Annotated in this window: 50 protein-coding genes (2 of these 50 cut by a window edge); 19 read left to right on the top strand and 31 right to left on the bottom strand. The window is 65.6% G+C overall.

Annotated elements, in window-relative coordinates:
* The 6 genes from ACOJCM_RS07795 to ACOJCM_RS07770 all read right to left on the bottom strand — a co-directional run.
* Window positions 1–709: the 5' portion of an aspartate kinase gene (locus ACOJCM_RS07795; protein WP_445211497.1), read on the bottom strand. Its footprint begins 542 nt before the window's first position; only the first 709 of its 1251 coding nucleotides appear in the window; it begins with the start codon at window positions 707–709; its stop codon lies off the left edge, out of view.
* A 99-nt stretch (window positions 710–808) separates the two neighbouring features.
* A complete protein-coding gene (alaS, locus tag ACOJCM_RS07790; RefSeq protein ID WP_445211496.1) occupies window positions 809–3418 on the bottom strand; it encodes an alanine--tRNA ligase in 2610 nt (869 codons plus the stop codon).
* Between the two features lie 172 nt (window positions 3419–3590).
* Window positions 3591–4073, bottom strand: a complete 483-nt coding sequence (locus ACOJCM_RS07785) for a regulatory protein RecX (RefSeq protein ID WP_445211495.1) — start codon at window positions 4071–4073, stop codon at window positions 3591–3593.
* 3 nt (window positions 4074–4076) lie between these two features.
* On the bottom strand, window positions 4077–5141 hold the full coding sequence (gene recA, locus ACOJCM_RS07780; RefSeq protein WP_445211494.1) for a recombinase RecA: 1065 nt from the start codon (window positions 5139–5141) through the stop codon (window positions 4077–4079).
* A 137-nt stretch (window positions 5142–5278) separates the two neighbouring features.
* A complete protein-coding gene (locus ACOJCM_RS07775) occupies window positions 5279–5800 on the bottom strand; it encodes a CinA family protein (RefSeq protein WP_445211493.1) in 522 nt (173 codons plus the stop codon).
* 90 nt (window positions 5801–5890) lie between these two features.
* A complete protein-coding gene (locus ACOJCM_RS07770) occupies window positions 5891–7027 on the bottom strand; it encodes a mechanosensitive ion channel family protein (RefSeq protein WP_445211492.1) in 1137 nt (378 codons plus the stop codon).
* A 150-nt stretch (window positions 7028–7177) separates the two neighbouring features.
* On the opposite strand from ACOJCM_RS07770, the gene mutS reads away from it, so the two are divergent.
* Together mutS and fdxA are read left to right on the top strand one after the other, a co-directional pair.
* The gene (gene mutS, locus ACOJCM_RS07765) at window positions 7178–9766 is read left to right on the top strand and encodes a DNA mismatch repair protein MutS (RefSeq protein ID WP_445211491.1); all 2589 of its coding nucleotides are present in this window, start codon (window positions 7178–7180) and stop codon (window positions 9764–9766) included.
* Between the two features lie 163 nt (window positions 9767–9929).
* The gene (fdxA, locus tag ACOJCM_RS07760; protein ID WP_010630102.1) at window positions 9930–10253 is read left to right on the top strand and encodes a ferredoxin FdxA; all 324 of its coding nucleotides are present in this window, start codon (window positions 9930–9932) and stop codon (window positions 10251–10253) included.
* Window positions 10254–10798: 545 nt separating this feature from the next.
* Here fdxA and eno read toward each other — a convergent pair.
* From eno to pilM, 13 genes are all read right to left on the bottom strand, one after another.
* Window positions 10799–12091 (bottom strand): phosphopyruvate hydratase, encoded by a 1293-nt coding sequence (gene eno / locus ACOJCM_RS07755; RefSeq protein ID WP_445211490.1) that lies wholly within the window; start codon window positions 12089–12091, stop codon window positions 10799–10801.
* A gap of 98 nt (window positions 12092–12189) precedes the next feature.
* On the bottom strand, window positions 12190–13056 hold the full coding sequence (kdsA, locus tag ACOJCM_RS07750) for a 3-deoxy-8-phosphooctulonate synthase (RefSeq protein ID WP_445211489.1): 867 nt from the start codon (window positions 13054–13056) through the stop codon (window positions 12190–12192).
* A 4-nt stretch (window positions 13057–13060) separates the two neighbouring features.
* On the bottom strand, window positions 13061–14716 hold the full coding sequence (locus ACOJCM_RS07745) for a CTP synthase (protein WP_445211488.1): 1656 nt from the start codon (window positions 14714–14716) through the stop codon (window positions 13061–13063).
* 110 nt (window positions 14717–14826) lie between these two features.
* Window positions 14827–15381, bottom strand: coding sequence for a cupin domain-containing protein (locus ACOJCM_RS07740; protein WP_445211487.1), 555 nt, complete (start codon window positions 15379–15381; stop codon window positions 14827–14829).
* A 114-nt stretch (window positions 15382–15495) separates the two neighbouring features.
* On the bottom strand, window positions 15496–16917 hold the full coding sequence (locus ACOJCM_RS07735) for an FAD-dependent oxidoreductase (protein ID WP_445211486.1): 1422 nt from the start codon (window positions 16915–16917) through the stop codon (window positions 15496–15498).
* A 23-nt stretch (window positions 16918–16940) separates the two neighbouring features.
* Complete coding sequence (gene gltB, locus ACOJCM_RS07730; RefSeq protein WP_445211485.1) at window positions 16941–21392, bottom strand: glutamate synthase large subunit; 4452 nt, start codon at window positions 21390–21392, stop codon at window positions 16941–16943.
* A gap of 465 nt (window positions 21393–21857) precedes the next feature.
* On the bottom strand, window positions 21858–22970 hold the full coding sequence (aroB, locus tag ACOJCM_RS07725) for a 3-dehydroquinate synthase (RefSeq protein WP_445211484.1): 1113 nt from the start codon (window positions 22968–22970) through the stop codon (window positions 21858–21860).
* A 3-nt stretch (window positions 22971–22973) separates the two neighbouring features.
* Window positions 22974–23516 carry a shikimate kinase AroK gene (aroK, locus tag ACOJCM_RS07720; RefSeq protein ID WP_445211483.1) on the bottom strand — a complete coding sequence of 181 codons (543 nt, stop codon included), beginning with the start codon at window positions 23514–23516 and terminating at the stop codon, window positions 22974–22976.
* Window positions 23516–25648 (bottom strand): type IV pilus secretin PilQ, encoded by a 2133-nt coding sequence (gene pilQ / locus ACOJCM_RS07715; RefSeq protein ID WP_445211482.1) that lies wholly within the window; start codon window positions 25646–25648, stop codon window positions 23516–23518. The genes aroK and pilQ overlap by 1 nt, the downstream gene beginning before the upstream one ends.
* Before the next feature lie 54 nt (window positions 25649–25702).
* Window positions 25703–26230 carry a pilus assembly protein PilP gene (locus tag ACOJCM_RS07710; protein ID WP_445211481.1) on the bottom strand — a complete coding sequence of 176 codons (528 nt, stop codon included), beginning with the start codon at window positions 26228–26230 and terminating at the stop codon, window positions 25703–25705.
* Entirely contained in the window at window positions 26227–26850 is a 624-nt protein-coding gene (locus ACOJCM_RS07705; protein ID WP_445211480.1) for a type 4a pilus biogenesis protein PilO, read from the bottom strand. Before ACOJCM_RS07705 ends, ACOJCM_RS07710 begins: the two co-directional genes overlap by 4 nt.
* The gene (locus ACOJCM_RS07700) at window positions 26847–27437 is read right to left on the bottom strand and encodes a PilN domain-containing protein (protein ID WP_445211479.1); all 591 of its coding nucleotides are present in this window, start codon (window positions 27435–27437) and stop codon (window positions 26847–26849) included. Before ACOJCM_RS07700 ends, ACOJCM_RS07705 begins: the two co-directional genes overlap by 4 nt.
* Window positions 27434–28495 (bottom strand): type IV pilus assembly protein PilM, encoded by a 1062-nt coding sequence (gene pilM / locus ACOJCM_RS07695; protein ID WP_445211478.1) that lies wholly within the window; start codon window positions 28493–28495, stop codon window positions 27434–27436. The genes ACOJCM_RS07700 and pilM overlap by 4 nt, the downstream gene beginning before the upstream one ends.
* A gap of 270 nt (window positions 28496–28765) precedes the next feature.
* Here pilM and ACOJCM_RS07690 point away from each other — a divergent pair, with 270 nt between their 5' ends.
* Both ACOJCM_RS07690 and ACOJCM_RS07685 read left to right on the top strand, forming a co-directional pair.
* Window positions 28766–31291 carry a penicillin-binding protein 1A gene (locus ACOJCM_RS07690; protein WP_445211477.1) on the top strand — a complete coding sequence of 842 codons (2526 nt, stop codon included), beginning with the start codon at window positions 28766–28768 and terminating at the stop codon, window positions 31289–31291.
* A gap of 102 nt (window positions 31292–31393) precedes the next feature.
* On the top strand, window positions 31394–32140 hold the full coding sequence (locus tag ACOJCM_RS07685) for a DUF481 domain-containing protein (RefSeq protein WP_445211476.1): 747 nt from the start codon (window positions 31394–31396) through the stop codon (window positions 32138–32140).
* Window positions 32141–32224: 84 nt separating this feature from the next.
* Here ACOJCM_RS07685 and ACOJCM_RS07680 read toward each other — a convergent pair whose 3' ends face one another.
* Together ACOJCM_RS07680 and rpmE are read right to left on the bottom strand one after the other, a co-directional pair.
* Window positions 32225–33496 carry a malic enzyme-like NAD(P)-binding protein gene (locus ACOJCM_RS07680; RefSeq protein WP_445211475.1) on the bottom strand — a complete coding sequence of 424 codons (1272 nt, stop codon included), beginning with the start codon at window positions 33494–33496 and terminating at the stop codon, window positions 32225–32227.
* Window positions 33497–33744: 248 nt separating this feature from the next.
* Window positions 33745–33960, bottom strand: coding sequence for a 50S ribosomal protein L31 (gene rpmE / locus ACOJCM_RS07675; protein WP_445211474.1), 216 nt, complete (start codon window positions 33958–33960; stop codon window positions 33745–33747).
* A 184-nt stretch (window positions 33961–34144) separates the two neighbouring features.
* Between rpmE and ACOJCM_RS07670 the strand changes: the two genes are divergently transcribed.
* The 13 genes from ACOJCM_RS07670 (at window position 34145) to tatC (ending at window position 46553) form a co-directional block, all read left to right on the top strand.
* Window positions 34145–36382 carry a primosomal protein N' gene (locus ACOJCM_RS07670; RefSeq protein ID WP_445211473.1) on the top strand — a complete coding sequence of 746 codons (2238 nt, stop codon included), beginning with the start codon at window positions 34145–34147 and terminating at the stop codon, window positions 36380–36382.
* Window positions 36383–36515: 133 nt separating this feature from the next.
* Window positions 36516–38201, top strand: a complete 1686-nt coding sequence (gene argS / locus ACOJCM_RS07665; RefSeq protein ID WP_445211472.1) for an arginine--tRNA ligase — start codon at window positions 36516–36518, stop codon at window positions 38199–38201.
* 3 nt (window positions 38202–38204) lie between these two features.
* Complete coding sequence (locus tag ACOJCM_RS07660; protein WP_445211471.1) at window positions 38205–38930, top strand: SPOR domain-containing protein; 726 nt, start codon at window positions 38205–38207, stop codon at window positions 38928–38930.
* A gap of 171 nt (window positions 38931–39101) precedes the next feature.
* Window positions 39102–39620, top strand: coding sequence for an ATP-dependent protease subunit HslV (hslV, locus tag ACOJCM_RS07655; RefSeq protein ID WP_445211470.1), 519 nt, complete (start codon window positions 39102–39104; stop codon window positions 39618–39620).
* A gap of 11 nt (window positions 39621–39631) precedes the next feature.
* The gene (hslU, locus tag ACOJCM_RS07650; RefSeq protein WP_445211469.1) at window positions 39632–40954 is read left to right on the top strand and encodes an ATP-dependent protease ATPase subunit HslU; all 1323 of its coding nucleotides are present in this window, start codon (window positions 39632–39634) and stop codon (window positions 40952–40954) included.
* A gap of 177 nt (window positions 40955–41131) precedes the next feature.
* Complete coding sequence (locus tag ACOJCM_RS07645; RefSeq protein WP_445211468.1) at window positions 41132–41515, top strand: gamma-butyrobetaine hydroxylase-like domain-containing protein; 384 nt, start codon at window positions 41132–41134, stop codon at window positions 41513–41515.
* Between the two features lie 94 nt (window positions 41516–41609).
* Entirely contained in the window at window positions 41610–42377 is a 768-nt protein-coding gene (gene ubiE, locus ACOJCM_RS07640; protein ID WP_445211467.1) for a bifunctional demethylmenaquinone methyltransferase/2-methoxy-6-polyprenyl-1,4-benzoquinol methylase UbiE, read from the top strand.
* A gap of 7 nt (window positions 42378–42384) precedes the next feature.
* Window positions 42385–43023 (top strand): ubiquinone biosynthesis accessory factor UbiJ, encoded by a 639-nt coding sequence (locus tag ACOJCM_RS07635; RefSeq protein ID WP_445211466.1) that lies wholly within the window; start codon window positions 42385–42387, stop codon window positions 43021–43023.
* The gene (gene ubiB, locus ACOJCM_RS07630) at window positions 43023–44645 is read left to right on the top strand and encodes a ubiquinone biosynthesis regulatory protein kinase UbiB (protein WP_445212063.1); all 1623 of its coding nucleotides are present in this window, start codon (window positions 43023–43025) and stop codon (window positions 44643–44645) included. The genes ACOJCM_RS07635 and ubiB overlap by 1 nt, the downstream gene beginning before the upstream one ends.
* A gap of 30 nt (window positions 44646–44675) precedes the next feature.
* Complete coding sequence (locus ACOJCM_RS07625) at window positions 44676–45011, top strand: phosphoribosyl-ATP diphosphatase (RefSeq protein WP_445211465.1); 336 nt, start codon at window positions 44676–44678, stop codon at window positions 45009–45011.
* Between the two features lie 46 nt (window positions 45012–45057).
* Entirely contained in the window at window positions 45058–45327 is a 270-nt protein-coding gene (gene tatA, locus ACOJCM_RS07620) for a Sec-independent protein translocase subunit TatA (protein WP_445211464.1), read from the top strand.
* A gap of 6 nt (window positions 45328–45333) precedes the next feature.
* Window positions 45334–45771: a Sec-independent protein translocase protein TatB gene (gene tatB / locus ACOJCM_RS07615; protein ID WP_445211463.1), complete on the top strand. Its 438-nt coding sequence runs from the start codon at window positions 45334–45336 to the stop codon at window positions 45769–45771.
* A complete protein-coding gene (tatC, locus tag ACOJCM_RS07610; protein ID WP_445211462.1) occupies window positions 45768–46553 on the top strand; it encodes a twin-arginine translocase subunit TatC in 786 nt (261 codons plus the stop codon). The genes tatB and tatC overlap by 4 nt, the downstream gene beginning before the upstream one ends.
* Window positions 46554–46635: 82 nt before the next feature.
* On the opposite strand, the gene elbB is transcribed toward tatC, so the two are convergent.
* Window positions 46636–47298: an isoprenoid biosynthesis glyoxalase ElbB gene (elbB, locus tag ACOJCM_RS07605; RefSeq protein ID WP_445211461.1), complete on the bottom strand. Its 663-nt coding sequence runs from the start codon at window positions 47296–47298 to the stop codon at window positions 46636–46638.
* A gap of 239 nt (window positions 47299–47537) precedes the next feature.
* Here elbB and hemB point away from each other — a divergent pair, with 239 nt between their 5' ends.
* Together hemB and ppk1 are read left to right on the top strand one after the other, a co-directional pair.
* Window positions 47538–48536 (top strand): porphobilinogen synthase, encoded by a 999-nt coding sequence (gene hemB, locus ACOJCM_RS07600; protein ID WP_445212062.1) that lies wholly within the window; start codon window positions 47538–47540, stop codon window positions 48534–48536.
* A 56-nt stretch (window positions 48537–48592) separates the two neighbouring features.
* Complete coding sequence (gene ppk1 / locus ACOJCM_RS07595; protein ID WP_445211460.1) at window positions 48593–50824, top strand: polyphosphate kinase 1; 2232 nt, start codon at window positions 48593–48595, stop codon at window positions 50822–50824.
* A gap of 18 nt (window positions 50825–50842) precedes the next feature.
* Here ppk1 and ACOJCM_RS07590 read toward each other — a convergent pair whose 3' ends face one another.
* From ACOJCM_RS07590 to rho, 9 genes are all read right to left on the bottom strand, one after another.
* On the bottom strand, window positions 50843–51355 hold the full coding sequence (locus ACOJCM_RS07590) for a DUF3087 family protein (protein ID WP_445211459.1): 513 nt from the start codon (window positions 51353–51355) through the stop codon (window positions 50843–50845).
* An 84-nt stretch (window positions 51356–51439) separates the two neighbouring features.
* Window positions 51440–52522 (bottom strand): 3-deoxy-7-phosphoheptulonate synthase, encoded by a 1083-nt coding sequence (locus ACOJCM_RS07585; RefSeq protein ID WP_445211458.1) that lies wholly within the window; start codon window positions 52520–52522, stop codon window positions 51440–51442.
* A 5-nt stretch (window positions 52523–52527) separates the two neighbouring features.
* Window positions 52528–52692, bottom strand: a complete 165-nt coding sequence (locus tag ACOJCM_RS07580) for a hypothetical protein (protein WP_445211457.1) — start codon at window positions 52690–52692, stop codon at window positions 52528–52530.
* Window positions 52693–52812: 120 nt separating this feature from the next.
* Window positions 52813–52944, bottom strand: coding sequence for a hypothetical protein (locus ACOJCM_RS07575; RefSeq protein ID WP_445211456.1), 132 nt, complete (start codon window positions 52942–52944; stop codon window positions 52813–52815).
* A 64-nt stretch (window positions 52945–53008) separates the two neighbouring features.
* A complete protein-coding gene (locus tag ACOJCM_RS07570; RefSeq protein ID WP_445211455.1) occupies window positions 53009–53134 on the bottom strand; it encodes a hypothetical protein in 126 nt (41 codons plus the stop codon).
* Between the two features lie 36 nt (window positions 53135–53170).
* Entirely contained in the window at window positions 53171–53884 is a 714-nt protein-coding gene (gene folM, locus ACOJCM_RS07565; protein WP_445211454.1) for a dihydromonapterin reductase, read from the bottom strand.
* The gene (locus ACOJCM_RS07560; protein WP_445211453.1) at window positions 53881–54660 is read right to left on the bottom strand and encodes an NAD(P)H-flavin reductase; all 780 of its coding nucleotides are present in this window, start codon (window positions 54658–54660) and stop codon (window positions 53881–53883) included. Before ACOJCM_RS07560 ends, folM begins: the two co-directional genes overlap by 4 nt.
* Entirely contained in the window at window positions 54657–56156 is a 1500-nt protein-coding gene (gene ubiD / locus ACOJCM_RS07555) for a 4-hydroxy-3-polyprenylbenzoate decarboxylase (protein WP_445211452.1), read from the bottom strand. Before ubiD ends, ACOJCM_RS07560 begins: the two co-directional genes overlap by 4 nt.
* Before the next feature lie 73 nt (window positions 56157–56229).
* Window positions 56230–56565: the end of a transcription termination factor Rho gene (gene rho / locus ACOJCM_RS07550; RefSeq protein WP_445211451.1), read on the bottom strand. Its footprint extends 924 nt past the window's final position; 336 of the gene's 1260 nt are visible here — the last part of the coding sequence; its start codon lies off the right edge, out of view — the gene reads right to left on this strand; its stop codon occupies window positions 56230–56232.

Here is a 56565-nt window from a genome sequence, read left to right as displayed (position 1 = left end):
CGGGGCCGTCCTGGAAACTGGACAGCACGCGCAGCGGGACATTGTACTTGCCGGCAAACTCCACCGAGCGGATCTGCAGCACCTTGGAGCCCAGGCTCGCCAGCTCGAGCATCTCCTCGACGGTGATGGTGTCGAGGCGCTGCGCCTTGGAGCACACCCGCGGGTCGGTGGTGTAGACGCCGTCGACGTCGGTGTAGATCTGGCACTCGTCGGCGCCCAGCGCAGCGGCAAGCGCCACCCCGGTGGTGTCGGAACCGCCGCGACCGAGCGTGGTGATGTTGCCCTCCTCGTCGACGCCCTGGAAGCCGGCCACCACGACTACCTTGCCTTCGTCCAGGTCCTCGCGCATCTCGTCGGTTTCGATACGCTGGATTCGCGCCTTGGTGTGGGCACTGTCAGTGAGAATTCCCACCTGGGAGCCGGTATAGGAGGTGGCCGGCACGCCCAGCTTGTGCAGGGCCAGGGCCAGCAGCGAGATGGTCACCTGCTCGCCAGTCGAAACCAGCATGTCCATCTCGCGCGGCGTGGGCTCGTCGTTGATCTCATTGGCCATGCCGATCAGGCGGTTGGTCTCGCCGCTCATGGCGGAAACCACCACCACGACCTGATGGCCGTCATCGCGGAAGCCCTTGACCTTCTCGGCCACGGCCTTGATGCGCTCCACGGAGCCCACCGAGGTGCCGCCGAATTTCTGTACATAAAATGCCATCTACGCTTTTCCCTCGCTTGTCGGGCGTTGTACGCCCGGATGAGTGAAAGTCCTCAAAGTCGAAGGGCCGGGACACTACGGTCGCCGGCCCTGAAGACACTACGCGAGCTGCTGCTCGACCCAGGCGGGAACGCTTTCCAGCGCCCCCGGCAAGGCCGCTACGTCGCTGCCACCGGCCTGTGCCATGTCGGCACGCCCGCCGCCCTTGCCGCCGACCTGGGAGGCCACGTGGTTGACCAGCTCGCCGGCCTTGACCCTGCCGGTCAGGTCATCGGTGACGCCGGCGATCAGGCTCACCTTGCCGGCGCCCTCGTCGGCCACGCCCAGCACCACGATGCCAGAGCCCAGCTTGTTCTTGAGCTGGTCGAGCACCCCGCGCAACTCCTTGCCGGAGACACCTTCGAGCCGGGTGGAGAGCACCTTGACGCCGCCGATCTCGCGGGCCTGGCTCAGCATATCGCTGCCGGCGGCGCTGGCCAGCTTGGCCTTGAGACGCTCGAGCTCCTTTTCCAGGCTGCGGTTGCGCTCGACCAGTGACTCGACCCGCTCCTCGACCTGCTCCGGCTTGGCCTTGAGGCGCTCGCCAATGCGTACCAGGCGCGCTTCCTGCTCGCGGAAATGGGCCAGCGCCCCCTCGCCCGTGATTGCCTCGATGCGGCGCACGCCCGACGCGATGCCCTGCTCGGCGACGATATGGAAGCAACCGATATCCCCACTGCGGGCCACGTGGGTACCGCCGCACAGCTCGATGGAGAAGTCGTCGGCACCGATGGTCAGGACGCGCACGCTGTCGGCGTACTTGGCCTCGAACAGCGCCGCCGCCCCCTTGGCCTTGGCTTGGTCGAGGGTCATCTGCTCGATACGCGTCGGCGCGTTGGCCAGTATCTGCTCGTTGACCAGGCGTTCGACCTCGATGAGCTGATCGGGCGTCATCGGCTCGAAATGGCTGAAATCGAAGCGCAACCGTTCGGCGGTGACCAGCGAGCCCTTCTGCTGCACGTGATCGCCCAGCACCAGGCGCAGCGCCTTGTGCATCAGGTGGGTTGCGGAGTGATTGCGCACCGTGGCGGCACGCAGCCCGGCGTCGACCTCGGGACGCACCTCGGCGCCCACACGCAGGCTGCCCTCGATCAGCACCCCATGGTGCAGGTGGTGCCCGCCCTGCTTCTGGGTATCGGTCACCTGGAAGCGGCCACCCTCGACATGCAGGTAGCCGGTATCGCCCACCTGGCCGCCGGATTCCCCATAGAACGGCGTGCGATCGAGCACCACGATGCCGCGCTGTTCGGGTTCGAGCGCTGCCAGGGCGTTGCCTTCGCCGTCGACGATAGCGGTGACGGTGGCATGATCCTCGAGCCGGTCGTAGCCGGTGAAGGCGGTCTCGCCCTCGAGCTCAAGTGCCGCGCCGTAGTCGGCGCCGAATTGGCTGGCGGCACGAGCGCGCTCGCGCTGGGCCTCGAGTTCGCGTTCGAAGCCGGCTTCGTCCAACGTCACGCCGCGCTCGCGGCAGACGTCGGCGGTCAGATCATAGGGGAAACCGTAGGTGTCATAGAGCTTGAACACCGTCTCGCCCGGCAGCACGTCGCCTTCGAGGTCGGCCAGTGCCGCTTCGAGCAGGCTCATGCCGTGCTCGAGAGTGCGTGCGAACTGCTCCTCCTCCTTGAGCAGGATGCGCTCGATCTGGCTGCGCGCCTCTCGCAGCTCGGGATAGGCCCCGCCCATCTCGGCGTCGAGCGCCGCCACCAGCCGGTGAAAGAACGGTTCGCCGGCGCCCAGCTTGTGCCCGTGACGAATGGCACGCCGAATGATCCGGCGCAGCACGTAGCCGCGTCCCTCGTTGGAGGGCAGCACGCCATCGGCAATGAGGAACGCGCAGGAGCGGATATGGTCGGCGATCACGCGCAGCGAGGGCGTCGTGGTGTCGTCGTGCCCGGTGGCCGCGGCCGCCGCTTCGAGCAGGTTCTGGAACAGGTCGATCTCGTAGTTGGAGTGCACGCCCTGCAGTACGGCCGCCACACGCTCGAGGCCCATGCCGGTGTCGATGGAGGGCTTGGGCAGGGGGTTCAGGTTGCCCGCCGCATCGCGATCGAACTGCATGAACACCAGGTTCCAGATCTCGATGTAGCGATCGCCGTCCTCCTCGGGGCTGCCGGGAGGACCGCCCCACACCTCGGGGCCATGATCGAAGAAGATCTCGGAGCTGGGGCCGCAGGGACCGGTATCGCCCATCTGCCAGAAATTGTCCTCGTCGAGCTTGGAGAAACGCGCCGGGTCGACGCCGATCTCCTCCTTCCAGATCCTCTCCGCCTCGTCATCGCTGACATGCACCGTGACCCACAGCTTTTCGGCCGGCAGTCCCAGGCGCTGGGTCAGGAATTCCCAGGCGAAGCGAATGGCGTCGCGCTTGAAGTAATCGCCGAAGCTGAAGTTGCCCAGCATCTCGAAGAAGGTGTGGTGGCGTGCGGTGTAGCCGACGTTGTCCAAGTCGTTGTGCTTGCCGCCGGCGCGCACGCAGCGCTGGGCCGAGGTGGCGCGGACATAGGGGCGCGGGTCACGGCCGAGGAAGACGTCCTTGAACGGCACCATGCCGGCGTTGGTGAACAGCAGCGTCGGGTCGTTGCCCGGCACCAGGGAGCTCGACGGCACGATGGTGTGGCCGTGCTCTTCGAAGTAACTCAGAAAGGCCTGTCTGATGTCTGCGCTTTTCATGGCATATCCGTGGCGATGAGCGTGGTCACCCGACGGCAGGCGTACTCGACCGTATTTCGCGTGGCCGAATTCGCACGCCTTGGCGTGTCAGGAGCGCCACCAGGGGCGTTCGCAAAGGGATGCATTATAGCGCAGTTGTCAAGCGACTAAAGGGGAGGCGCTCATGCCGGTCTCATTCAGGTGAGCCGAGACACTCCAGCGCATGGCGGACCTGCTCGAAATCGAACCCCCGGGAAGCCAGGAAGCGCTCGCGTCGGGCCCGCTCTCGAGGGGAGTCGTGGGAGTGAGAGAAGCGCCGCGCGAGCGCGTCGGCGGCGAGTTCGAACCAGTCGATTCCGCCTTCTCGTTCGGCCTCGGCAAGCACCGCAGCGATCAGCGCTCGCTCGACCCCGCGCCGCTCGAGCTCGGCGCGCACCTTGAGCGGCCCCTGGCCCCTCAGCACGCGGGAACGCAGGAAGCTCTCGGCAAAACGGGCATCGGACTGCAGCCCCTCGGCGCCCAGTTCATCGAGGCAGGCGGCGATCGTCTCGGCGGAGTGCCCGCGCGCGCCGAGCCGCTGTACCAGCTCGGCGCGGGAGTATTCGCGTCGGGCCAGCAGGCGGATGGCGTCGTCCCGCGGGGACGACGCACGCTCGGGGGCAGGCTGGGCGGGCATGGCTTAAAGCAGGTCGTCCTCACGCTCGGCATCGGCTGCCATAGGCTCCGCGGCCTCCTCCTCCTTGGGTGCGACCGTCGCCAGGAGCTGACCGCGGATCTGGCTCTCGATCTCCTCCATCACCGCCGGGTTGTCCTCGAGGAACTGGGCGGCATTGGCCTTGCCCTGGCCGATCTTGTTGCCCTTGTAGCTGTACCAGGCCCCGGCCTTGTCGATCAAGTTGCACTGCACGCCCAGGTCGACCACCTCGCCGGCATGGTAGATACCCTTTCCGTAGAGGATCTGGAATTCGGCCTGGCGGAACGGCGGAGCCACCTTGTTCTTCACCACCTTGACCCGGGTCTCGTTGCCGGTGACCTCGTCGCCCTGCTTCACCGAACCGGTGCGGCGAATGTCCAGGCGCACGCTGGCGTAGAACTTGAGCGCGTTGCCGCCGGTGGTGGTCTCGGGGCTGCCGAACATGACGCCGATCTTCATGCGGATCTGGTTGATGAACACCACCATGCAGTTGGCGTTCTTGATGTGGCCGGTGATCTTGCGCAGCGCCTGCGACATCAGGCGCGCCTGCAGGCCGACGTGAGAGTCGCCCATCTCGCCCTCGATCTCGGCACGTGGCGTCAGCGCCGCCACCGAGTCGATGATGATCACGTCGACACCGCCTGAGCGAACCAGCATGTCGCAGATCTCGAGCGCCTGCTCGCCGGTGTCCGGCTGCGAGACCAGCAGGTCGTCGAGGTTGACGCCGAGCTTCTCGGCATAGCTGGGATCGAGGGCGTGCTCGGCATCGATGAAGGCGCAGGTCTTGCCCTGGCGCTGGGCCTGGGCGATTACCGAGAGCGTCAGGGTGGTCTTGCCCGAGGACTCCGGCCCGAAGATCTCCACCACGCGGCCATAGGGCAGGCCTCCGATGCCCAGGGCGATGTCGAGCCCCAGCGAGCCAGTGGAGACCGACGGCATGACCACCCGTGGCGTATCGCCCAGGCGCATCACGGTACCCTTGCCGAACTGGCGTTCGATCTGGGAAAGGGCGGCATTCAATGCCTTGGAGCGGTTTTCATCCTGTGCCATGAGGCTCTCCTCGCAGAACTCGCAGACGCTTGAGGTCGAAATGAATGGCGGGCTGCCGACGGGGAGCTCGCCTGGACACTGTATGGTTGGCCAGTAGTATGGCGAAAAAAACGCCCCGCGCCTAGCCTCTTGCCCACTTATGGGTTCTCTTCGTTTTCCAGATGGCGTATCAGCCCGACCACGGCCTCGCGCACCGCTCGCTCACGCACCGCACGCCGATCACCGGGAAACTGGAAGCGCTCGGCCCGTTGGCGCGCCTCGCTACCCCAGGCCAGCCATACGGTGCCCACCGGCTTCTCCGGCGTGCCGCCATCTGGCCCGGCCACGCCGCTGATCGCCACGCCGAGCCTGGCCCCGCTGTCACGGCAGGCGCCTGCCACCATCGCCTCCACCACTTCGCGGCTCACTGCGCCGTGCTGGGCGATCAATGCCTCCGGCACGCCCAGCAGGCGCGCCTTGGCCGCATTGGAGTAGGTCACGTAGCCGGTCTCGAAGTAATCCGAGCTGCCCGCCACCGAGGTAATGGCGCTGGCCACGCCACCGCCGGTACACGATTCGGCTGCGGTCACGCTGATGCCGTGCTCGCGGCAGCGTCGCCCGAGCCGTTCGGCGAGCGTGGTGAGGTCGAGGTTGGCCAGGCTGGAAGCACTGTGGGGCATGGTATCGCTCCTTGTTCGAGAGGACCGGCGGCGGACGCCGGCCGCTTGTGCTGCGACTGCCTGCTACCATAGCGCATCCGTCCGCCGGCATCAGGCAACGCCGCAAACGGCCAGCGTGTGCGGTGCACCCTCAGGGCCGCATGGTCTGGTGCTGTGCCAGCTGGCCGGCGGCGCCGGATGCCAGGGGCACCTCGTCGAGAAACTCGAGCGAGCGCACCGGCATGGCGAACTTGATGTCGCGCTGGCGAAATTGATTGCCTGCTGGATATCCATGTAGAGGTTGAAATCCGAGCTGAGCACGTAATAGACGATCTCGTATTTCAGCGCATAGTCGTCGAAGAAACGCAGGTGGGCCCGGTCGAAGCGGGTATTCTCCACCGACTCGATGACCTGCCGGATCAATTCCGGCACCTCGCGCACCTTCTCCAGCGGCGTACGAAAGGAGAGCGCCAGGCTGAACACCACGCGCCGCTCGTTCATGCGGTTGTAGTTGTGAATGGTCTGCTGCAGCAGGCGAGTATTGGAGATCAGGACCTGCTCGCCGCTCAAGCTGCGTATGCGGGTCGTCTTGAGCCCGATGTACTCGATCGTGCCGGCAATGTCGCCGAAGACGATGAAATGGCCGACCTTGAACGGTTTGTCGATGCCGATGGACGCCGAGGCGAACAGGTCACCGAGCAGCGTCTGTACCGCTAGCGCGATGGCGATACCGCCGATCCCCAGGCTGGCCACGAAGGCGGTGATGTTCACGCCCAGGTTGGCCAGGATGGAGAGCAGGACCACGGCCCAGAGACCGATACGGAACATCAACACGACCATCGTGACGGTCAGTTGGTTGTCACGGCCGGCATCCGATTGCAGCGTGTCCTCCTTCCACAGGTCGAGTGCGGCGTCGACCCACAGGCCGAACTGGAACGCCAGCACCAGGAACCAGATATGGCTGACGCGCTGTTCCCAGACGGGCCCCAGCTCCACCACGAACAGGGCCACCTGCAGCGCCAAGGCGGCGAGCAGGAACCGACTGGTATGCTCGGCGATATGCGCGGCATAGTGGCGCCAATGCCCCCGGCCACGGTTCGACCAGTCGGCAATGCGGCCCACGGCCAGACGCAGCAGCAGGCGCAGCACGATATAGCTGGCGATGGATATTCCCAGCAGCAGCGTCATGGTTACCAGGGTCGGCTGGTTCAGCCAGCCCCCCAGGTCTTGCCAGAACTCCGTCTCCATAAACGCCTCCCTTCATCATTGACGCCAGTCATTATGGTCAATCCGACATGCCGTGACCGAGGGATTTGTTACGGCGTGTCGGCCACCAGCGGCCCATGGTAACCTTGCCCCACTGATGCCCCACGAATCCGACGAACCTGCCGAGAACGCATGAACGACGCGGTCAAGACGGCCATGCCGGCCCATACCCCGATGATGGCTCAATACCTGAAGATCAAGCGCGAACACCCCGACGTGCTGCTCTTCTATCGCATGGGCGATTTCTATGAGCTGTTCTTCGACGACGCCAAGCGTGCCGCCGCGCTGCTCGACATCACGCTGACCCAGCGCGGCCAATCCGCCGGCAAGCCGATCCCCATGGCCGGCGTGCCCTACCACAGCGCCGAGGGCTACCTGGCGCGCCTGGTCAAGGCCGGCGAGTCGGTGGCGATCTGCGAGCAGATCGGCGACCCGGCCACGAGCAAGGGGCCGGTGGAGCGCCGCGTGGTGCGCATCGTCACGCCGGGCACGCTCCACGACGAGGCGCTGCTCGACGCCCGCCGCGACAACCTGCTGGTCGCCGTGCACCCGGCCGGCAACTGCTGGGGCATCGCCTGGCTGGAACTCTCCAGCGGTCGCTTCAGCGTGCTCGAGGTGGAGGGCGAAGGCGATATGCTCGCCGAGCTGCAACGCCTCGATCCGGCCGAGCTGCTCGTTCCCGAGAGCCTGTCGCTGCCCCCCACCCTGGAAGGCCGCCAGGGCCTGCGTCGCCAGAGCGACTGGCTGTTCGACCTCGAGTCCGCCACTCGCCTGCTGTGCGACCAGTTTCAGGTCCAGGACCTGCGCGGTTTCGGCTGCGCCCATCTCGAGGCTGCCCTCACCGCCGCCGGGGTGCTGATGGAGTACACCCGCGACACCCAGCGTTCGCGGTTGCCCCACGTCACCGCCGTGGGCGTGGAGAGCCGCGACGAGGCCGTGGTCATCGACGCCTCGAGTCGCCGCAACCTGGAGCTCGATACCAACCTCGGCGGCGGCGGCGACAACACCTTGGCCAGCGTACTCGACACCACCGCTACCGCCATGGGCTCGCGGCTGCTGAAGCGCTGGCTCAACCGCCCGCTGCGCGACCGTGCCCAGGTGCAGGGGCGCCAGGCGGCAGTCGCCCTGCTGCTCGAGCAGGAGGGCTTCGTCGCCCTGCGCGAATTGCTCAAGGCGATCGGCGACATCGAGCGCATCCTGGCCCGGGTGGCGCTCTACAGCGCACGACCGCGCGATCTTGCTCGCCTGCGCGACGCCCTGCTGGCCCTGCCGGCGCTCGAGCGCGAGCTTGCACGCTACAGCGAAGGAACGGTGCTGGACGAACTGTCACACCATATCCGTCCCTATCCGGCACTTGCCGACATGCTGGACCGCGGGCTGGTCGACAACCCGCCGGTGGTGATCCGCGACGGCGGCGTGATTCGTGAAGGCTTCGACGCCGAGCTCGACGACTACCGGGGGTTGGCCGAGCACGCCGGGGACTACCTGATACAGCTCGAAGTCCGCGAGCGCGAGCGCACCGGACTGGCCGGGCTCAAGGTGGGCTACAACCGCGTGCATGGCTATTACATCGAGATTCCCCGCGCCCAGGCCCGCGAGGCACCGGTCGACTACGTGCGACGCCAGACGCTGAAGAACGCCGAGCGCTTCATCATTCCCGAGCTCAAGGAGTTCGAGGACAAGGCGTTGTCGGCCAAGTCCCGCGCCCTGGCCCGCGAGAAGCTGCTCTACGATGGGTTGCTCGATTCGCTCAATGCCGAGCTGACAGCGCTGCAGGGCAGCGGCCGGGCGCTGGCGGCACTGGACGTGCTGACGACCTTCGCCGAGCGCGCCCAGACGCTACATTTCTCGCGCCCGCGACTGGCCGAATCGCCCGGCATCGAGATTCGCGGCGGCCGCCATCCCGTGGTGGAACACGTCAGCGAAATGCCTTTCGTGCCCAACGATTTGTTCCTCGACGACAGCCGTCGCATGCTGGTCATCACCGGCCCCAACATGGGCGGCAAGTCGACCTTCATGCGCCAGGCCGCCCTGATCGTCCTGCTCGCCCACACCGGCAGCTTCGTGCCCGCTGACGAGGCCTGTATCGGCCCGGTGGATCGCATTTTCACTCGCATCGGTTCTTCGGACGACCTGGCCGGCGGCCGCTCCACTTTCATGGTGGAGATGACCGAGACCGCGAATATTTTGCACAACGCCACCGACCACAGCCTGGTGCTGATGGACGAGATCGGTCGCGGCACCAGCACCTTCGACGGCCTGTCGCTGGCCTGGGCCAGCGCCGAGCACCTGACCCGCACAAGGGCATTCACGCTGTTCGCCACGCATTATTTCGAGATGACCGCGCTGGCCGACCAGGCCGAGGGCGTGGCCAACGTCCACCTCACCGCCGCCGAGCACCGTGACGGCATCGTTTTCATGCATCGCGTGGAGGAGGGACCCGCCAGCCAGAGCTATGGTCTGCAGGTGGCACAGCTGGCCGGCGTACCGCAGTCCGTCATCGCCAGGGCGCGCGACAAGTTGTCTCAGCTGGAGCAGCAGGAGATCGATCAGAGCAGCCGTGGCGGAACGCAGCCACCAGGCGATGCCAAGCCGCTGCAGAGCGACCTGTTCGCCAGCGCGCCGCATCCATTGCTGGATGCCCTGGCTGACTTGAACCCCGATGAGTTGACGCCGCGCCAAGCCCTCGAGCTCATCTACCACTGGCAGGAACGACTCTAGGCTTCGTGCGGCTTGCCCAGGTCTTTAGGCATGTCTAGAATGAAGCGTTCAACGAATTCATTCTTATAAGAAGAAATTTTTTTATAACTGTCAGGCTTAAGGCTGATACCGAACATCACCCACCGGGCCCCGCACGACCCGGCTGCGAGGAGGGAGACAGGCAATGACCTTTGTCGTCACCGAAAACTGCATCAAGTGCAAGTACACCGACTGCGTCGAGGTCTGCCCGGTGGACTGCTTCTATGAAGGCCCCAACTTCCTGGTAATCCATCCGGACGAGTGCATCGACTGCGCCCTGTGCGAGCCGGAATGCCCCGCCGAAGCGATATTCTCGGAAGACGAGTTGCCTGAAGGGCAGGAGGAATTCATTGCGCTCAACGCGGAGCTGTCCGAAGTCTGGCCCAACATTGCCGAGAAGAAAGACCCGCCAGCCGATGCCGAGGAGTGGGACGGCAAGCCCGGCAAGCTGCAGTACCTGGAGCGCTAGGCGCTAGCCCCGCCTGCGATTTGCCCTTCACGCGCCGGAGGCCAATGAGCCGCCGGCACGGCCTGAGCGCCTCTTGCGATCCTTCAGCCCAAGGCGAGAGAGCCCACAGACTTGGCGATACGCCGGGCAAAAAAAAGGCGGCCTCACAGGCCGCCCGGCTCCCAGCATTTCCTTGGGCGGTTCCTTCCGCCCTCTCTCCTGAGGCAGCTTCCCTGCCCGGAGGCGACTTCCTGTCACACCGGGCGTGCCACTGAATCAAGCATCCCGTTGCATCCTGCTGGAGAGCCTCCCGCTCTACCTTGTCCCACGTGTATTCTGGCATTTTCCCCAAACGGCGCAAGCGCACCCCAGGCAGACTTCCGGCCCGCCCAAGGCTGAAAGAAGGAAAACAGAATCCCTATAAAACAATGAGGTAATAAAAAACCGACACGCAAGGCATCGGTTTATTTCGGCCATATCAGGCTTTTTTCGTCGCCTCTTTGTAGGCGATTTCCTACAAATTTGTCAGCGATATCGACGCCCGAGTGGACAATAGCCGGTCCGGCTCACTGGCCCTTGATCGCGGAGAGCCCGGGATAGCTGACGCGCTCGCCGAGCTGCTCTTCGATCACCAGCAGACGGTTGTACTTGGCCACCCGGTCGGAGCGGCACAGTGAACCGGTCTTGATCTGGCCGGCTGATGTGCCCACGGCGAGGTCGGCGATAGTGGTGTCCTCGGTTTCGCCGCTGCGGTGGGAGATGACCGCGGTGAAACCGGCGTCCTGGGCCATGCGGATTGCATCCAGCGTCTCCGAGAGCGAACCGATCTGATTGAACTTGATCAGAATGGAGTTGCCGATTTTCTCGTCGACACCGCGCTTCAGAATACGCGTATTGGTCACAAACAGATCGTCGCCGACCAGCTGCACCTTGTCGCCAAGCTTGTCGGTCAACGCCTTCCAGCCGTCCCAGTCGGATTCGTCCATGCCGTCCTCGATGGAGACGATGGGGTACTGCTCGCACAGCTCGGCCAGGTAGTCGACGAAACCGGCCGCATCGTAGGACTTGCCCTCGCCGGAGAGCCGGTATTGGCCGTCCTGGTAGAACTCCGAGGAGGCGCAGTCGAGCGCTAGCGTCACGTCGCGACCGAGTTCGTAGCCGGCATCGCTGACGGCCTGCTTGATCACGGCGAGCGCCTCGGCGTTGGATTCCAGGTTGGGGGCGAAACCACCCTCGTCGCCCACGGCGGTGGCCAGCCCACGCGCCGACAGCACTTTCTTCAGCGCATGGAAGATCTCGGCGCCGACGCGCAGGGCCTCACGGAAATTCGGTGCGCCGACCGGCTGGATCATGAACTCCTGGATGTCGACGTTGTTGTCGGCGTGCTCGCCCCCATTGAGGATGTTCATCATCGGGACCGGCATGCTGTACTGGCCCGGCTGGCCGTAGAGCTCGGCGATATGAGCATAAAGCGGCACGCCCTTGGCGTTGGCGGCGGCCTTGGCCGCTGCCAGCGACACGGCGAGAATGGCGTTGGCGCCAAGATTGGCCTTGTTGTCGCTGCCGTCGAGTTCGAGCATGGCGTTGTCGAGGCCGCACTGATCGCGAGCATCCATGCCGACGAGACGCTCCCGAATGCTGCCGTTGACCGCTTCCACTGCCTTCAGCACGCCCTTGCCCAGGTAGCGCGACTTGTCGCCGTCGCGCAGCTCCAGCGCCTCGCGGGAGCCGGTGGACGCACCGCTCGGGGCGCAGGCCACACCCACCGCTCCGCTTTCGAGGCGCACTTCGGCCTGCACGGTGGGATTGCCGCGGGAGTCGAGCACCTCGAAGGCGTGGATTTCGACAATCTTGGTCATCTCTTTCGTCCTTTCATTCTGTCAGCGTTGATTGAGTCGATGTCGATGGGGAACCGCTTTTTCTCTCTCGGCTAATGGGCCGCCTCGGTATACGGCCTTTATTCGATGGTCAGTGCCGGGAAGCCCTTGACCAGCTCATCGAGTGTCTTGAGCTGGGCCAGGAACGGCTCGAGCCGATCCAACGGCAGCGCGCAGGGCCCGTCGCACAGGGCGCTGTCCGGGTCCGGATGCGCCTCGAGAAAGAGCCCGGCCAGCCCCACGGCGACACCCGCGCGCGCCAGCTCGGCCACTTGCTGGCGGCGCCCGCCGGCACTGTCGGCCCGCCCGCCCGGTCGCTGCAGGGAGTGGGTGACGTCGAAGAACACGGGGCATCCGGTCTGCTTCATGTCGCCGAAACCGAGCATGTCGACCACCAGGTTATTGTATCCGAAGCTGGATCCGCGCTCGCAAAGCAGCACGCGGTCATTGCCGGCCTCCTCGCATTTGCGAATGATGTGGCGCATCTCATGAGGCGCCAGGAACTGCGGCTTCTTGATATTGATCACCGCGCCGGTCCTGGCCATGGCCACCACCAGATCGGTCTGGCGCGCCAGGAAGGCAGGCAACTGGATGATATCGGCCACCTCGGCCACGGGCTCGGCCTGCCACGGCTCGTGCACATCGGTGATGACCGGCACGCCGAAGCGCGATTTCACCTCGGCGAGTATCGCGAGCCCTTTCTCCAGGCCGGGCCCCCGGAAGGAGTGGATCGAGCTGCGGTTGGCCTTGTCGAAGCTCGCCTTGTACACGTAGGGCATGCCGAGCCGGCGGGTGACGTCGGCATAGGTTTCGGCAACCTCAAGGGCCAGCTCGCGGGATTCCAGCACGTTCATGCCGCCAAGCAGCATCAGCGGCAAAGAATTGCCGGCGGTAAGGCCGGCAATGGAGACATGACGTTCGGGTGTAGACGGGGCCTTGTCGGACATTGTCTCACTCCTGATGCGTGGACTGCGCTCGGGTGCGCGCCACCTTTTGCTCCAGCGCCGCGTTGACGAAGCCGGTGAACAGCGGATGGCCATCACGCGGGGTGGAGGTGAATTCGGGGTGGAACTGGCAGGCCACGAACCAGGGGTGGTCGGGCAGCTCGATCATTTCCACCAGGGAATTGTCGACGCTCTTGCCGGAAACCACCAGGCCGGCCTGTTCAAGCGCATCGACGAACTGGTTGTTGACCTCGAAGCGGTGCCGATGGCGCTCGACGATTTCGTCGCTGCCGTAGGCCTCGCGTGCCCTGGTGCCCGGCTCGAGATGGCAGACCTGGCCGCCCAGGCGCATGGTACCGCCCAGGTCCGAGGCTTCATCACGCAACTCGATCTTACCCTCGGCGTTGATCCATTCGGTGATCAGGCCCACCACCGGATGCTGGGTGTCGTGAGTGAACTCGGTGGAATTGGCGTCTTCCCAGCCGGCCACATGGCGGGCGAACTCGATCACCGCGACTTGCATGCCGAGGCAGATGCCAAGGTAGGGGATGCCATTCTCGCGCGCGTAGCGGGCGGTCTCGATCTTGCCCTCGACACCGCGCTCGCCGAAACCACCGGGCACCAGGATCGCATCCTTGCCGGCCAGGCGCTCGGTGCCCTGGCGCTCGATGATCTCGGAGTCGATATAGTCGACGTTGACCTTCACCCGGGTCTGGATGCCGGCGTGGATCAGCGCCTCGTTGAGCGACTTGTAGGCGTCGAGCAGCTCCATGTACTTGCCGACCATGGCGATGTTGATCGACTTCAACGGATTGAGCTTGGCATCGAGCACGTGGATCCACTCGGCGAGGTCGGCCTCGTCGGCCTCCAGGCGCAGCTTGTCGCAGACGATCTCGTCGAGGCCGTGCTCATGCAGCATCAGCGGAATGCGGTAGATGGTATCGGCATCCTGCAGCGGGATGACCGCGCGCTCCTCGACGTTGGTGAACAGCGCGATCTTGCGCCGCTCGGTCTCCTCCAGCTCGACCTCGCTTCTGCAGATCAAGATGTCGGGCTGGATGCCGATCGAACGCAGTTCCTTGACGCTGTGCTGGGTCGGCTTGGTCTTGGTCTCGCCGGCGGTCTTGATATACGGCACCAGGGTCAGGTGCATGAAGATCGCCCGGCTCGCGCCCAGCTCGCTGCGGATCTGGCGGATCGACTCGAGGAACGGCAGCGACTCAATGTCGCCCACGGTGCCGCCGATCTCCACCAGGGCCACGTCGAAGCCCTCCCCGCCGGCATAGACGCGGCGCTTGATCTCGTCGGTGATGTGCGGAATCACCTGCACCGTGCCGCCCAGGTAGTCGCCGCGCCGCTCGCGGCGCAGCACGTGCTCGTAGACGCGGCCGGTGGTGAAGTTGTTGCCCTGGGTCATCTTGGTGCGGATGAAACGCTCGTAGTGACCCAGGTCGAGATCGGTCTCGGCGCCATCTTCAGTGACGAACACCTCGCCGTGCTGGAAGGGGCTCATGGTGCCCGGATCCACGTTGATGTAGGGATCGAGCTTGAGCATGGTGACCTTGAGGCCACGCGCCTCGAGTATCGCCGCCAGCGAAGCCGACGCGATGCCCTTGCCAAGTGAGGACACAACGCCGCCGGTCACGAAGATATATCGTGTCATGGAGAACCTGTCGAAACGTGATCGTGAGGCTTGGCAGAAAGCCGCGCCAGGATGGGACGACAGCGTAGCAGATTACGACCAATGGCTCAATTTCGCTGCCTGCCGCCCTGTCACGACCACCAGCGCGCGGTCTCGCCCCCCAGCGGGTCGTAGGGTGGCTGCGAGACCTGGGCGATGCGCGCCACCGCCGCATCATGCGCCTCCGGATCGGCGCCGATCAGGTCGAGTTCGGGTTGATCCTCGGGGTAGGCCGCCAGCAGCAGGAAATCGTCGCTGGCCGCCAGGTGGCAATGGCCGGTGCCCGCCGGCAGCACCAGGGCATCGCCGGTGCGCAACTCGACGTCGTCGCCCCGCTCGCCGCCCAGGCGCAGCCTGCCCCAGCCCGAGAGCACGCCGAAGGCCTCGTGGGCAATGGAGTGGTAATGGTGGTAGTCGTAGACCCCGCCGCGCCAGCTCGGCCGCCAGCCGTGGGCATGGAACAACCGCTCGAAGCGTTCGGCGATGGCCTCACGGTCGAGTACCGGATTCACGCCACGCGAGCGAAAGGCCAGCGTCGCCAGTGGCGAGTTGGGAATACATCCATCATCGGCGAAGTGCAGCTGCTCGGGTGCCACCGGCTCACCCTGGCCATCGGCAAGCCCCAGATCCCGTCGCGTCTCGTCCATGATCGCTCCTCATCGGAATGTGACCCGTCCTTAACTTTCAAAGATTCTAGGCAAGGAAACCGCCAGACGTAAACGCCCCGGCCATGGCCGGGGCGAATCGCGTCGCATGCGGCGTCAGACGCGCAGGTAGTCGAGGATGCCTTCGGCGGCCTGGCGGCCTTCGAACACGGCGGTGACCACCAGGTCGGAGCCGCGCACCATGTCGCCACCGGCAAAGATCTTCTCGTGGGTGGTCTGGAAGGCGTAGGTGCCATGTTCGGGCGCCAGCACACGGTCACGTTCGTCGAGCTCGATACCGAGCTGGTCGAACCACGGCGCCGGGCTCGGCTGGAAGCCGAAGGCGATGACCACGGCGTCGGCCGGGAGGATCTCCTCGGAGCCCGGCACCACCTCGGGGCGCTGGCGCCCGTTCTCGTCGGGCTCGCCCAGTCGCGTGCGCACGACCTTCACGCCCTCGACCTTGCCTTCGCCGACTACCGCCACCGGCTGGCGATTGAACAGGAACTCCACGCCCTCCTCACGGGCATTGGCCACCTCGCGCTTGGAGCCCGGCATGTTCTCCTCGTCGCGGCGGTAGGCGCAGGTCACCGTGGCGGCTCCCTGGCGAATCGCGGTGCGGTTGCAGTCCATGGCGGTATCGCCGCCGCCCAGCACCACCACCTTCTTGCCTTCCAGCGAGACGTAGTCGGCCGGCTCCTTCTCGAAGCCGAGGCAATGGTTGACGTTGGCGATCAGGTAGTCGAGCGCCTTGTGCACGCCGGGCAGGTCCTCGCCGGGGAAGCCGCCGGCCATGTACTTGTAGGTCCCCATGCCCATGAATACCGCATCGTACTCCTCGAGCAGCGTGTCGATGGTCACATCCTTGCCGATCTCGGTATTGAGGCGGAACTCGATGCCCATCTCCTCGAATACCGCGCGGCGACGCTCCATCACCGTCTTGTCGAGCTTGAACTCGGGGATGCCGAAGGTCAGCAGACCGCCGATCTCGGGGTAGCGATCGAATACCACCGGGCGTACGCCGTTGCGCACCAGGATATCGGCACAGCCGAGGCCCGCCGGGCCGGCGCCGATCACCGCGACTCGCTTGTCGGTCCATGTCACCTGGGACATGTCGGGACGCCAGCCCATGGCGAAGGCGGTGTCGGTGATGTACTTCTCCACCGAGCCGATGGTCACCGCACCAAAGCCGTCATTGAGGGTACAGGCGCCTTCGCAAAGGCGATCCTGCGGGCACACCCGGCCGCACACCTCGGGCAGCGAGTTGGTCTTGTGCGACAGCTCGGCGGCTTCGAGGATGTTGCCCTCAGCCACCAGCTGCAGCCAGTTGGGAATGTAGTTGTGCACCGGGCACTTCCACTCGCAGTACGGATTGCCGCAGTGAAGGCATCGGTGCGACTGGCTGGCCGCCTCCTGCGGCTTGAACGGCTCGTAGATTTCGGCGAACTCGCGCGAACGCGTACGAGCGTCCTTCTTCTGCGGGTCCTGGCGACCCACGTCGATAAACTGGAAATCGTTTTTGGTCAAACGGTTGGCCATATTCGTGTCTCCTGGAATCCGGCTCACTCGGGGCGCCGGCGAGATTCGTCGAGCAGGCTGTTCAGGCTCGCCGCCTTGGGCTTGACCAGCCAGAAGTGCCGCACGAAGTCGCTGAAGTCGTCGAGGATCTCGCGCCCGCGGGCCGAGTCGGTCTCGGCCACGAATTCGGTAATGATTTCCCGCAGGTGGCGCCGGTAGGCCTCCATGGCCTCGGTATTGACCCGGTGGATCTCCACCAGCTCATGGTTGTAGCGATCGACGAAGGAGCGGTCTTCGTCGAGAACATAGGCGAAGCCGCCGGTCATGCCGGCGCCGAAGTTGACGCCGGTTTCGCCCAATACACAGACCAGGCCGCCGGTCATGTACTCGCAACAATGGTCGCCGGCCCCTTCGATCACGGCATGGGCGCCGGAGTTGCGCACGCCGAAGCGTTCGCCGGCGGTACCGGCGGCGAACAGCTTGCCCCCGGTGGCGCCGTACAGGCAGGTATTGCCGATGATCGCCGTCTTGTGGCTCTCGAAGCGACTGCCGCGGGGCGGCACGATGACCACCCTGCCGCCGTTCATGCCCTTGCCCACGTAGTCGTTGGCATCGCCTTCGAGGTAGAGATTGAGGCCACGAGCATTCCACACGCCGAAGCTCTGCCCGGCCACGCCGGTAAATCGCAGGGTGATCGGAGCATCCTCGAGCCCGGCCTCGCCGTAGCGCTTGGCCACCGCACCGGAAGAGAGCGCCGGCACCGAACGGTCGCAGTTGGTGATGGTGAATTCATATTCGCCACCGCTCTTGTCGGCGATGGCACGCTCGATGGTGGCCAGCACCTCCTGGTTCTTGGCGCCCGGGTCGTGGGGCACGTTACGGCTGACCTGGCAGAACTGCGGCGCCTCCGCCGGCACGAAGTCGTTGGCCAGCAGCGGTGCGAGATCCAGCCGGCGCTGTGAGGCGGTCTCTCCCTCCAGCACGTCGAGCAGGTCGGTGCGGCCGATCAGATCGGTCAGCTTTCTGACTCCCATCATGGCCAGCAATTCCCGCACCTCTTCGGCGATGAAGCGGAAGTAGTTCTTGACCATGTCCACGGTGCCGCGGAAGTGCTCGTCACGCAGGTACTGGTGCTGGGTGGCCACGCCCGTGGCGCAGTTGTTCAGGTGGCAGATGCGCAGGTACTTGCAGCCCAGCGCCACCATCGGCGCGGTGCCGAAGCCGAAGCTCTCGGCGCCCAGTATCGCCGCCTTGACCACGTCGAGGCCGGTCTTCAGGCCGCCGTCGGTCTGCAGCCGGATCTTGTCGCGCAGGCCGTTGATGCGCAGCGCCTGGTGCACTTCGGGCAGGCCCAGCTCCCAGGGGCTGCCGGCGTGCTTGATCGAGGTCAGCGGGCTCGCCGCCGTACCGCCGTCGTAGCCCGACACGGTGATCAGGTCGGCATAGGCCTTGGCCACACCGGTGGCAATGGTGCCGATGCCGGGCTCGGAAACCAGCTTCACCGATACCTGCGCCTCGGGGTTGACCTGCTTGAGGTCGAAGATCAGTTGCGCCAGATCCTCGATGGAGTAGATGTCGTGGTGCGGCGGCGGGGAAATAAGCGTCACGCCGGGCACCGAGTAGCGCAACCTGGCGATCAGGTCGTTGACCTTGCCGCCTGGGAGCTGGCCGCCCTCGCCGGGCTTGGCGCCCTGCGCCACCTTGATCTGCAGCACCTCGGCATTGACCAGGTAGGCCGGGGTGACGCCGAAGCGCCCGGAGGCGATCTGCTTGATCTTCGAGGAGCGGATGGTGCCATAGCGTGCCGGATCCTCGCCGCCCTCGCCGGAGTTGGAACGGCCGCCGGCCTCGTTCATGGCCTGGGCGAGCGCCTCATGGGCCTCTGGCGACAGCGCGCCGAGTGACATACCGGCACTGTCGAAGCGCGGCAGCATCTCCTCGACCGGCTCCACCTCCTCCAGGGCCAGCGGCGTCTCGGCGGCCTTGAGCTTGAACAGGTCGCGCAGCGTGGCGACCGGCCGCTCATTGACCAGACGGGCGAACTTCTTCCACTTGGCGTAGTCGCCCTCCTGCACGGCCTCCTGCAACGCCTTGACCACGTCGGGGTTGTAGGCGTGGTATTCGTGGTCATGCACGTACTTGAAAAAGCCGCCCTGGTTGATGCCCTTGCGTGGCGTCCAGGCGTCGCGGGCCAGCAGTTCCTGCTGCAGCTGCAGCTCGGCGAAGCCGGTGCCCTCGATGCGCGAGGCCATGCCGGAGAAGCACAGCTCGGTCACTTCGGAGGAGAGGCCTACCGCCTCGAACAGCTGCGAACCGCGATAGGAGGCAAGGGTCGAGATCCCCATCTTCGAAAGGATCTTGTAGAGCCCCTTCTGCATGCCCTTGCGGTAGTTCTCGCGCGCGTCCGCCGGGTTGCCGGTGAGCTCGCCGGTACGATGCATGTCGGCCATGACCTGGTAGGCCAGCCACGGGAAGACCGCGGTGGCGCCGACGCCGAACAGCACCGCCATCTGGTGTGCATCGCGGGCATAGCCGGTCTCGACCACGATGTTGGCGCGCGGGCGCAGTGCCAGCTTGCCCAGGTGATGATGCACCGCGCCCACCGCCAGGGCGGCGTGAATCGGCAGCTCGCCCTTTTCGAGATTGGCATCGGACAGCACCAGAATCACCTTGCCCTCGTGTACCGCGGCCTCGGCCTGGCGGCACAGCTCGACGATGGCCGCCTTGAGACCCAGCTGCTCCGGGTCGTAGCCCAGGCTCAGACGCTGGTGCGAGAAGGCTGGGTCATCCTGCTCGAGCAGCGCGGTGAACTTGCGCGGCGACAGCACCGGCGTGGTCAGGATGATGCGATGGGCGTGCTCCGGCGTGGCCTTGAACACGTTGAGCTCGGCCCCGATGCAGGTTTCCAGCGACATCACGATCGACTCGCGCAGCGGATCGATCGGCGGGTTGGTGACCTGAGCGAACTTCTGGCGGAAATAGTCGCTGAGCAGGCGGCTGCGGCGTGACAGCACCGCCATGGGCGTGTCGTCGCCCATGGAGCCCACCGCCTCCTGGCCGCTCTCGGCCAAGGGGCGCAATACCTGGTCGCGCTCCTCGAAGCTGACCTGGAACATCTTCTGCCAGGTCTTGACCGCCTCGGTATCCATGTTCTGGAAGCTGGCCAGTTCGGTCAGCGCCGACTCCAGGTAGTGCGCCTCTTCCTTCAGCCAGCGCTTGTAGGGGTAGGCGGAGGTCAGGCGCTCGTCGATGTCCTCGGTATGCAGGACTTCGCCGGTATGCGTGTCCACGGCCAGTATCTGCCCCGGGCCGACGCGGCCCTTGGCCACCACATCGTCGGGCTTGTAGTCGTAGGTGCCGATCTCGGATGCCAGGGTGATGTAGCCGTTCTTGGTGATCACCCAGCGCGCCGGGCGCAGGCCGTTGCGGTCGAGCATGCAGATCGCCTGGCGGCCGTCGGTCATGACCACGCCGGCCGGGCCGTCCCATGGCTCCATGTGCATGGAGTTGTACTCGTAGAAGGCCCGCAGCTCGCCGCTCATGGTTTCGACGTTCTGCCACGCCGGCGGCACCATCATGCGCACGGCGCGGTGCAGCTCCATGCCGCCCATCAGCAGCACTTCGAGCATGTTGTCCATGCTCGACGAGTCGGAACCCACGGTGTTGACGATTTCGTCGAGCTCGGCGATCTCAGGCAGCCGCTCGTTGACGAAATTCTCCTTGCGCGAGTTGGCCCAGCCGCGGTTCGCCTCGATGGTGTTGATCTCGCCGTTGTGAGCCAGCAGGCGGAACGGCTGGGCGAGCGGCCAGCGCGGCGCGGTATTGGTGGAGAAACGCTGATGGAATACGCAGATCGCCGTCTGCAGGCGTTCGTCGCCCAGGTCGTGATAGAACGACGGCAGATCCACCGGCATCACAAGGCCCTTGTAGGAGAGCACCTGGGAGGAGAGCGAACTGACGTAGAAGTCCTCCTCGTCGCGCAGCATCTGCTCGGCACGGCGCCGCGCCATGAACAGGTCGACGTCGAAACGCTCGGGGTCGCTGAGCTTGCCCGGCTCGACGAACAGATGGCGAATACGCGGCAGGCAAGCGCGGGCGATATCGCCACAGTAGGACGGATCCACCGGCACCTCGCGCCAGCCGCGAATGACCAGACCACAGGCGCGCAGTTCACCCTCGAGAATGCCGCGGGCGCGGGCCTCCTTGGCGTCATCGTCCGGCAGGAACACCGACCCCACGGCAAACTGCTCGCCGAGGTCGACGTCGAGCGCCTCGGTGGCCACTTCGCGCATGAAGGCCTCGGGCATCTTCAGCAGCAGGCCGCAGCCGTCGCCGGTCTTGCCATCCGCCGCGATGCCGCCACGATGGGTCATGCAGGTGAGCGATTCGATGGCGGTGCGAAGCAGGTCGTGGCTGGCCTGCCCTTCCATGTGCGCGATCAGGCCGAAGCCACAGTTGTCACGGAACTCGCCTGGATGATGAAGGCCTTGATTCATGGGCGTGCCTCAAAGAATGGCTATTGACCAGACGACAGCTTTCATGTATTTTAATCTGTTTTCTTTTTATTAGACCTGTCAAAGACAGGCGGCTGGCGTCGCGAGAAAAGGACGCCCAGCATAGACACGTCGCCCCCTCCCGTGCAATCACCTGCCTCTCTCGAAGCCCATAAAATTCCCGGCAAATCCGCAACTTGCCGAACAACAAGAAGCAAAAACAACCATGTGTTCAATGACTTGCAGCATTCGCCTGCGGGTCATTTCAGCGCACCGACACGACATTAGACTTTAGGCTAATTTCTGCCATTTCCCCCATACCGATACGGCATGAGGCATGCGAATTTGATGCTTATGACGATGCCCGGCAGCGCTGAGGCTACGTGAAACAGCGAAAGGCCGCGCGAATCTCTTCGCACGGCCTCTGGAAAGGCTACCTGGCTTGGCAAATCAGCGACGCTTGCGCGCTCAGCGTCGGGGGAAGGTCGCCAGCAACTCTTCAAGCTGTGGCGCTGGCGTCCGGTCATGGATAATTGCCCGGCCCAGCGCTTCGAGCAGAATCAGGCGCAGCCGCTCGTCGACGTTCTTCTTGTCCAGGCGCATGCGCGCCAGGAAGTCCTCGACCCCCATGTCAGCCGGCGCCTCCAGCGGCAGGCCGGCCGAGGCGATGATGGCCGCGGTGCGCGAGACCTCCGCTTCCGTCAGCCAACCGAGGCGCCGCGACAGCTCAGCGGCCATCAGCATGCCGGTTCCCACCGCCTCGCCGTGCAGCCACCTGCCGTAGCCCTGGTGCGCCTCGATGGCATGGCCGAAGGTGTGGCCCAGGTTGAGCAGGGCCCGCACCCCCTGTTCGGTCTCGTCCGCCGCGACGATCTCGGCCTTTAGCTGGCAGCTTCGCTCGATGGCCCAGGCCAGCGTGCTGGCCTCCAGGGCTCTCAGCGAAGCCATCTCGGCCTCCAGCCAGGCGAGGAAGTCGGCATCGCGAATCAGGCCGTACTTGATCACCTCGGCCAGCCCTGCCGAGAGCTCCTTGGCCGGCAGGGTTTCCAGGGTGTCGGTATCGACCAATACGGCCCGCGGCTGCCAGAACGCACCGATCATGTTCTTGCCCAGCGGATGGTTGACGCCTGTCTTGCCGCCCACCGAAGAATCCACCTGGGACAGCAGCGTGGTCGGCACCTGGATGAACGCGACGCCGCGCTGGTAGCAGGCGGCGGCGAACCCGACCATGTCGCCGATCACGCCGCCGCCCAGGGCAATCAGCGTGCAGCGGCGATTGAAGCCCGCTTCGAGCAGTGCGTCCCAGATGCGGCTGACGCTGGCCAGGGTCTTGGTCGCCTCGCCGTCGGGCAGGACCACCTGGCGTACCTCCGCATCGCCGGGCAGGCCTTCCCGCAGGCGCGACAGGTAGAGGGGCGCCACCGTCTCGTTAGTCACGACCATGACCTGTCGACCGGCCAGGTAGGGCGTCAGCCAGGCAGGGTCGCCGAGCAGTCCGGCGCCGATGTGGATGGGGTAGCTGCGCTCGCCCAGGGCTACCTGCAGGCTGCGCCGGGTCGATGGAGTTTCGCTCTTGGGCATGGGTCAGGCCTTGGCTTTTAGGGGATCGACCAGCCGCTGCACGCGACGCACGATATCGTTGACCACCGCTCGTGGGCTGCGCCGGTCGGTGCGCACCACGATGTCGGCGGTGGCGCGATAGAGGGGGTCGCGCAAGTCGAACATCTCGCGCAGCACCCGCTCGCGATCGGGATGCTGCAGCAGGGGGCGATTGCGATCCTTGGCGACACGCTTGAGCTGCTGTTCGACGGTGGTGAAGAGATAGATGACGGTGCCTCGCTCACGCAGCCGGCGGCGATTCTCCTCGCGCAGCACCGCACCGCCACCGGTGGCGATGACCACGCCCTCACGCAAGGTCAGCTCCTCGATCATCTGCTCTTCGCGATGGCGAAAGCCCGCCTCGCCCTCGACGTCGAAGATCCAGGGAATGTCGGCACCGCAGCGAGCCTGTATCTCATGATCGCTGTCGAGGAAATCACGTGAAAGCTCGGCCGCCAGAAGGCGGCCGATGGTGCTCTTGCCGGCTCCCATGGGGCCGACCAATATCAGATTGGGCAAGTCCTGCATCAGCGAATCGCCAGGCCGTCCTCGAGTATGCGTGGAGTGATGAACACCAGTAGCTCCACCTTCTGATTGCTCGACTCATTGTACCGGAAAAGCCTGCCCAGCACAGGCAGGTCGCCGAAGAACGGCGTCTTGGCCAGGCGGCTGAGCTGCTCGGTGGTAAGAATGCCCCCCAGCACCACCGTTTCGCCGTTGTCGACGAGCACCTGGGTCTCGATACGGTTGGTATCGATGGGCGGCGCCTGCCCCGGCGCCGCCTCGCGGAAGCTGTCGTTCTTGATCACCAGGTCCATGATAATGCGATTGTCGGGCGTGATCTGCGGCGTGACTTCCAGCGACAGCTCGGCCTCCTTGAACTCGGTTTGTGGCACGTTGCCCTCACCGATGGACTGGTAGGCACGCTCCTCGCCCTGGATGATGGTCGCCTTGCGCTGGTTGGCGGTAATGACCCGCGGCTGCGAGATCGTCTGGCTCTTGTTCTCGCTCTCCAGCGCACGCAGCTCCAGGTCCAGCAGGATATCCCCCGAGAGATAACCGAAACCGAAACTGGTCATGGGGTTGGCGCTACCCAGGTCGACGGAGAGTCCGCCGCGCTGGAACTGGCTGCCGGTGGGATCGTCGAAGCCCCCGGTGAACTGGCCGCGAGAGTCGCGCTGCCCGGTGAAGCCGTCGCCATAGGCGGAGATCGGCGCACCCGAGGAGGCGCCGCCCAGGTTGAACCGGCTTCCGCCACCGGATGCTCCCCAGTTGACGCCCAGCTCTTCCGTCACGCCGTCGCGGGCAATGACGATACGCGCTTCTATCTGCACTTGGCGCACCGCCACATCGAGCTGGTCGAGCGTCCGCAGGATCTCCTGGATCTGATCGGCGGTATCCTGAATCAGCAGCATGTTGGTGCGCGCATCCACCGCCACGCGGCCGCGTTCGGTCAGCAGGCCGAAGCCCTCACCGCCGCGCAGCAGCTGGGCGAGATCCTCGGCGCGGGCGTAGCGCACCTGCACGTATTCCGACACCAGCGGCGCCAGGGTTTCGACCTGGGCGCGGGCCTCGAGCTCCTGGCGCTCGATATTGGCCAGCTCGCTGGCCGGTGCCACCACGATGACATTGCCTTCCTGACGGCTGGCCAGGCCATGGCTCTTGAGCACCAGGTCGAGGGCCTGGTCCCAGGGCACGTCCTCCAGGTTGAGGGTCACCTGGCCGGTCACGCTATCGCTGGCCACCAGGTTGAGGCCGGTGAAATCGGCGATGATCGCCAGCACCGAACGCACTTCGATGTCCTGGAAGTTCAGGGTGATGCGCTCGCCGGTGTAGGGGAACTGCTCGCGCACGCGCTGCTCGCGCTCCTGCTGGGTGACGGGCTGCGCCTCGATGGTCAGCTGCCGCCCGCTCTGGGTCGAGAGCATGGCAAAGTCGCCGCCCCCTTCGATCTCCAGGGTAACGCCATGATTGCCGACGCGCGGCGTGATGCGCTGCAATGGCGTGCCGAAATCGCTCACGTCGAGGACCTGGTTGTGCGCCTCGGGCAGCTCGACGCCGCTGAGCTCGGCCACGATGCGATTGCGGCCCGACTCGCGAACCCTGGCATCGACGCCGGCACGGTCGAACGTGACGACCAGGCGGCCCGCGCCCTCCTCGCCGCGACGAAAATCGATATCGGCAATGCTCGGCATACCGCTTGCGGTCGCCGAGCCAGGCGTCGCAGGCCGGGAAGGCGCCGCGGGTTCGGCGCTTGCCCTCGAATCTGCCGAAGCAGACGCCGCGCCGCCGATGGCGAGCCTCAGGCGATCGCCCTGCTGCTCCGTGTCATAGGGCAGCGGCCCCTCCATGTTGAAGACCAGCCGCGTTCGCGAGCCGGCTTCCAGGGCCGTGACCTGTTCGACGCCACCGATGCCCAGCTCGATGCGACGGCGCTCCAGCGCATTTGCCGTGTCCACCAGGTCGATAGTCAATCGCGCCGGCTCGTCGAGTCGGTAGCCGCGCACCTCGGGCACCCCACCGCTAAAGCCGAGGTCGACCAGAAGCTCGCCGCGCTCACCCTGGCGAAAGTCAAGGTCGGTCAGCGTGGAAGCCGCCAGGACAGGCGTCGTCACCAACGTCAGGCAGAGCGTCGCCAGCGTGCCAATCACATGTTTCATCGTTCCCCTTCCCCCTGCCAGTATTGCGCTTGCCTGCTTGGCCACTGTCGCTTGTCACTCGCGTCGCGCCTCGTCCAACCGCATGCGGGACGCACGCTCCATCCAGCCGCCGCCACCGGTGGGCACCAGCTCCACCAGTTGCATCGACGATGCGGTGATGCTGACGATGCGACCATGGTTCTTGCCCAGGTGGTTGCCGGTACGCAGCCGGTGCACTTCGCCATCCGGCGCCCTGACCAGCGCGTGGGTGTTGCCGCTCATGGTCAGTATCCCGACAAGCTTCAAGGCCTCCAGCTCGAACGCCTCGAGCGGCTCCTGGGTACGCCCCGGATCGGGCGCCAGCTCGCTGCTGCCAGACGGCGCCTGCTCCGGCTCCGGCAGCTGAGGCCGAAACGGGCTGCGGCGGTCGCTCGCCTGGTAGGGCACCGATTCGTAATCCGGCACTTCAGGCATCTCCAGCGGTGGCGGCGTTCCCGGATTGGCGCGAATGTCGCTTAGCCGGCGATCCAGCTCGCCCAGCCGGGGATCGGCACAGCCGGCCAGCAGCAGACCTGCCAGAACCCATGTGCCGGCCTTCCTCATTGCGTCTCCTCCCCGCCCTGGGGCCGATAACTGTACGTGCGGGCCAGCATCGAGAGTCGCAGGCGCTCACCCTCCTCCACCGGCGACAGCACGAAGTCGTGCAAGGTCACGATGCGTGGTAGCGCCGCCACGCTGGCGATGAAGCCGGCGATGTGGTGGTACTCGCCCTCGACCTGAAGGTCGAAGGGGCGCTCGATATAGAAGTCGCGCTCGACGGTGCTGCGCAGGCGAATGAAGTCGATCGTCAGCTGGTGGTCGAGGGCGTTCTCGCTGATGCTGTCGATCAGCGACGGAATCTCCGCACCGGAAGGCAGCATGGCCATGAGCTCGTCCATGCGCGTCTCGAGCCGGGCCATCTGGTCAAGCATCTCCGGTAGGCGAGCGGCCTGGGCGGCGCGATTGCGATAGTCGGCCAGCAGGCGTTGCTCCTCGGCTTCGGCACGGGCCAGCTCATCGGCCTTGGGCGCAGCCAGGTACCAGTGCGTGGCAGCGAAGGTGAGACCCAGTACCAGCAGGCAACACAGCCACTGCAGCAGCAGCGGCCAACTGCCCGACTCCTTGAGGTCCAGCTCGCGCCAGTCGACTTCACGAAGACGGCGAAACTCTGCCTGCAGGTTCATGACTCGCCCTCCCCCTGCGCTGCGCTCCTCTCGGGAGGCTGGACTCCCTCCATGAGTTGAGTCGCTCCCAGGTTGAAGCGTCGCCGTGCGCTGCCGTCATCCTCGGCCTCGACCTCGGACAGCACCGGCTCGGAGAATGCCGGCGCGGCAGAGAGGGAGCGCATCTGTTCGGAAACCTGGTGATTGCTCTCCGCCTGCCCGGTCAGGCGCAACTGCTCGCCTTGCCGGCTCAGCTGGGTGTAATGCACGCCATCGACCAGGCTCAGGGTCAGGTCGCGGAAGACCATTACGGTCTGGGATCGCCCTTGCTGGAGATCGCTGAACACTTGGACCTGGCCGATCATGCGCTCGCGTATCGCCTCGTATTCGCCGATCGAGCGGATATCGCCATCGAGCTGCTGCATGCGCGCGAGAATGTGCGCATTGCGCTCGTTCTGTGCCTTCATTGCGCTGTCGTAGTGATAGGTCAGGCCCAAACCGCCCGCCGCCCCGAGCAGTGCGGTGATCGCCAGGGCCAGATAGAAATAGCGGCTGCGGCGCGCCCGCTGCCGCTCCCGCCAGGGCAGGAGATTGATTTCGATGGTCATGAGGGCGCCCTCATCGCCAAGCCGCAGGCGGTCACCATGGCCGGGGCATCACTGGCCAGGGTCTGGACATCGATGCGGGAATTGATGCGCATGCGCAGGAAAGGGTTGGCGATGACCACCTGCATCGCGGTCTCGTGGGCGAGACGTTCCGCCAGGCCGGGAATGACGCTCGATCCGCCGGCCAGCACCATGCGCCTGACCTCGTGCTTGCGCCCCGCCGTGTAGTAGAGCTGCAGGGAGCGCCCCACCTGCTGGACCAGGGTCTCGATGAAGGGTCCCAGGACACTCGTCCGGTAATCCTCTGGCAGCCCGCCGCGCTTCTTGGCCAGCCCCGCTTCTTCCAGCGTCAGTCCGTAGCGAACCCGAATCTCCTCGGTGAGCTGGCGCCCGCCGAAGACGGTGTCTCGGCTGTAGACGATGCGCCCGCCGCGCAGTACGTGGAAAGCGTTCATGGTGGCGCCTATGTCGACCAGGGCCACGCAGTCGTCGTCGCCGGCCGCCGGGGGCAACTGCTGGCGCAGCTCGCCGAAGGCGCGCTCCATGGCGAAGGTTTCGACATCGACTGCCGCCGGCACCAGGCCGGCCTGGCTCAGGGCGTCGGTGAGCTGGTTGACGTCCTGCTGGCGACAGGCGACCAGCAGGACGTCCTGCTGGTCGCCGTAGCGGGCATTGAGCCCCAGACGCTGAAAGTCGAAGGCGACCTCGCTGAACGGAAACGGGATGTGCTTGTCAGATTCGAGTTGAATGCGCGCTTCGATCTCGTCGTCGTTGAGCGAGGCGGGCAGCGTCAGGGTCTTGGTAATGGCGGCACTGGCCGGTACGGCAGCCACGGCCAGGCGCGAAGCGGGCCGTGCACTCTCCACGGCTCGCCGCAGGGCATCGGCCACTTCGCCCATGTCGCGAATGCGACGCTCGACCACGGCACCCTCGCGCAACGGCCTGACGGCATAGCTTTCGATCTGGTGGTGGGAGCCCACTCGCCTGAGCTCGATCAGCTTGACCGTTGCCGAGGTGATATCGACACCGATCAACCCCTTGCCGGAGGGTTTAAGTCGCATCAAACGTTGCCCTTGCGTAATACGCTGCCATGATCGCCAGTCATGTCTTATCGTTTATGACCTGATGTACCTAGGACACCGAGGCTGATAAAGATCATACTCGCTCTGCCTGACCGAGATTACATGATATTTCACCAGCCCACACAAAGTTGAACGGGCCGCCGCCTCAACGCTGGTGGCGGGCAGCCAAGGTTCTTTATAATGGCGGCGCCAGTGAAGGCTCCTTCATCGCCATTTCCTTCATGCTCTCACCACGGAAAACGCCTTTTCATGAAGTGGATCAAGACACTGATTTTCTCGGCCTTCTGGCTGCTGGTATCGCTGTCCGCAGCGGCTCTGCTGGGCGTGGCGGGAGCCGCGCTCTATTTTTCCCCGGGCCTGCCCGACGTGCGTCAGCTGCAGGATTTCGAGCTCCACACGCCGCTGCGCATCTTTACCCGTGACGGCAAGCTGATCGGGGAATACGGCGAGGAGCGGCGCATGCCCGTCACCTTCGACGACATCCCCGAGGATTTCATCCAGGCGCTGCTGGCCGCCGAGGACGCCGCCTACTTCGACCATCGCGGCGTCGACCCCAGGGGGCTCGCGCGTGCCGCCCTGGAGCTGGCCGCCAGCGGCGACATCCAATCGGGAGGCTCCACCATCACCATGCAGGTGGCTCGCAACTACCTGCTGACGCTCGACCGAACCTTCACGCGCAAGATTCGCGAGATCCTGCTGGCCCTGCAGATGGAGCGCATCCTGAGCAAGGAAGAGATCCTCGAGCTCTACGTCAACAAGATTTTCCTCGGCAACCGCGCCTACGGCATCGCTGCGGCGGCGGAGGTCTACTACAACAAGCCGCTCGACGAGCTCACCCTGGCGCAGAAGGCGATGATCGCGGGCCTGCCCAAGGCGCCTTCATCGTTCAACCCGCTGGCCAACCCCGAGCGTTCGCTGATTCGCCGCAACTGGATCCTCTATCGCATGCGGGAGCTCGGCTACATCGACCAGGCCGCCTACGAGGAGGCGGTCCAGGAACCGACCACCGCCCGCCGCTACGTGGCGCAGGTCGAGGTGGATGCCGACTACGTGGCGGAAATGGTCCGCCAGTACGCGTTCGAACGCTTCGGCGACGACGCCTATACCGGCGGCTATCGCATCCACACCACCCTGGACAGCGACCTGCAGCCCTTCGCCCGCGAAGCCTTGGCCAACGGTCTCATCGCCTACGATACGCGCCACGGCTGGCGCGGCCCGGAGCAGCGCGACATTCCCGCCAGCCTCGCCGAGGCGCAGGAGCGCACCGAGCGCCGCGGCCTGGAAGAGGAGCTTGACGAATCCCCCGAGGTGATGGAAACCGCCCGCCAGGCCGCCGAACGCAGTCAGACCCAGGTCGAGGGCATCGAGGGCGACGTCAGCAACTGGCTGCGGGTGCTGGAGCGCACCCCCGGCTTCGGCCCCCTGCAGCCGGCCATCGTCGTGCAGAGCGAGGATCGCCGGATGCGCGTGCTGAGTCGCGACGGTGACATCATTACCCTCGACTGGGACGGCCTCTCCTGGGCGCGGGAGTACAGAAGCCCCCGAGCCCGCGGACCGGAGCCCAGCTCCGCTGCAGAAATCGCCGCCCGGGGCGACCTGGTGCGCATCCTCAGGCGCGACGACGGCGGCTGGCGACTCTCCCAGCGCCCCGACGCCGAAGGCTCGATCGTGGTCATGGAGCCCGATACCGGCGCCATTCTCGCCCTGCAGGGCGGCTTCAGCTTCAACGCCAGCAAGTTCAACCGCGCCGTGCAGGCACAGCGTCAGTCGGGCTCGATCTTCAAGCCCTTCGTGTTCCTTGCCGCCCTCGACACCGGGCTCATGACAGCGTCCTCGGTGGTCAACGACGCGCCGGTGGTGATGCAGGACGGCAGCAACGAGATCTGGCGCCCGGTGAACTCCAGCGGCGATTTCCTCGGCCCGATCCGGCTGCGGGTCGCCCTGGCCATGTCGCGCAACTTGGTGACGATCCGCATCCTGCAGACGCTGGGGCTCGATAACACCGTCGAGTATCTGGAAGGGTTCGGCTTCGCTCCGAGCAGGTTGCCGCGCGGCCTGTCGCTGGCACTGGGCAGCGCCGACCTGACACCGCTGGAAATGACCAATGCCTATGCCGTACTCGCCAATGGCGGCTTTCGCGTCTCGCCCTGGTTCATCGAACGCGTCACCCGTGGAAGCGACGATGAAATCATCAGCGAAGCGCGCCCGGCGATCGCCTGCCGCGATTGCCGCGAGGGCCAGGCCGAAGTCGAGATTGACGGCAAGCGGTACGACGTGGCCCCGCGCGTCGCCGACCCCACCGCGGTCTATATCCTGCGCGACATGTTGCGCGATGTGATCGAAAACGGCACCGGTCGTGCCGCGCTGGAGCTTGGCCGCGAAGACATCGTGGGCAAGACCGGCACCACCAACGGCTTTCGTGACGGCTGGTTCGCCGGCTACAACGACGAGCTGGTGGCCACCGTGTGGATCGGCAAGGACAACAACGAGTCGATCGCCGAATATGGCGGCAACGCGGCACTGCCGATCTGGATCGATTTCATGGGCAATGCGCTGAACGGCCGCCCCGAGGCCATGCCGGAGCCGCCCGCCGAGCTTGTCACGGCGCGTGTCGACGAGCAGACCGGACGTCGCCTGACCGATGGCCAGGCCGGCGGGATCACCGAGATCTTCCATCCGGACTACCTGCCTGACATGGAGCCTCGCCGCGTCGAACAGGAGATCGAGCAAAGCAGCGGATCGCAGGGTACCGGAAGCTACGAAGCGATTTTCTGATATCCTCCCGGGCGGCACGGACGCTGCCCCCTCGTCTTGCCAACCGCCGTGCGCCGCCCTCAGGGCGGCTCCGCCAACGGTCGAACAGGACAGTTTGTAGCCATGCACCGCCTTATGCCATGGAGCCTGATCGGGCTCACGCCGCTACCGGGCATCGCCCTGGCCGCCAGTGTTTTCTATGCCCCGCCACCACCTGCCGATGACGCCCCTGATTTCGGCGGCGAAGCCGAGCTCGGCTACACCCATCTCAGCGGCAATACCGACAGCCAGACCCTGATCGGCAAGAGCCGGCTGACCTGGCTGACGGGCCCCTGGACCCACACGCTGCGCGGTGAAGTACGCAACGTGAGCCGCAACGGCGAGACCAGTGCCGAACAGTACCTGCTCTCGTGGCGGGAGCGCTACGACTTCCACGGGCCTCACTATCTGTTCGGCTTCGCGCGCTGGGAGAAGGACCGCTTCAGCGGCTACGACCAGCAGCTCACCGCCATTGCCGGCTACGGACGCCATGTGATCGACAACGACAGTCACCGTCTCTCGCTCGAGGCCGGTCCCGGCTATCGTCATGACCAGTTGAGGGACGAGGAGGACGAGCGTCTGGGCATCGTCTACGGGGCGCTGGACTACCTGTGGACCCTCTCGGAATATTCGAACGTACGCCAGGAGTTCTCGGTGGAAGCGGCGGACGAGAACACTACGTCGCGTTCGATATCGTCGCTGACCGCCAGGCTCAACTCGCGCCTCTCGATGCGTCTCTCCTACGAGGTCAAGCACAACACCGCCCCACCGGAAACGGCAGACGCCCGCACCGATCACACCACCAGCGTGACGCTGCTGCTGACCTGGTAGCCCGCTAGCGGCTGCGCGATCCACAACGCACTGCGCCGGCCCGAAGGCCGGCGCAGTCATGCATGGCGTTGCCGGACGGAGCGATCAGCTACCGTAGACGTCCTCCACCGTCTTAAGCGGGTAGTGGGCCGGATAGGGGCGACGCGCCACGCCGGAGTCCACGGCAGCCTGGGCTACGGCTGCCGGTATCCGCTCCAGCAGACGCACGTCGACCGGGGTGGGGATGATGTACTCGGGACCGAACGCCATCTGATCACACTCGTAGGCGTCGAGCACCGCCTGCGGCACCGGCTCGCGCGCCAGGTCCTTGAGGGCGTGGACGGCGGCCACCTTCATTTCTTCATTGATGCGTGTCGCGCGCACGTCCAGCGCCCCGCGGAAGATGAAGGGGAAACCCAGCACGTTGTTGACCTGGTTGGGGTAGTCGGAACGCCCGGTGGCCATGATCACGTCGGGCCGCGCCTCGCGCGCCACGTCAGGATGAATTTCCGGGTCGGGGTTGGTGCAGGCGAAGACGATGGGGTTCGGTGCCATCTTGCGCATGTGCTCGGCAGACATCAGGTTGGGGCCTGAAAGCCCGATGAAGACATCGGCACCGTCGATCGCATCGTCCAGCGTGCGCTTGTCGGTATCCACGGCAAACATCGCCTTGTAGGGGTTGAGCCCCTCGCGCCCGGTATGGATCACGCCGCGCCGGTCGAGCATGACCAGATTCTCCGAGCGCGCGCCGCAGGCCACCAGCAGCTTCATGCAGGCGATGGCCGCCGCTCCGGCGCCCAGACAGACGATCCTGGCCTCTTCGAGCCGCTTACCGGCGATTTCCAGCGCATTGAGCATGCCGGCAGCCGTGACGATGGCGGTGCCGTGCTGGTCGTCGTGGAAGACAGGAATGTTGCACTGCTCGATGAGGGCCTGCTCGATCTCGAAGCACTCCGGTGCCTTGATGTCCTCGAGATTGATGCCGCCCCAGCTATCGGCGATGCGCGCCACGGTATCGATGAAGGCCTGCGGGCTTTCGGCATTGACCTCGACGTCCACCGAGTTGATTCCCGCAAAGCACTTGAAGAGTACGCCCTTGCCCTCCATGACCGGCTTGCTGGCCAGCGGCCCCAGATTGCCCAGGCCGAGGATGGCACTACCGTCGGAAATTACCGCCACCAGGTTGCCCTTGCCGGTGTAGCGGTAGGCATTCTCGGGGTCGCGAGCGATTTCGCGGACGGGCTCGGCGACACCAGGACTGTAGGCAAGTGAGAGATCACGAGCGGTAGCAGTGGGCTTGGTCAGCTCCACGGAGAGCTTTCCGGGAATCGGCTTGGCGTGATAATCCAGCGCTGCCTGCTTCTTGGCGTCTGTCATGCTGAGAATCCGGTATCCATGCTTTTGGAGAAGGGCCATCTACCATATAGAAAAGTATTCCATATCTCAATGAAACGCCCGTTTCTGCATTTTCCTTGTGCGTTCGCGAACATTCGAAGCCATTTATTGCAACTTATAGCACACACCTCTGCCATAACCCTTTCCTTATCCCCGCCACCGGGCGGAAAAAAGAAAACCCGCCGTGAAGGCGGGTTTTCGTCGCGAGGCATCGTCGCAGCGAGGAAGATTCAGCCTCGCTTGATGGCGGCACCGAAGCGCTTGTTGAAACGCTCGACACGACCACCGGTGGTCGCCTGCTTCTGCTTGCCGGTGTAGAAGGGGTGGCACTGAGAGCAGACATCCAGTGACAGGTCATGACCGACAGTGGAGCCGATCTCGAAGGTCGCGCCGCAGGAGCAAGTCGCGGTGACCATCTTGTAATCCGGGTGAATACCTTGTTTCATCTTGAGCCTCATGGAGCGGTATGCCGCCACCTGATCCATTGCCAGGCACCGCATACGGGTTGTCTGTCGTCGCTATTCGTTCAACGTTGAGTCGTTCAACCAACCGGTAGCCGCCAGGCCTGATTCAAGGGAGCCAGGCGTCACGACGGCCGGGTATTCTAGCAGAGTCGACGCCGGAGGCAAATTGCCCGATTCCATTCCCTCGCTTTCGCCTCGCGTGCTGCGCGTGGCGGTTCCCACTCCCCTGAGGCGCCTGTTCGACTACCTCCCGAACCGCGACACGCCAGGCGGCGGCTGGCAGCCTGGCATTCGCGTGCGCGTGCCGTTCGGTCGTCGTCAGGTCATCGGCGTGGTGATGGAGTGCTGCGACCACAGCGACTTGCCCCTGGCACAGTTGAAGCCGGTAGAGGCTCGCCTCGATGCCGAGCCGCTGCCCGAGGACTGGCTCTGGCTGTGTCGCTTTACGGCACGCTACTACCAGCACTCTCTCGGCGATACCCTGCATCAGGCCCTGCCCGTACTGCTGCGCCAGGGCCGCCCCCTGGCTGGGCGCATGCGCGAGCGCTGGCGTGCCGTGGCCGGGGCGAGCGTGGAAGACCCGCGTCTGCGCCGTGCGCCGCGCCAGGCCGAGCTGCTGGCCATGCTGCGACAGCACCCCCATGGTCTGCACACCCAGGCAATAGTGGCTCAGGGCTTTTCGCGCGACCAACTGGTGGCCCTGGTGGAAAAGGGACTCATGGACCGGCAGGAAATCCCCCTTGCCGCCGCTGAGCCCGCCACCGAGCAACTGCTGGCCGAGCCGGCCCTTCCGCTCAATCGCGAACAGGCCGCGGCGCTGGCGGCGATACACGAACGCCTGGACGGCTTTCATCCCTGCCTGCTGCATGGCGTCACCGGCAGCGGCAAGACCGAGGTCTACCTGCAGCTGATCGAGGCGGTGGTTCGGCGTGGCCGTCAGGCGCTGTTGCTGGTGCCGGAAATCGGCCTGACGCCGCAGACGCTGGCACGCTTTCGCAGCCGTTTTCGCGTTCCGGTAGTGGCGCTGCATTCGGGGCTCACCGACAACGAGCGCCTGGATGCGTGGGAGGCGGTGGCCAGCGGCAGGGCGCCCATCGTCATCGGCACCCGGTCGGCAATCTTCACGCCGCTGGCGCGTCCCGGCGCGATCATCGTCGACGAGGAGCATGACGGCTCGTTCAAGCAGCAGGAGGGGTTGCGCTATCATGCCCGCGACCTGGCCGTGGCCCGTGCCAAGCATCATGACATCCCGCTGTTACTGGGCAGCGCCACACCCTCGCTGGAGAGCCTCTACCACGCCGAGCGCGGCAACTATCGCCACCTGCACCTGACCCGGCGCGCCAGCCGTCATGCCCCGGCCCGGCTGGAACTGCTCGACCTGCGCGGACGTCCGCGCCAGGGCGGCCTGATCCCGCCGGCGATCGAGGCGATCCGCGAGTCCCTCGAGGCCGGCCATCAGGTTCTCGTCTTCATCAACCGCCGCGGCTTCGCCCCCACCCTGGCCTGCCATGCCTGCGGCTGGCTGGCCGATTGCGATCACTGCGACGCGCGCATGACCCTGCACCGCCAGCCGCCGGTGCTGGCCTGCCACCACTGCGACAAGCGCCGCCCCGTGCCGGATGCCTGCCCTGGTTGCGGCAGCGCCGACCTGCGCCCGTTGGGCAGCGGCACCGAGCGCACCGAGGAGACGCTGGCCGCGCTCTTCCCCAAGGTGCCGGTACACCGCATCGACCGCGACAGCACGCGCCGCCGCGACGCCCTCGAGCGTACCCTGACCGAGGTCAGGCGCGGCGCGCCCTGCCTGCTGGTGGGCACCCAGATGCTGGCCAAGGGACACCACCTGCCCCACGTCACCCTTGTCGTCGTGGTCAACGCCGATGCCGGCCTTTATGCCAGCGACTTTCGCGCGCTGGAGCACAGCGCCCAGCTCCTGGTCCAGGTCGCCGGCCGCGCCGGCCGCGCCAGCCACCCCGGCCGGGTGCTGGTGCAGACCCTGCACAACGACGACCCGCACCTGAGGCTGCTCGCCGAGCAGGGCTACGACGCCCTGGCCGCGCAATTGCTGGCCGAGCGCCGGGCCGCCGCGCTGCCTCCCTACTGCTTCCTCGCCCTGCTGCGCCTGGAGAGCCCTCGGGAAGAAGCGGCCGTCGCACTCGGCCGCGAAGCGACCGCAATGCTGCGCCACTGGGTGGCCGATCACGCCCCCGACGTCCGTTGCCTGGGTCCGGTGCCCGCTCCCATGGAGCGGCGCCAGAACCGTTATCATGTCCAGCTGATGCTCAGCGCCGGCCGGCGCAGCCAGTTGCACGCCGCCTGCGCCCGCCTCACTGCGTGGCTGGAAGCCTCGCCCGAGGCACGCCGCGTACGCTGGTCGCTGGACGTCGACCCGCAGACGCTGGGCTGAACGTGCGGCCTTTAAAGCCGCACCACAATTGCCGATAATGGTCGACCAGCCATTCTTCGTGGCCGCGCCATTCGCGAGTGCCTTGTCACCGTCATTACCTAATGCGCCCGCCGCTACAGGACATAGCCACTTCATGAAAGAGACGATCATTTCCCTGCTCGAGAATGCTCTCGATACGCTCAAGCAGCAGGGCACGCTGCCCGCCGATACCGCCCCCAGCATCAAGGTCGACCCCACCAAGGACAAGGCTCACGGGGACTACGCCACCAACCTGGCGCTGATGCTGGCCAAGCCAGCCGGCAAGAAGCCTCGCGAACTGGCCGAGGCGCTGGTGGCCGCCCTGCCCGCCAGCGATGCCGTGGTCAAGGTGGAGATCGCCGGGCCCGGCTTCGTCAATTTCTTCGCCGCGGCCGACGCCGCCGCACAGGTCGTGCGCCAGGTTCTCGACGCCGGCGACACCTTCGGTCGCAGCCTGGTCGGGCGCGGCCAGAAGGTCCAGGTCGAGTTCGTCTCCGCCAACCCTACCGGGCCGCTACATGTAGGCCACGGTCGCGGCGCGGCGATCGGCGACTGCATCTGCCGGCTGCTCGAGGCGACCGGCTTCGATGTGACCCGCGAGTTCTACTACAACGATGCCGGCGCCCAGATCGCCAACCTGGCGCTGTCGGTACAGGCCCGGGCCAGGGGCCTCACGCCCGATGACGACGCCTGGCCCGACGACGGCTACCGCGGCGACTACATCGTCGAGGTAGCCAACGACTACCTGGCCGGCGAGACGGTGCACGCCGACGACCGCCACGTCACCGCCAAGGCCGACCCCGACGACCTCGATGCCATCCGCGATTTCGCCGTGGCCTGGCTGCGCCGCGAGCAGGACCTCGACCTCAAGGCCTTCGGCGTCTCGTTCGACGTCTATTTCCTGGAGTCGTCGCTGTATCGCGAGGGCAAGGTCGAGGAGGTCGTCGAGCGGCTGATCGAGAAGGGCCATACCTACGAACAGGAAGGCGCCCTGTGGCTGCGCACTACCGACTTCGGCGACGACAAGGACCGGGTGATGCGCAAGTCCGACGGCAGCTACACCTATTTCCTGCCCGACGTGGCCTACCACCTGAACAAATGGCATCGCGGCTTCGAGACCGTGATCAACGAGCAGGGCGCCGACCATCATTCCACCGTGACCCGGGTACGTGCCGGCCTGCAGGCGCTGGAAGCCGGCATCCCTCAGGGCTGGCCCGACTACGTGCTGCACCAGATGGTGATGGTGACCCGCTCCGGCGTGGAGGTGAAGCTCTCCAAGCGTGCCGGCAGCTACGTCACCGTGCGCGACCTGATCGACGAGGTCGGCCGCGATGCCACGCGCTTCTTCCTCGCGGCGCGCCGGGCCGATTCGCAGCTCACCTTCGACATCGACCTGGCCCGCTCGCAGTCCAACGACAACCCGGTCTATTACGTGCAGTACGCCCATGCCCGGGTATGCAGCATGCTGCGCAAGGCCGAGGCTCAAGGCCTGGGCTTCGATCACGACATGGCGATGGTCAGCCTGGGCCGGCTCGAGGAGGATCATGAAAAGGCGGTGATGAACCGTCTGGCACGCTTCCCCGAGATGGTCGACCACGCCGCGGCATCGCGCGAGCCGCAGCAGGTCGCCCAGTACCTGCTGGACCTCGCTGCCGAGTTCCACTCCTGCTACAACGCGGTGAAGGTCATGGTCGAGGACGACGAGCTGCGCAATGCGCGACTGGCCCTGGGGCTGGCCACACGCCAGGTGCTGCGCAATGGTCTCGACCTGATGGGCGTCAGCGCCCCGGAGGAGATGTAAGCCATGGCCGCCCGTCGTACCCCCAACAAGCGCGGAGCCACCACCAGCCGCAGGCGCGCCCCCGCCCGGCGCCAAGGCTTCCGCCTGCCCGGCTGGGTGTGGGCGCTGGGCGGCGTCGTGGCCGGTTTCCTGCTGGCCCAGCATCAGCATGGCACCGCCCCCTGGCAGGAGGGTAGCGACTCGCCTTTGGCCAACCTGCTTCCGCGTACGCCAACGGAAACGATAGAATCCACGCCGAGCGTGGAACCGCCAGAGCCGCGCATGCCCACCTTCGAGTTCTATACGCTGCTGCCCGAGGAGGTCGTGGCGCCGCGCGAAGTGGCCTCGACCGCTTCACCGCCGGAACCGACGGTCAACGTGCCTCCTCCCATCGACAGCGACGCCGCTGCCGAACCCGCCCCGGCTGACGATCCCATCGCCCAGGTGATCGCCGCGAACCTGCGCGAAGAGGTGAACGCCACGCCGGAAAGCGAAGCGGCGGCACCGGATGGCACGCGCTACATGCTGCAGGCGGCATCGTTTCGCCAGCCGGAAGATGCCGAGCAGCTGCGCCAGCGCCTGCGCAACCTGAGCCTGGTGGCCCAGGTCAGCCAGGTACAATCGGCCGACGGCCAGACCTGGCACCGGGTCATGGTGGGGCCCTACGACGATACCCGCGAACTCAGCCGCGCCGAGGACCTGATGACGACCCAGGGAATCACGCCGCTGCGACACCGGGCCACCAACTGAGCGGCACGACCGCGCCTGACGGAGACCGCCGTATCGCTCGCTGCGACCGGGCGCTTGAATTCGGCCGACGCCGCCCACACCTACCTTGAACGTTCTTGTCCGGCCCTCCGGCGCCGCCCGGGGGGCCGAAAGTCACCGGGAGCCCCGGCTCCCTGTTACGGAGTTCTCTCCATGACCACGATCGTTTCCGTACGCCGCGGTGACCAGGTCGCCCTGGCCGGCGACGGCCAGGTATCGCTGGGCAATACTGTAATGAAGGGCAACGCCAGCAAGGTCCGCCGCCTCTACCGTGGCCAGGTACTGGCGGGCTTCGCCGGGGGCACCGCCGATGCCTTCACCCTGTTCGAGCGCTTCGAGGCGCAGCTGGAAAAATACCAGGGCAACCTGGTCAAGGCCGCCGTGGAACTGGCCAAGGACTGGCGCACCGACCGCGCCCTGCGCCGGCTCGAGGCGCTGCTTGCCGTGGCCGACAGGAATGCCTCGCTGATCATCACCGGCAATGGCGACGTGGTGGAACCCGAACGCGGCATCATCGCCATCGGCTCGGGCGGCAACTTCGCCCTGGCCGCGGCTCGCGCCCTGCTCGAGAATACCGACCTGCCGGCCAAGGAGATCACCGAGAAGTCGCTCGAAATCGCCGGCGACATCTGCGTGTTCACCAACCACCACGTCACCCTCGAAACGCTCTGAAGGCCGCCACCATGTCCCAGATGACACCCCGCGAGATCGTCCACGCCCTGGACCAATTCATCGTCGGCCAGCAGGACGCCAAGCGCGCCGTGGCCATCGCCCTGCGCAACCGTTGGCGGCGCATGCAGCTCGACGACGACCTGCGACCCGAGGTAACGCCCAAGAACATCTTGATGATCGGCCCCACCGGGGTGGGCAAGACCGAGATCGCCCGGCGCCTGGCCAAGCTCGCCCGCGCCCCCTTCATCAAGGTCGAAGCGACCAAGTTCACCGAAGTGGGCTACGTCGGCCGCGACGTGGAGTCGATCATTCGCGACCTCACCGAGGCCGCCATCAAGCTGGTACGCGAGCAGGCCAAGGACGAGGTGCGCCACCGCGCCGAGGATGCCGCCGAGGACCGTATCCTCGACGCCCTGCTGCCGCCGCCCCGCGGCCAGGAAGACACTTCCCGCAGCGACAGCTCGACGCGCCAGATCTTCCGCAAGAAGCTGCGCGAGGGAGACCTCGACGACAAGGAGATCGACATCGAGGTCACGCCCCAGGGCCCGGGTATCGACATCATGACCCCGCCGGGCATGGAGGAGATGACCAGCCAGCTGCAGAGCCTGTTCTCCAATATGGGTCGGCAGAAGACAGAAACCCGCCGGGTCAAGGTCAGGGACGCCTTCGCCCTGCTGCGCGACGAGGAAGCCGCCAAGCTGGTCAACGAGGAGGAGATCAAGCACCGTGCCATCGACGCCGTTGAGCAGAACGGCATCGTCTTTCTCGACGAGATCGACAAGGTGGCCAAGGGCAGTGGCCAGTCCAGCGGCGGAGAGGTGTCCCGCGAAGGCGTGCAGCGCGACCTGCTGCCCCTGATCGAGGGCTCCACGGTCTCGACCAAGTACGGCATGGTCAAGACCGATCACATCCTGTTCATCGCCTCCGGCGCCTTCCACCTTTCGCGTCCCTCCGACCTGATCCCTGAGCTCCAGGGGCGCCTGCCGATCCGCGTCGAACTCGAGGCGCTGACGCCGGAAGACTTCAAGCGCATCCTCACCGAGCCCTCCGCCGCCCTGACCAAACAGTACAAGGCGCTGCTGGCCACCGAAGGCCTCGAGATCGCCTTCACCGAGGACGGCATCGAGCGCATCGCCGAGATCGCCTGGAAGGTCAACGAGGGCACCGAGAACATCGGCGCAAGACGGCTGCACACGGTGATGGAGCGGCTGCTGGAAGACGCCTCGTTCAAGGGCGCCGATTTCGGCAGCCCCTTGAGCATCGATGCCGCCTACGTCGACTCCCAGCTCGGCGAGCTGGCGATGGACGAGGATCTGTCGCGGTATATTCTTTAAGGTGAAATGAAGCGATAGCCGCCTGAGCGCGGCGCCGGGGCGGACGGAGCGGAGGTCATTCGTCAGGAATGGCGAGTGTAGTGCCCAAGGAGGGGTTACAGCGCCTCCCGAGGGTACGCCACTGCGGGCGCCTGCCTCCGGGAAAGCCGCGCTTCATCAACGCAAGCGGAGCTGCCCATGACCGCCCCCACCCCGAGCAAGATTCATTACCACAAGAACGCCCGCGAGCTGGAGCTCAGCTACGCCGACGGCGAGAGCTACCGCCTGCCGGTGGAGTACCTGCGGGTCTACTCGCCCTCCGCCGAGGTGCGCGGCCACCATCCCAGCCAGGCCGTGCTGCAGGTCGGCAAGAAGGATGTCGGCCTCAAGGACATCGAGCCGGTGGGCCGCTATGCGGTCAAGCTGGCCTTCGACGACGGTCACGACAGCGGCCTGTACAGCTGGGAATACCTGCATGAGCTGGCCATCAATCAGGAAGCCTATTGGGCGGACTACCTCGAACGCCTGGAAAAGGCCGGCGCCAGCCGGGAGCCCTTGGGTATCGAAATCAAGCAACTGTAGCGGGTCAAAGACAAGGATGCCGGGGGAGGGCTACAATGTGGCGCAGTCGAGGCCCAGCCCTCACCTTTCCGCAGCGATTCGGGAGCCTTTTCGCATGAGCCCTCACTCCACCCCCGGGGACCAGCGCACCACCCACTTCGGCTATCAGGAAGTGCCGGTAGAGGAAAAGGCCTCGCGCGTGGCCGACGTCTTCCACTCGGTGGCGGCGCGCTACGACGTCATGAACGATCTCATGTCGATGGGCATTCATCGGCTGTGGAAACGCCTCACCATCGAACGCTCGGGTGTCCGCCCCGGGCACAGCGTACTCGACATCGCCGGCGGTACCGGCGACCTGACGCTCAAGTTCTCGCGTATGGTCGGGCCCCGCGGTCGGGTGGTGCTCGCCGACATCAACGAATCGATGCTGCGGGTCGGGCGCGACAAGCTGCTCGACAATGGTGTTGGCGGCAACGTCGAGTACGTGCAGGCCAACGCCGAGTGCCTGCCGTTCCCCGACAACAGCTTCGATTGCATCACCATCGCCTTCGGCTTGCGCAACGTCACCGACAAGGACGCCGCACTGCGCTCCATGGCACGCGTGCTCAAGCCCGGCGGCCGCCTGCTGGTACTGGAATTCTCCAAGCCGCGCAATCCCATGCTCACCCGCGCCTACGACGAGTACTCGTTCCGCCTGCTCCCCGTCATGGGCCAGATGGTGGCGGGCGATGCCGACAGCTACCGCTACCTGGCCGAATCGATTCGCGTGCACCCCGACCAGGAGACGCTAAAGGTCATGATGGAGGCGGCGGGCCTGGAGCGGGTCGAGTATACGAACCTGACCGGGGGCATCGTCGCCCTGCACCGCGGCATCAAGCTTTGAGGTCGCAATGACGTTGACTTCGACCCTGCTGCTGGCCGGCCTCGAGCGTACCCTCAACGCCCTGCTCGCGCGCGACCTGGCGGCACCCTCGCGACTAGGCCGCCTGGCCGGCCATCGGCTGCTGCTGCGGCTGGAGCGCCCGGCCCTGACCTTGCTGCTGAGTTTCCACCCCCACGGCGTCGACCTGATGCGTCACGAGGAGCCCGACGAAAGCATCGCCGACACCGTGGTCGAACTCGATGCCGAAACGTTGGGCGAACTGCTCGGCGGCGAATCGATGGAGCGGCTAATGTTCGGCGGGAAACTGGCGGTACGCGGACGCGTCCACCTGCTCGAGGAAGTGCGTGAGCTGTTCTTCGATCTCGATCTCGACTGGGAAGCGGAGCTCGCCGGCTGGCTCGGTGACGTCCCCGCGCACAGCCTGGCCGAGGGACTGAGGGGCATGGCGCGCTGGGGCTTGCGCGCTGGGGATGAGCTGCGCGCCGATATTGCCGAGTACGTTTTCGAGGAAGCGCGCCTGCTGCCAGGTCGTCGGCAGTTGGACAACCTGCGCGATCATCTCACCGAAATCGAGGTGGCCACCGATCGCCTCGAGGCCCGCCTGGCCAAGCTGCGCCGACGGCTGCAGGGCGAGGCTACGCCATGATGGGGCTTCGCCTGCTGCGCATCATCTGGGTCATCACCCGATATCGTCTCGATACCCTGCTACCGCTACAGCGCCTGCCCTGGTGGTTACGGCTGGCCTTACTGCTCTCGCCGCTTCGCCTGGTGCCGGTGGGCCGTCGCACGGGCGGCGAGCGCCTGCGCCTGGCACTGGAATCGCTCGGCCCCGTGTTCGTCAAGTTCGGTCAGTTGCTCTCCACTCGCCGCGACCTGCTGCCGGAGGAGATCGCCGATGAGCTCCGGCGGCTGCAGGATCAGGTGCCGCCCTTCCCCGGCGACGAGGCCCGGGCACTGGTGGAGTCCGAGCTGCGCATGCCGATCGAGGCGGCCTTTGCCCATTTCGAGCCCGAGCCGCTGGCCTCGGCCTCCATCGCTCAGGTACATGCCGCGCGCCTCAACAGCGGCGAGGATGTGGTGGTCAAGATCATCCGCCCCGCCATCGACCGCGTCATGCGCCAGGACATGGCCCTGATGTACCGGGTGGCCGGCCTGCTGACCTGGATTCCCGAAGCGCGTCGCCTGCGTCCGGTGGAAGTGGTACGCGACTACGAGGCGACCCTGTTCGATGAGCTCGACCTGCGCAAGGAGGCAGCCAATACTTCGCAGCTGAAGCGCAACTTCCAGCATTCGCCGCTGCTCTACGTCCCGGCCATACACTGGACGCATACCCGCAAGCGGGTGATGGTGCAGGAGCGTGTCCACGGTATTCCGGTGGCCGACATCGCTGCGCTCCGGGCCCAGGGCACCGATCTCAAGCGGCTCGCCGAGCGCGGCGTGGAGATCTTTTTCACCCAGGTGTTCCGCGACAATTTCTTCCACGCCGACATGCACCCGGGCAATATCTTCGTCGCCCGCGAGCACCCCCACGACCCGCAGTACATTGCCATCGACTGCGGCATCGTCGGCAGCCTGACCCGTGAGGATCAGGATTACCTGGCACGCAACCTCCTGGCTTTCTTCCATCAGGACTACTACGAAGTCGCCGCGCTGCACATCGAGTCGGGCTGGGTGGGCGAGGAGACCCGGGCCAACGAGTTCGCCGCCGCCATCCGCACGGTGTGCGAGCCGATACTTGAAAAACCGCTCAAGGACATCTCGTTCGGCCAGGTGCTACTGGGGCTGTTCCAGACTGCGCGGCGCTTCAACATGGAGGTCCAGCCCCAACTGGTGCTGCTGCAGAAAACCTTGCTCAACATCGAGGGCCTGGGGCGCCAGCTGTATCCCGACCTCGACCTGTGGAGCACCGCCAAACCCTACCTGGAGCGCTGGATGCAGGAGCGCGCCGGCGTCGTAGGCCTGTGGGAATCGCTCAAGCGCCAGGCACCGGAACTGTCGCGTCAGCTCCCCGAGCTCCCTTCCGTGGCCCACCAGGCGCTCAGCCGCATCGAGCACGAGCATCGCCAGCGTCGACGTCAGTCCCTGGCCCTGAGCGGCATCCAGCACCAGCTGCGCGAGAGCCGGCAAGGGGGGCGCCGCCTGCGCCTGGGGCTGCTGCTGGCGGGATTGGCACTGGCCTGGCAACCGTTGACCGAGTGGGCCGCGAACCAGCCCTGGCCGGTGCTCGTCGCCGGGTTCATCGGCCTCGCGCTGCTGGCCTGGCAATGAACTTGATCCACCGCAACCGGAGCCGCCCGCATGCGTGATATTCTCGATGAACTCTTCGACGTACTGGACCAGCGCCGCAGCGCCGACCCCACCGAATCCTACGTTGCCGCCTTGCATGCAAAGGGGCTTAACAAGATACTCGAAAAGGTCGGAGAGGAAGCCACGGAAACCCTGTTGGCCGCCAAGGACGCCGAGGCCGGCGGCGGCGACGAACGCCAAGCGTTGATCGCCGAAACCGCCGACCTGTGGTTTCATAGCCTGGTGATGCTGTCGCATCTCGGACTCGATCATCGCGATGTGCTGGACGAGCTGGCCCGCCGATTCGGAATATCCGGGCACGAAGAGAAGGCCGCAAGGTCAAAGTGAAATTGTCTTCCGGATCCGCCGGAAACCCGACTCAGAGGTAACCTTCATGTTAGGTGGCATCAGTATCTGGCAACTGCTGATCGTACTCGGCATCATCATCCTGATCTTCGGTACCAAGAAGCTGCGCAACGTCGGCTCCGACCTGGGAGGGGCGGTCAAAGGCTTCAAGCAGGCCGTCAACGAGGACGAGATGGAAGACAAGGACGGCAAGCCGCAGGCCAAGGTGACCCACGACGAGCAGCCCAACACCTATGACGTCCGCGCCGAGGAGAAAAAAGCGGCGGATAGCGTCGAGGAACGAGACGAGCGCAAGTAAGCCTTTATGTTCGATATCGGCTTCCTGGAACTGCTGCTTCTCGGGATCGTCGGCCTGCTGGTGCTCGGCCCGGAGCGCCTGCCCAAGGCGGCGCGTACCGTGGGGCTCTGGGTGGGCAAGATCAAGCGCACCGTGTCGAGCATGCAGCGGGAGATCAACTCGCAGCTCGAGGCGGAGGAGCTGCGCCAGAAGCTCAAGGAGCAGCAGACCAAGCTCGACGAGAGCCTGAACAAGGCCAAGCGCGACGTGGAGAGCATCGCCCAGCCCGACTCGTCGTCGACACCACGCAAGGGCGACCACGAGCGACCCGATGCTTCGGCGCGCGGGCCCGACAACGAGGCGCCGCCGGCCTCTGCACGGCTCGACGAAGCCCTGGCCGAGGCCAGGAGCTCAGGCAACGAGGCCCCTCCCCCCGACGATGACAAGGATGCCGCTTCCCGATGAGCGACTCCGACGACAAGCAGGAACTTGGCCAGGCCCCGCTTATCGAGCACCTGATCGAGCTGCGTTCGCGCCTGCTGCGCGCCGTAGTGGCGATCTTCGTGATCTTCCTGGGGCTCTACCCGTTCGCCAACGAAATCTACACCTTCGTGGCTCAGCCGTTGATGGGGATGTTGCCGGAAGGCTCGCAGATGATCGCCACCGAGGTGGCCTCGCCGTTCCTGGCCCCGTTCAAGCTGACCCTGGTGGTGGCGGTGTTCGTTGCCATCCCCTACGTGCTGCATCAGGCCTGGGCCTTCGTCGCCCCCGGACTCTACGACAACGAGAAGGCGCTGGCCCTGCCCCTGCTGGCCTCGAGCGTGGGGCTGTTCTACGCCGGCGCCGCCTTTGCCTACTATGTGGTATTCCCGCTGCTGTTCCAGTTCTTCACCCAGTCAGGGCCGGAGAACGTGGCGGTGATGACCGATATCAACCAGTACCTGAATTTCGTCCTCAAGCTGTTCTTCGCCTTCGGCGTGGCTTTCGAAATCCCGATTGCCACCTTCCTGCTGATCCTCTCCGGCGCCACCACGGTGGAGAGCCTGACGAAGAAGCGACCCTACATCATTCTCGGCTGTTTCGTGATCGGCATGCTGCTGACGCCGCCCGACGTCATTTCCCAGAGCCTGCTGGCGATTCCGATGTATCTACTCTACGAAGTCGGCATTCTGTTTGGCCGCCTGGTGCGTCGCAAGAAGCGCAAAGCGGAGGAGACAGCGCCGGTCCAAGAGCAGGACGAAACCTGACACGCCTCCCGATGCTTGGCCAGAAAGCGAGACGCCCCCGCACATCAGGAGCGGGGGCGTCTCGCTTGTCGGCTGGTGTCGCTCAGAGATCCATCAGCTCGTCGATACGCTCGACCAGCTTGAAAATGCCGGTGGCCGCCTCGCCGATGCGGGTCGCGAGCATGTAGGCCGGCGTGGTCACCACGCGATTTTCGAAGTCCACCACGATATCCTCAACGCCACAGCTGCGATGCAGCCCCCCCATGGAGCTGATCGCGCCGGAGACACCGGGGTCGTGACCGACGGTCACGGCGATGCCCGGCCCCAGCAGCTTGGGCACCAGGGCCGGTGCGATGCACATCAGGCCGATGGGCTTGCGCGCCTCGTGGAAAGGGGCCAATGCTTCGACCAGCTCCGACAGCGGCTCCATGTCGCTGCCGGCCTCGGCGAAGTTGGAAAGGTTCTTGGCCGCACCGAATCCGCCAGGCAGGATCACCGCGTCGAACTCGTTGGCCTCCAGCTCGTCCAATGGTGAGATGTTACCCCGTGCCAGGCGAGCGGACTCCGCCAGCACGTTGCGCGTCTCCCCCTCGACCACCTCACCGCTGCGATGATCGACGACATGATGCTGCATGATGTCCGGCGCGAAGCAGCGATGACCGATACCCAGCTGATCCAGCCGCAGCAGGGTCAGGGTGGTCTCGTAGATTTCCGAGCCATCCTGAACGCCGCAGCCCGACAGGATGACCGCCACTTGTTTGCTCATGCCTTTCTCCTTGTTGTACAGGCACCTCGAAGGAAGGGCCCTGCCTCGAATCCTGAAGCCCACACTTTAGAGAGTCGTAACGGGTGCGACAAGGCGCGTCTTCCCGCGCGAGACGGCGCTGATATACTCGATCAATACGCATCGATTGTCATCGAACCGTCATCCTATCCGGGCACACTGCCACCAGCTGACTGCATGGCGAACGTGGCCCACAGCAGGAGTAGAGCATTTTGAGTTTCATGACCACGCGCCAGTTCCCCGCTACACGCATGCGCCGTATGCGCCGCGACGACTTCTCGCGGCGTCTGATGCGGGAATCGACCCTGACCGCCGCCGACCTGATCTGGCCGGTGTTCGTTCTCGACGGCGAAAAGCGCCGCGAAGCCGTGCCTTCGATGCCGGGCGTGGAACGCTTGTCGCTGGACCTGCTGATCGAGGAGGCGCGCGAGGCGCACAAGCTGGGGATACCGGCCCTGGCGCTGTTCCCGGTGGTGGACCAGGCGCTGAAGAGCGAATTGGCCGAGGAGTCCTATAACGCCAGTGGCCTGGTGCAGCGCAGCGTACGCGCACTGAAGGACGCCGTGCCCGAGCTGGGTGTCATGACCGACGTGGCACTCGATCCTTACACCATCCATGGCCAGGACGGCATCATCGACGAAGCCGGCTATGTGCTCAACGACCGCACGGTGGAAACGCTGCTCAAGCAGGCGCTGTCCCACGCCGAGGCCGGCGCCGACATCGTCGCTCCTTCGGACATGATGGACGGTCGCATCGGCGAGATACGGCAGGTGCTCGAGCAGGAGCAACTTCACAACGTGCGCATCATGGCCTACAGCGCCAAGTACGCCTCGCACTACTACGGCCCCTTCCGCGACGCGGTGGGGTCGGCGGCCAACCTGGGCCGTGCCGACAAGCGCACCTACCAGATGGATCCGGCCAACAGCGACGAAGCGCTCCACGAAGTGGCGCTGGACCTGGCCGAAGGCGCCGACATGGTGATGGTCAAGCCCGGGATGCCCTACCTGGACGTGGTGCGGCGCATCAAGGACGAACTTCGTGTGCCCACCTACGCCTATCAAGTGAGTGGTGAGTACGCCATGCACATGGCCGCCTTCGACAACGCCTGGCTCGACCGCGACGCGGTGATGCTGGAATCGCTGATGTGTTTCAAGCGCGCCGGGGCCGATGGAATCCTGACCTATTTCGCCAAGCGAGCGGCGACACTGCTCGCATCCTGACGGCGGCGCCCGGACGCATGCCGGGCGCTCTGCCGGTTCGTGACGAGAGAGAACCCATGGTAGACGTGCCCGGCCCTGCCGCACAATCGCAAGCCACCAGCACCGAGACTCCCGAGGAACGAACCGGCGGGGGGCTCGAGGAGAGCGCCACCGAGCCGGTCCCGCCGCGCATCAATCAGACCGGCGCCGGTATCAAGCCCAAGTCCCTGCCCGATCCCGTGGCCGATCTGGGCGACCCCGGCCTGTACTTCAATCGCGAGCTTTCGCACCTCGAATTCAATGTGCGCGTTCTCGAGCAGGCACTGGACGAGGCGCATCCGCTCCTCAACCGGCTGATGTTCCTGCTGATCTACTCATCCAACCTGGATGAGTTCTTCGAGATACGGGTTGCCGGCCTGAAGCATCAGCTCGCCTTGGGCGACGAGACCACCGGGGCCGATGGCTACCTGCCGCGCACCTTGCTCGCCGAGATATCCCAGGTCGTGCACGAGCAGGTCGCGCGCCAGTACCAGATCCTCAACGAGATATTGATTCCCGCGCTCGAGTCCCATGGGCTGCGCTTTCGTCGGCGCGACGAGTGGACCGAAGCGCAAAGCGCCTGGATTCGCGAATTCTTCGAGAACGAAATTGCCCCGGTCATCAGCCCCATCGGGCTGGACCCCTCACACCCGTTTCCGCGGCTGGTCAACAAGAGTCTCAATTTCATCGTCGAGCTGGAGGGCAAGGATGCCTTCGGGCGCAAGGGGGGGTTGGCGATTCTGCCGGCGCCGCGCTCCCTGCCCCGGGTCATCGCGCTGCCCACCGAGCTTTGCGAACCGGGCTTTCAGGAGTCCGTCTTCCTGTCGTCGATGATCCACGCCCATGCCGACGAAGTCTTCCCCGGCATGGCGGTGCGGGGCTGCTACCAGTTCCGCCTGACCCGCAATGCGGATCTCGCGGTAGACCCCGACGAAGTTTCCGACCTGGCCTCGGCGCTGCGCGGAGAACTGTTGGCCAGGCGCTACGGCAGCGGCGTGCGACTGGAGGTGGCCGACAACTGCCCCGCCGAGCTTGCGGCCTTTCTGCTCAAGCAGTTCGATCTCGGCGAGACCGATCTCTACCGGGTCAACGGCCCGGTCAACCTGACGCGCATGATCTCGGCGCTGGGCGAGCTGGATCGTCCCGACCTGCGCTACCGCGCCTTCGTGCCGGGCGTACCCAAGGCACTGCGCAAGAAGGCAAGCCTGTTCGACGCCATCGCGGCCGGCGACATTCTGCTCCACCATCCGTTCCAGGCCTTTGCGCCGGTAGAGGATCTGCTGCGCGAAGCGGCCCGTGACCCCAGCGTGCTGGCCATCAAGCAGACGCTCTACCGCACCGGCGCCGACTCGGCCATCGTCAATGCGCTGGTCGAGGCGGCGAGCAACGGCAAGGAGGTCACGGTCGTGATCGAGCTGCGCGCCCGCTTCGACGAAGCCGACAACCTGGCGCTGGCCTCGCGACTGCAAGAGGCCGGCGCCATCGTCATCTACGGCGTCATGGCTTACAAGACCCACGCCAAGATGATGCATATCGTGCGCCGCGAGCGGGGCAAGCTGCGCTACTACGCCCACCTGGGCACCGGCAATTACCATGCCCGCACCGCCCGGCTCTATACCGACTACAGCCTGCTCACCGCCAACCCGACGCTGTGCGCCGACGTGCACAAGGTCTTCCAGCAGCTCTCGGGCATGGGCCGTGCGCAACACATCGCCACGCTGCTGCACGCCCCCTTCACCCTGCACGAGCGGCTGGTATCGATGATCGAACGCGAAGCCGAACATGCCCGCAGCGGCCGTCGCGCCCAACTGATCATCAAGTGCAACTCGCTGACCGAGCCAAAGCTGATCCAGGCCCTGTATCGGGCTTCCCAGGCCGGCGTCGAGTGCGAACTCATCATTCGCGGGATGTGCTGTTTGCGACCCGGTATCCCCGGCGTCTCGGACAATATTCGCGTGCGCTCCATCATCGGGCGGTTCCTCGAGCATACCCGGGTCTTTCACTTCCATAACGACGGCCAGGCCGAGACCTGGTGTTCGAGCGCCGACTTCATGGCGCGCAACATGTTCCATCGGGTCGAGACCGCCTTCCCGCTGCTGGACAAGAGGCTCGCCGAAAGAGTCCGCAAGGACCTGGAAACCTACCTGGTGGACAACTGCCAGAGCTGGCTGCTGCAGCCGGATGGTCGCTATCTGCAACAGCGTCCCGGGGAGTGCGCCGCCATCAGCGCCCAGGAGACGCTGCTCTACGCCTACGCCGCCAAGGCTTGAAGCAAAGCCCGTCAGCGCTCAGCGCTTGCGGAAGGCGGCGAGATCGTGAGGATCGAAACCGTCGACCCGCTCGGGCAATCCCCTCTCCTCGCGTAGCAGGCGCACCTTGCGGCGCTCGGCGAGAAGCTCGCCGTCGTCATCCAGGGTACGCCCGTTGAGTTCGGCCAGTTGGGCCATGCCCTGGTGGAAGAAGGTCATCAAATGCAGTGCCACGTCGTTGCCCTGATCCATTTCGCGACGCAAGGTACCCAGGTAGCCGCTGACCCGTGAAAGATGGTGTTTGAGCTGCCACACATAGCGCATCTCCCGCATCCATGGACGTTCACGCAGAATGGCGAAGGTCAGGCTGGTGGCGAGCAACCCGAGGAATACCCCCAGGGCATTGAGCCACAGGCTGGAGCCGAAGGTGGCGGTCAGAAGCTGGGCGAACAGCATGCCGAAGACGATCAGCTGCCCGGCCATGACGACACTGATGATTCTTGCCTTGCGTCGGTAGGTATCGGGATCGTGGTATTCGAAGGTGAACGGCATGCGGGGCTCCTGTCGCTGCGGGATGCCGGGATTATCCCGGCATCGCCACGGCGAGTACAGGAGTGCAGCCGTTTTCGGCAGTGCCTAGCGCAGCCGCTCGGCGGCCTCCAACAGCAGCGACTCGGTCTCCTGCCAACCCAGGCAAGGGTCGGTCACCGACACACCATAGCGCAGCCCGCCGGGCTCGAGTGCCTGCCGCCCCTCCTCCAGGTGACTTTCGAGCATAAGGCCCATCAGGGCCGTATCACCACTCGCACGCTGCGTCACCACGCAACGCAGTACCTCGGCCTGTCGACGATGATCCTTGCACGCATTGGCATGGCTGCAGTCGACCATCAGGCGGGGCGACAGGCCGGCCCGTTCCAGTGCCCGGCGCGCCTCGCCGACCGAGCCGCTGTCATAGTTAGGGCCCTGGCGGCCGCCACGCAGCACCACGTGGGCATGCGGGTTGCCCGAGGTTTCGCACAGCACGGGGCGGCCATCCTCGTCGTGGCCAAAGTGTTGGTGCGAGTGCGCCGCCGCACGGATCGCATCCACCGCGACGCCCACGTCACCGCTGGTCGCGTTCTTGAAGCCCACCGCCGCCTCGAGGCCGCTGGCCAGCTCGCGATGCAGCTGCGACTCGGTGGTACGGGCGCCGATGGCGACCCAAGCCAGCAGGTCGTCGAAGTAAGCGGCCAGCATGGGCTGCAGCACCTCGGTGGCCACCGGCAGGCCCAGGGCGGCGATCTCTTGCATCAGGTGGCGGGAGAGATGCAGGCCGCGCGCCATGTCCCCGCTGCCGTCCAGGTCGGGGTCGTAGGCAAGCCCCTTCCAGCCCACCGTGGTGCGTGGCTTTTCCACGTAGACCCGCATGACCGGCAACAGGCGCTCGGAAACCTGCGGCGCCAGCTCGGCCAGGCGCCGAGCATACTCCAGCGCGGCCAGGGGGTCATGGATCGAACAGGGACCGACGACCATCAGCATGCGGTCGTCGCGACCGCTGATAATATCGCGAATGGCACGCCGCTGGGCGTCGAGGCGTTCGGCCACGTGCGGCGCGACGGGCAACCGCCGGCGCAGCTCGCCGGGCGTCGGCAGGGTCATCTCGACTCGGCGGGATCGTGTGGTGAGAGATTCGGCCTGGGCATCGTCAAGACGTTCAGCAAGAGAGACGGGGGCATTCATGATCTTCAACTCCGTGGGATCGGCAAACATCGTGTCGTCTTGCCACCGGTCATCTCACGGTCGGAGGTGGCGCACTGGACCGACCGCGCGGCGCTAAATCGCCAGCCATAGTCCCAGCCGTAATAGTCGTGGCGGGTGTGGGCGGCGAAAATGGCGCTGCGTGCGGTCATGGTGCGTCTCCTCTGGTTGAAGTCTATCGGGGGCTAACGCAAAACCCCCGGTCGGGGTTGCCGACCGGGGGTTCGTGGGGAGGCAACCCGGTTAGGGTGTGCCTGGGTGGCTGTCCTGGCTCAGGAGCCGGCCACGGGCACACCGGTGCTAAACCAATACCAGTACTGACCATCGAACTCGACGCCACGAGCCATCGCCGCACGCGGGGCGCGGTTGCAGAGGCAGGCTGGTGAGTGTCGCTTCGGTGTCATGGTCGTCTCCCGAGGTTCTGGCTTCATCGTGCCGGATTGCGACAGGCTTGGCAAGCGCCGCCCATCAGCCCATGAAGACCTGAACCCAGCCGATGGTCGCCGGGAGGGCGGCCATGCTCACCAGCACCACCAGGCCCAGCACCACCGACAGCAGGCCGCTGTCGTCCTTGAAGTCATGGTCTTGCGCCATGTCGAACACCTCTTCTATCGTCGGGGAGTAACCATTCTAGCGAAGGTGGCGACCGCCATCGACCGGCAATGTGATGCCTGTCACGTAGCGGTTGTCGAGCAGGTAGCGCAGGCTCTGGTAGATCACGCCCGGCCCCGGCACCATTTCCATCACCGACTTGGCCTTGGCTTTGGCGGCATAGGCCTCGTCGTCGCCTTCACCCAGCATGACCAGTGCCGGCGCGATGGTATTGACCTGGATGTCGGGGGCGTACATCGCGGCAAACGAGAGCGTCAGGTTCGCCAGCCCCGCCTTGGTGGCGGCATAGGCCGCGTGCTTCTTCGAGCCCTTCTGCACCACGTAGTCGGTCATGTGAACGATGTCGCGCTGGGGCTCGCCGCAGGCGTCGAGCAGCTCGCGGCAGTGAAGGTTGATCAGATAGGGGGCGAGCATGTGCACGCGAAACAGCCGCTCGAAACTGGCGCCGGCTTCGTCGCCCGGGCTGTCCGGCGCCCAGTCGCCGGCATTGTGAACGATGGCCCGCAACGCTGGCGTCGTCGCCTTGAGCCGAGCGATGAAGTCGAGGATGCCAGCCTCGCTGGCAAAGTCGGCCGGCAGTGTCACGATACCGCGCTCCCGCATGGCGTCGAGTTCGGGACGCTCGCGACGATAGCTGACGATCACCGGGTGGCCGTCGTCGCGCAACCGTTCGGCGCAGTGGCGGCCGAGGCGCTGCGCGCCGCCGGTGATCAGGACCGGCGAGGCGCTCACCGTGTACCTCCGCGACGCAGGACCCCGGCGGTAGGCACCAGGGGCTGGCGGGGCGCATAGGCGAAGACATCGGAAAAGACCCGCGTCGGCTCGAGGCCCAGCGAAGCCAGCACGTCGACGCAGGCATAGACCATGCCCGGCGAGCCGGAGAGGTAGACATCGTGACCGCCGACCTCCTCGAGCCCGCTGGCAAGTGCCCGATCGATGCGTCCCAGGTGGCCCTGGATGCGCTCGCCGTTGACCGGTGTTTCCGGCGTCACTTCGGTGACCACGTGGAAGCGTACGTTGGCGTGCAGCTCGGCCCATTGCCGAGGCAGGCTCTCGAGGTAGAGGTCGCGCCGCTCGCGGGCCGCCCACCACAGGTCGATGGGACGCTCCGGCGATTCGTGCAGCGAGGCCTCGACGATCGCCTTCATCTGGGCGAAACCGGTACCCGCCGCGACCAGCAGCAGCGGACGCCGGCTATCCGGGTCGAGCACGCAGTCGCCGCCCGGCAGGCGTACCGTCAGATGGTGTGCCACCACAAGCAGCTCGCGCAACCGGGCGGAGTTCTCTCGCTCCGGCCAATGCTGGATGTGCAACTCCAGCGTGCCGTCGCCGGTGTGGGCGCTGGCGATGGAGAACGGTACCCAGGTTTCGTCATCGAGCCTGAGCTCGAGATACTGGCCCGGCGCGTGTGCCATGGCCTCGGCACGCCCTTCCAGGCGCACACGGAACACGTCGGGGGTCAGGTCCTCCACTGCCGTTACCTGGCAGCTCAGGGTCCTCGGGGTCATGCAGGCCTCGTGTCGTCAGGGTGTGGGGGCAGGCGGATACCCAGTTCGTCCCAGCGGTCGCTGACGCGGGCCTTGACGGCCTCGTCCATGACGATGGGCGTGCCCCATTCTCGGTCGGTTTCACCTGGCCACTTGTTGGTGGCATCCAGCCCCATCTTCGAGCCCAACCCCGCCACCGGCGAGGCGAAGTCGAGATAGTCGATGGGCGTGTTCTCGACCATTACGGTATCGCGGGCCGGGTCCATGCGGGTGGTAATGGCCCAGATCACATCCTTCCAGTCACGGGCGTCGACGTCGTCGTCGAGCACGACCACGAACTTGGTGTACATGAACTGGCGCAGGAAACTCCACACGCCCATCATCACGCGCTTGGCGTGGCCCGGGTACTGCTTCTTCATGGTCACCACCGCCATGCGGTAGGAACAGCCCTCCGGCGGCAGGTAGAAATCGACGATCTCGGGAAATTGCTTGCGCAGGATCGGCACGAACACTTCGTTGAGTGCGAGGCCCAGGATTGCCGGTTCGTCGGGCGGCCTTCCGGTGTAGGTCGAGTGGTAGATGGCGTCGCGACGCATGGTCAGGCGCGTCACCGTGAATACCGGGAATTCGTCGACCTCGTTGTAATAACCGGTATGGTCGCCGTAGGGACCTTCCGGCGCCGTGTCGTCGGGGTAGATGAAGCCCTCGAGAATGATCTCGGCGGAGGCCGGGACCTCGAGATCGGCGTGGCCGCACTTGACCAGCTCGGTACGCGAGCCCCGCAACAGCCCGGCGAAGGCGTACTCCGAGAGCGTGTCCGGCACCGGCGTCACCGCCCCGAGGATGGTTGCCGGGTCGGCGCCCAGCGCCACCGCTACCGGAAAGGGTTCACCGGGGTTCGTCCGCTGGAATTCCTGGAAATCCAGCGCGCCGCCGCGATGCGACAGCCAGCGCATGATCAGGCGATTGCGCGAGAGTTTTTGCTGCCGGTAGATGCCCAGGTTCTGGCGCTTCTTGTGCGGCCCCCGGGTCACCACCAGCGGCCAGGTAACCAGCGGCGCGGCGTCGCCGGGCCAACAGTGCTGGATCGGCAGCCGGTCGAGGTCGACGTCGTCGCCCTCGAGGATGACTTCCTGCACCGGTGCCGAGCGCACCGTCTTGGGCCCCATGCTCATAACCTGCCGGAAGATTGGCAGCTTGTCCCAGGCGTCGCGAAAGCCCTTGGGCGGATCGGGTTCCTTGAGGAAGGCGAGCAGCTTGCCGACCTCGCGCAGTGCCTCGACGCTGTCCTCGCCCATGCCCATGGCGACCCGCTTCGGCGTGCCGAACAGGTTGCCCAGCAACGGCATGGCGTGGCCTTTGACGTTCTCGAACAGCAGCGCCGGCCCGCCCGCACGCAGGGTCCGGTCGCAAATCTCGGTGATTTCGAGGTAGGGGTCGACTTCGGCGCTGACGCGCACCAGTTCGCCCTGGGCCTCCAGGGTCGCGATGAAGTCGCGTAGGTCTCGGTACTTCATTCGGATCTTCCGGTTCCAGAATGACGAAAGGGGCAGCTTAGCACGCCGCCCCTTTCCGCACCGCCGATCCAGCCTAGCGGCGTTTCATGGCATCGAAGAACTCGAGATTGGTCTTCGTGTCCTTCAAGCGGTCGATGAGGAATTCCGTCGCCGCGGTATCTTCCATCGGATTGAGCAGCTTGCGCAGGATCCACATGCGCTGCATCTCGTCCTCGGAGGCGATCAGGTCCTCGCGACGGGTGCCGGAGCGGCGAATGTTGATCGCGGGGTAGACGCGGCGCTCGGCGAGCTTGCGATCCAGGTGGGCTTCCATGTTGCCGGTGCCCTTGAACTCCTCGAAGATCACTTCGTCCATCTTGGAGCCGGTGTCGACCAAGGCGGTGGCGATGATGGTCAGGCTGCCGCCTTC

This window comes from Billgrantia hypersalina (assembly GCF_052584175.1).
Note: the sequence above shows the minus strand (reverse complement) of the source record. Positions and strands in the feature narration are given on the sequence as shown.

What these genes read in the sequence shown, in the direction of transcription:
- alaS (WP_445211496.1), bottom strand. Translation starts at nt 3,418, where the DNA reads ATGAAAAGCGCAGACATCAGACAGGCCTTTCTGAGTTACTTCGAAGAG.
- ACOJCM_RS07785 (WP_445211495.1), bottom strand. Translation starts at nt 4,073, where the DNA reads ATGCCCGCCCAGCCTGCCCCCGAGCGTGCGTCGTCCCCGCGGGACGAC.
- recA (WP_445211494.1), bottom strand. Translation starts at nt 5,141, where the DNA reads ATGGCACAGGATGAAAACCGCTCCAAGGCATTGAATGCCGCCCTTTCC.
- ACOJCM_RS07775 (WP_445211493.1), bottom strand. Translation starts at nt 5,800, where the DNA reads ATGCCCCACAGTGCTTCCAGCCTGGCCAACCTCGACCTCACCACGCTC.
- ACOJCM_RS07770 (WP_445211492.1), bottom strand. Translation starts at nt 7,027, where the DNA reads ATGGAGACGGAGTTCTGGCAAGACCTGGGGGGCTGGCTGAACCAGCCG.
- mutS (WP_445211491.1), top strand. Translation starts at nt 7,178, where the DNA reads ATGAACGACGCGGTCAAGACGGCCATGCCGGCCCATACCCCGATGATG.
- fdxA (WP_010630102.1), top strand. Translation starts at nt 9,930, where the DNA reads ATGACCTTTGTCGTCACCGAAAACTGCATCAAGTGCAAGTACACCGAC.
- eno (WP_445211490.1), bottom strand. Translation starts at nt 12,091, where the DNA reads ATGACCAAGATTGTCGAAATCCACGCCTTCGAGGTGCTCGACTCCCGC.
- kdsA (WP_445211489.1), bottom strand. Translation starts at nt 13,056, where the DNA reads ATGTCCGACAAGGCCCCGTCTACACCCGAACGTCATGTCTCCATTGCC.
- ACOJCM_RS07745 (WP_445211488.1), bottom strand. Translation starts at nt 14,716, where the DNA reads ATGACACGATATATCTTCGTGACCGGCGGCGTTGTGTCCTCACTTGGC.
- ACOJCM_RS07740 (WP_445211487.1), bottom strand. Translation starts at nt 15,381, where the DNA reads ATGGACGAGACGCGACGGGATCTGGGGCTTGCCGATGGCCAGGGTGAG.
- ACOJCM_RS07735 (WP_445211486.1), bottom strand. Translation starts at nt 16,917, where the DNA reads ATGGCCAACCGTTTGACCAAAAACGATTTCCAGTTTATCGACGTGGGT.
- gltB (WP_445211485.1), bottom strand. Translation starts at nt 21,392, where the DNA reads ATGAATCAAGGCCTTCATCATCCAGGCGAGTTCCGTGACAACTGTGGC.
- aroB (WP_445211484.1), bottom strand. Translation starts at nt 22,970, where the DNA reads ATGCCCAAGAGCGAAACTCCATCGACCCGGCGCAGCCTGCAGGTAGCC.
- aroK (WP_445211483.1), bottom strand. Translation starts at nt 23,516, where the DNA reads ATGCAGGACTTGCCCAATCTGATATTGGTCGGCCCCATGGGAGCCGGC.
- pilQ (WP_445211482.1), bottom strand. Translation starts at nt 25,648, where the DNA reads ATGAAACATGTGATTGGCACGCTGGCGACGCTCTGCCTGACGTTGGTG.
- ACOJCM_RS07710 (WP_445211481.1), bottom strand. Translation starts at nt 26,230, where the DNA reads ATGAGGAAGGCCGGCACATGGGTTCTGGCAGGTCTGCTGCTGGCCGGC.
- ACOJCM_RS07705 (WP_445211480.1), bottom strand. Translation starts at nt 26,850, where the DNA reads ATGAACCTGCAGGCAGAGTTTCGCCGTCTTCGTGAAGTCGACTGGCGC.
- ACOJCM_RS07700 (WP_445211479.1), bottom strand. Translation starts at nt 27,437, where the DNA reads ATGACCATCGAAATCAATCTCCTGCCCTGGCGGGAGCGGCAGCGGGCG.
- pilM (WP_445211478.1), bottom strand. Translation starts at nt 28,495, where the DNA reads ATGCGACTTAAACCCTCCGGCAAGGGGTTGATCGGTGTCGATATCACC.
- ACOJCM_RS07690 (WP_445211477.1), top strand. Translation starts at nt 28,766, where the DNA reads ATGAAGTGGATCAAGACACTGATTTTCTCGGCCTTCTGGCTGCTGGTA.
- ACOJCM_RS07685 (WP_445211476.1), top strand. Translation starts at nt 31,394, where the DNA reads ATGCACCGCCTTATGCCATGGAGCCTGATCGGGCTCACGCCGCTACCG.
- ACOJCM_RS07680 (WP_445211475.1), bottom strand. Translation starts at nt 33,496, where the DNA reads ATGACAGACGCCAAGAAGCAGGCAGCGCTGGATTATCACGCCAAGCCG.
- rpmE (WP_445211474.1), bottom strand. Translation starts at nt 33,960, where the DNA reads ATGAAACAAGGTATTCACCCGGATTACAAGATGGTCACCGCGACTTGC.
- argS (WP_445211472.1), top strand. Translation starts at nt 36,516, where the DNA reads ATGAAAGAGACGATCATTTCCCTGCTCGAGAATGCTCTCGATACGCTC.
- ACOJCM_RS07660 (WP_445211471.1), top strand. Translation starts at nt 38,205, where the DNA reads ATGGCCGCCCGTCGTACCCCCAACAAGCGCGGAGCCACCACCAGCCGC.
- hslV (WP_445211470.1), top strand. Translation starts at nt 39,102, where the DNA reads ATGACCACGATCGTTTCCGTACGCCGCGGTGACCAGGTCGCCCTGGCC.
- hslU (WP_445211469.1), top strand. Translation starts at nt 39,632, where the DNA reads ATGTCCCAGATGACACCCCGCGAGATCGTCCACGCCCTGGACCAATTC.
- ACOJCM_RS07645 (WP_445211468.1), top strand. Translation starts at nt 41,132, where the DNA reads ATGACCGCCCCCACCCCGAGCAAGATTCATTACCACAAGAACGCCCGC.
- ubiE (WP_445211467.1), top strand. Translation starts at nt 41,610, where the DNA reads ATGAGCCCTCACTCCACCCCCGGGGACCAGCGCACCACCCACTTCGGC.
- ACOJCM_RS07635 (WP_445211466.1), top strand. Translation starts at nt 42,385, where the DNA reads ATGACGTTGACTTCGACCCTGCTGCTGGCCGGCCTCGAGCGTACCCTC.
- ubiB (WP_445212063.1), top strand. Translation starts at nt 43,023, where the DNA reads ATGGGGCTTCGCCTGCTGCGCATCATCTGGGTCATCACCCGATATCGT.
- ACOJCM_RS07625 (WP_445211465.1), top strand. Translation starts at nt 44,676, where the DNA reads ATGCGTGATATTCTCGATGAACTCTTCGACGTACTGGACCAGCGCCGC.
- tatA (WP_445211464.1), top strand. Translation starts at nt 45,058, where the DNA reads ATGTTAGGTGGCATCAGTATCTGGCAACTGCTGATCGTACTCGGCATC.
- tatB (WP_445211463.1), top strand. Translation starts at nt 45,334, where the DNA reads ATGTTCGATATCGGCTTCCTGGAACTGCTGCTTCTCGGGATCGTCGGC.
- tatC (WP_445211462.1), top strand. Translation starts at nt 45,768, where the DNA reads ATGAGCGACTCCGACGACAAGCAGGAACTTGGCCAGGCCCCGCTTATC.
- elbB (WP_445211461.1), bottom strand. Translation starts at nt 47,298, where the DNA reads ATGAGCAAACAAGTGGCGGTCATCCTGTCGGGCTGCGGCGTTCAGGAT.
- hemB (WP_445212062.1), top strand. Translation starts at nt 47,538, where the DNA reads ATGACCACGCGCCAGTTCCCCGCTACACGCATGCGCCGTATGCGCCGC.
- ppk1 (WP_445211460.1), top strand. Translation starts at nt 48,593, where the DNA reads ATGGTAGACGTGCCCGGCCCTGCCGCACAATCGCAAGCCACCAGCACC.
- ACOJCM_RS07590 (WP_445211459.1), bottom strand. Translation starts at nt 51,355, where the DNA reads ATGCCGTTCACCTTCGAATACCACGATCCCGATACCTACCGACGCAAG.
- ACOJCM_RS07585 (WP_445211458.1), bottom strand. Translation starts at nt 52,522, where the DNA reads ATGAATGCCCCCGTCTCTCTTGCTGAACGTCTTGACGATGCCCAGGCC.
- ACOJCM_RS07580 (WP_445211457.1), bottom strand. Translation starts at nt 52,692, where the DNA reads ATGACCGCACGCAGCGCCATTTTCGCCGCCCACACCCGCCACGACTAT.
- ACOJCM_RS07575 (WP_445211456.1), bottom strand. Translation starts at nt 52,944, where the DNA reads ATGACACCGAAGCGACACTCACCAGCCTGCCTCTGCAACCGCGCCCCG.
- ACOJCM_RS07570 (WP_445211455.1), bottom strand. Translation starts at nt 53,134, where the DNA reads ATGGCGCAAGACCATGACTTCAAGGACGACAGCGGCCTGCTGTCGGTG.
- ACOJCM_RS07560 (WP_445211453.1), bottom strand. Translation starts at nt 54,660, where the DNA reads ATGACCCCGAGGACCCTGAGCTGCCAGGTAACGGCAGTGGAGGACCTG.
- ubiD (WP_445211452.1), bottom strand. Translation starts at nt 56,156, where the DNA reads ATGAAGTACCGAGACCTACGCGACTTCATCGCGACCCTGGAGGCCCAG.